The organism is Pseudomonas sp. LF-5, from assembly GCF_037626295.1.
GTDB lineage: Bacteria > Pseudomonadota > Gammaproteobacteria > Pseudomonadales > Pseudomonadaceae > Aquipseudomonas > Aquipseudomonas monsensis.
On the sequence record NZ_JARKMT010000001.1, the window covers coordinates 1,422,354 to 1,479,412 of the forward strand.

The 57,059-nt window shown below is 60.9% G+C and carries 51 protein-coding genes and 1 pseudogene (2 of these 52 cut by a window edge); 26 read left to right on the top strand and 26 right to left on the bottom strand.

The window, feature by feature from the left end; genetic code table 11:
* The 3 genes from cynS to PseuLF5_RS06365 all read left to right on the top strand — a co-directional run.
* A protein-coding gene (gene cynS, locus PseuLF5_RS06355) for a cyanase (protein WP_123467729.1) crosses the window boundary here: on the top strand, positions 1 to 370 show its 3' portion. The gene continues 98 nt to the left of window position 1, outside the view; 370 of the gene's 468 nt are visible here — the last part of the coding sequence; its start codon lies off the left edge, out of view; its stop codon occupies positions 368 to 370.
* A gap of 80 nt (positions 371 to 450) precedes the next feature.
* A complete protein-coding gene (locus tag PseuLF5_RS06360; RefSeq protein ID WP_123467727.1) occupies positions 451 to 687 on the top strand; it encodes a DUF2790 domain-containing protein in 237 nt (78 codons plus the stop codon).
* Between the two features lie 12 nt (positions 688 to 699).
* Positions 700 to 1,359, top strand: a complete 660-nt coding sequence (locus tag PseuLF5_RS06365; protein WP_340133196.1) for a carbonic anhydrase — start codon at positions 700 to 702, stop codon at positions 1,357 to 1,359.
* Positions 1,360 to 1,404: 45 nt separating this feature from the next.
* Here the strand turns inward: PseuLF5_RS06365 and PseuLF5_RS06370 are convergent, their stop codons facing one another.
* Together PseuLF5_RS06370 and glsB are read right to left on the bottom strand one after the other, a co-directional pair.
* Positions 1,405 to 2,907, bottom strand: a complete 1,503-nt coding sequence (locus PseuLF5_RS06370; RefSeq protein ID WP_340133197.1) for an aldehyde dehydrogenase family protein — start codon at positions 2,905 to 2,907, stop codon at positions 1,405 to 1,407.
* 214 nt (positions 2,908 to 3,121) lie between these two features.
* Positions 3,122 to 4,030 carry a glutaminase B gene (gene glsB, locus PseuLF5_RS06375; protein ID WP_186747698.1) on the bottom strand — a complete coding sequence of 303 codons (909 nt, stop codon included), beginning with the start codon at positions 4,028 to 4,030 and terminating at the stop codon, positions 3,122 to 3,124.
* Between the two features lie 138 nt (positions 4,031 to 4,168).
* Between glsB and PseuLF5_RS06380 the strand changes: the two genes are divergently transcribed.
* Positions 4,169 to 4,657 (top strand): GFA family protein, encoded by a 489-nt coding sequence (locus PseuLF5_RS06380; RefSeq protein ID WP_267795430.1) that lies wholly within the window; start codon positions 4,169 to 4,171, stop codon positions 4,655 to 4,657.
* A 184-nt stretch (positions 4,658 to 4,841) separates the two neighbouring features.
* Here the strand turns inward: PseuLF5_RS06380 and PseuLF5_RS06385 are convergent, their stop codons facing one another.
* From PseuLF5_RS06385 to PseuLF5_RS06395, 3 genes are all read right to left on the bottom strand, one after another.
* Positions 4,842 to 6,128, bottom strand: a complete 1,287-nt coding sequence (locus PseuLF5_RS06385; protein ID WP_340133198.1) for an ATP-binding protein — start codon at positions 6,126 to 6,128, stop codon at positions 4,842 to 4,844.
* Complete coding sequence (locus PseuLF5_RS06390) at positions 6,129 to 6,836, bottom strand: response regulator (protein ID WP_128615313.1); 708 nt, start codon at positions 6,834 to 6,836, stop codon at positions 6,129 to 6,131.
* Positions 6,837 to 7,063: 227 nt separating this feature from the next.
* A complete protein-coding gene (locus PseuLF5_RS06395; protein WP_025111469.1) occupies positions 7,064 to 7,672 on the bottom strand; it encodes a tRNA-(ms[2]io[6]A)-hydroxylase in 609 nt (202 codons plus the stop codon).
* Positions 7,673 to 7,831: 159 nt separating this feature from the next.
* Here PseuLF5_RS06395 and PseuLF5_RS06400 point away from each other — a divergent pair, with 159 nt between their 5' ends.
* Positions 7,832 to 8,695, top strand: a complete 864-nt coding sequence (locus tag PseuLF5_RS06400) for a universal stress protein (protein WP_123467713.1) — start codon at positions 7,832 to 7,834, stop codon at positions 8,693 to 8,695.
* Positions 8,696 to 8,799: 104 nt separating this feature from the next.
* On the opposite strand, the gene PseuLF5_RS06405 is transcribed toward PseuLF5_RS06400, so the two are convergent.
* The gene (locus PseuLF5_RS06405) at positions 8,800 to 9,270 is read right to left on the bottom strand and encodes a DUF1289 domain-containing protein (RefSeq protein ID WP_108590615.1); all 471 of its coding nucleotides are present in this window, start codon (positions 9,268 to 9,270) and stop codon (positions 8,800 to 8,802) included.
* 467 nt (positions 9,271 to 9,737) lie between these two features.
* Here PseuLF5_RS06405 and acnB point away from each other — a divergent pair, with 467 nt between their 5' ends.
* Positions 9,738 to 12,347 (top strand): bifunctional aconitate hydratase 2/2-methylisocitrate dehydratase, encoded by a 2,610-nt coding sequence (gene acnB / locus PseuLF5_RS06410; RefSeq protein WP_123467711.1) that lies wholly within the window; start codon positions 9,738 to 9,740, stop codon positions 12,345 to 12,347.
* Positions 12,348 to 12,422: 75 nt separating this feature from the next.
* Here the strand turns inward: acnB and PseuLF5_RS06415 are convergent, their stop codons facing one another.
* Both PseuLF5_RS06415 and PseuLF5_RS06420 read right to left on the bottom strand, forming a co-directional pair.
* A complete protein-coding gene (locus PseuLF5_RS06415) occupies positions 12,423 to 14,078 on the bottom strand; it encodes a SulP family inorganic anion transporter (RefSeq protein WP_340133199.1) in 1,656 nt (551 codons plus the stop codon).
* A gap of 144 nt (positions 14,079 to 14,222) precedes the next feature.
* Entirely contained in the window at positions 14,223 to 15,503 is a 1,281-nt protein-coding gene (locus PseuLF5_RS06420; protein ID WP_128614397.1) for an HAAAP family serine/threonine permease, read from the bottom strand.
* A 417-nt stretch (positions 15,504 to 15,920) separates the two neighbouring features.
* Between PseuLF5_RS06420 and PseuLF5_RS06425 the strand changes: the two genes are divergently transcribed.
* From PseuLF5_RS06425 to PseuLF5_RS06435, 3 genes are all read left to right on the top strand, one after another.
* Positions 15,921 to 16,304, top strand: coding sequence for a tautomerase family protein (locus PseuLF5_RS06425; protein ID WP_340133200.1), 384 nt, complete (start codon positions 15,921 to 15,923; stop codon positions 16,302 to 16,304).
* A gap of 426 nt (positions 16,305 to 16,730) precedes the next feature.
* Positions 16,731 to 17,156, top strand: a complete 426-nt coding sequence (locus PseuLF5_RS06430) for a hypothetical protein (protein WP_123467703.1) — start codon at positions 16,731 to 16,733, stop codon at positions 17,154 to 17,156.
* Between the two features lie 168 nt (positions 17,157 to 17,324).
* Positions 17,325 to 18,293 (top strand): 2-hydroxyacid dehydrogenase, encoded by a 969-nt coding sequence (locus PseuLF5_RS06435; protein WP_128614400.1) that lies wholly within the window; start codon positions 17,325 to 17,327, stop codon positions 18,291 to 18,293.
* On the opposite strand, the gene tssA is transcribed toward PseuLF5_RS06435, so the two are convergent.
* From tssA to PseuLF5_RS06460, 5 genes are read right to left on the bottom strand one after another with little or no spacing between them, the layout of a single operon-like run.
* Entirely contained in the window at positions 18,290 to 19,372 is a 1,083-nt protein-coding gene (gene tssA / locus PseuLF5_RS06440) for a type VI secretion system protein TssA (RefSeq protein WP_340133201.1), read from the bottom strand. The two genes, PseuLF5_RS06435 and tssA, sit on opposite strands and share 4 nt — an antisense overlap.
* Positions 19,369 to 23,190, bottom strand: a complete 3,822-nt coding sequence (locus PseuLF5_RS06445; RefSeq protein ID WP_340133202.1) for a type VI secretion system protein — start codon at positions 23,188 to 23,190, stop codon at positions 19,369 to 19,371. The genes tssA and PseuLF5_RS06445 overlap by 4 nt, the downstream gene beginning before the upstream one ends.
* The gene (locus PseuLF5_RS06450) at positions 23,187 to 23,951 is read right to left on the bottom strand and encodes a DotU/TssL family secretion system protein (protein ID WP_340133203.1); all 765 of its coding nucleotides are present in this window, start codon (positions 23,949 to 23,951) and stop codon (positions 23,187 to 23,189) included. Before PseuLF5_RS06450 ends, PseuLF5_RS06445 begins: the two co-directional genes overlap by 4 nt.
* An 18-nt stretch (positions 23,952 to 23,969) precedes the next feature.
* Positions 23,970 to 25,301 (bottom strand): type VI secretion system baseplate subunit TssK, encoded by a 1,332-nt coding sequence (gene tssK, locus PseuLF5_RS06455; protein ID WP_340133204.1) that lies wholly within the window; start codon positions 25,299 to 25,301, stop codon positions 23,970 to 23,972.
* Between the two features lie 46 nt (positions 25,302 to 25,347).
* Positions 25,348 to 25,773, bottom strand: coding sequence for a type VI secretion protein (locus PseuLF5_RS06460; RefSeq protein ID WP_128614472.1), 426 nt, complete (start codon positions 25,771 to 25,773; stop codon positions 25,348 to 25,350).
* A 252-nt stretch (positions 25,774 to 26,025) separates the two neighbouring features.
* Here PseuLF5_RS06460 and tssB point away from each other — a divergent pair, with 252 nt between their 5' ends.
* From tssB to PseuLF5_RS06510, 10 genes are all read left to right on the top strand, one after another.
* Entirely contained in the window at positions 26,026 to 26,568 is a 543-nt protein-coding gene (gene tssB, locus PseuLF5_RS06465; RefSeq protein WP_123467685.1) for a type VI secretion system contractile sheath small subunit, read from the top strand.
* A 29-nt stretch (positions 26,569 to 26,597) separates the two neighbouring features.
* A complete protein-coding gene (gene tssC / locus PseuLF5_RS06470) occupies positions 26,598 to 28,082 on the top strand; it encodes a type VI secretion system contractile sheath large subunit (RefSeq protein WP_123467683.1) in 1,485 nt (494 codons plus the stop codon).
* Positions 28,083 to 28,156: 74 nt separating this feature from the next.
* Positions 28,157 to 28,654: an Hcp family type VI secretion system effector gene (locus PseuLF5_RS06475; RefSeq protein ID WP_123467681.1), complete on the top strand. Its 498-nt coding sequence runs from the start codon at positions 28,157 to 28,159 to the stop codon at positions 28,652 to 28,654.
* Positions 28,655 to 28,669: 15 nt separating this feature from the next.
* Positions 28,670 to 29,113 (top strand): type VI secretion system baseplate subunit TssE, encoded by a 444-nt coding sequence (tssE, locus tag PseuLF5_RS06480; RefSeq protein WP_123467679.1) that lies wholly within the window; start codon positions 28,670 to 28,672, stop codon positions 29,111 to 29,113.
* Complete coding sequence (tssF, locus tag PseuLF5_RS06485; protein ID WP_340133205.1) at positions 29,097 to 30,890, top strand: type VI secretion system baseplate subunit TssF; 1,794 nt, start codon at positions 29,097 to 29,099, stop codon at positions 30,888 to 30,890. Before tssE ends, tssF begins: the two co-directional genes overlap by 17 nt.
* Positions 30,854 to 31,879: a type VI secretion system baseplate subunit TssG gene (gene tssG, locus PseuLF5_RS06490; RefSeq protein ID WP_340133206.1), complete on the top strand. Its 1,026-nt coding sequence runs from the start codon at positions 30,854 to 30,856 to the stop codon at positions 31,877 to 31,879. Before tssF ends, tssG begins: the two co-directional genes overlap by 37 nt.
* Before the next feature lie 2 nt (positions 31,880 to 31,881).
* Positions 31,882 to 34,425, top strand: coding sequence for a type VI secretion system ATPase TssH (gene tssH / locus PseuLF5_RS06495; RefSeq protein WP_340133207.1), 2,544 nt, complete (start codon positions 31,882 to 31,884; stop codon positions 34,423 to 34,425).
* Positions 34,426 to 34,491: 66 nt separating this feature from the next.
* Positions 34,492 to 35,772, top strand: coding sequence for an endonuclease/exonuclease/phosphatase family protein (locus PseuLF5_RS06500; RefSeq protein ID WP_186747647.1), 1,281 nt, complete (start codon positions 34,492 to 34,494; stop codon positions 35,770 to 35,772).
* Between the two features lie 23 nt (positions 35,773 to 35,795).
* On the top strand, positions 35,796 to 37,805 hold the full coding sequence (tssI, locus tag PseuLF5_RS06505) for a type VI secretion system Vgr family protein (protein WP_340133208.1): 2,010 nt from the start codon (positions 35,796 to 35,798) through the stop codon (positions 37,803 to 37,805).
* Positions 37,806 to 37,817: 12 nt separating this feature from the next.
* Positions 37,818 to 38,360: a toxin-antitoxin system YwqK family antitoxin gene (locus PseuLF5_RS06510; protein WP_340133209.1), complete on the top strand. Its 543-nt coding sequence runs from the start codon at positions 37,818 to 37,820 to the stop codon at positions 38,358 to 38,360.
* A gap of 329 nt (positions 38,361 to 38,689) precedes the next feature.
* On the opposite strand, the gene PseuLF5_RS06515 is transcribed toward PseuLF5_RS06510, so the two are convergent.
* Entirely contained in the window at positions 38,690 to 39,085 is a 396-nt protein-coding gene (locus PseuLF5_RS06515; protein ID WP_008083980.1) for a DUF4280 domain-containing protein, read from the bottom strand.
* A gap of 190 nt (positions 39,086 to 39,275) precedes the next feature.
* On the opposite strand from PseuLF5_RS06515, the gene PseuLF5_RS06520 reads away from it, so the two are divergent.
* Both PseuLF5_RS06520 and PseuLF5_RS06525 read left to right on the top strand, forming a co-directional pair.
* Entirely contained in the window at positions 39,276 to 40,343 is a 1,068-nt protein-coding gene (locus PseuLF5_RS06520; RefSeq protein WP_186747643.1) for a phosphotransferase family protein, read from the top strand.
* Between the two features lie 22 nt (positions 40,344 to 40,365).
* Positions 40,366 to 41,133, top strand: a complete 768-nt coding sequence (locus tag PseuLF5_RS06525; RefSeq protein ID WP_041480848.1) for an SDR family oxidoreductase — start codon at positions 40,366 to 40,368, stop codon at positions 41,131 to 41,133.
* Between the two features lie 126 nt (positions 41,134 to 41,259).
* Here the strand turns inward: PseuLF5_RS06525 and PseuLF5_RS06530 are convergent, their stop codons facing one another.
* From PseuLF5_RS06530 to PseuLF5_RS06545, 4 genes are all read right to left on the bottom strand, one after another.
* Positions 41,260 to 41,913 (bottom strand): trimeric intracellular cation channel family protein, encoded by a 654-nt coding sequence (locus PseuLF5_RS06530; RefSeq protein WP_259741335.1) that lies wholly within the window; start codon positions 41,911 to 41,913, stop codon positions 41,260 to 41,262.
* Positions 41,898 to 42,119 carry a hypothetical protein gene (locus PseuLF5_RS06535; protein ID WP_148050922.1) on the bottom strand — a complete coding sequence of 74 codons (222 nt, stop codon included), beginning with the start codon at positions 42,117 to 42,119 and terminating at the stop codon, positions 41,898 to 41,900. The genes PseuLF5_RS06530 and PseuLF5_RS06535 overlap by 16 nt, the downstream gene beginning before the upstream one ends.
* 1,446 nt (positions 42,120 to 43,565) lie before the next feature.
* Entirely contained in the window at positions 43,566 to 43,823 is a 258-nt protein-coding gene (locus tag PseuLF5_RS06540) for a DUF1652 domain-containing protein (protein ID WP_123467658.1), read from the bottom strand.
* 134 nt (positions 43,824 to 43,957) lie between these two features.
* Positions 43,958 to 45,454, bottom strand: a complete 1,497-nt coding sequence (locus tag PseuLF5_RS06545; RefSeq protein WP_322374284.1) for a helix-turn-helix transcriptional regulator — start codon at positions 45,452 to 45,454, stop codon at positions 43,958 to 43,960.
* Between the two features lie 196 nt (positions 45,455 to 45,650).
* Here PseuLF5_RS06545 and PseuLF5_RS06550 point away from each other — a divergent pair, with 196 nt between their 5' ends.
* Positions 45,651 to 45,842 carry a hypothetical protein gene (locus PseuLF5_RS06550; RefSeq protein WP_128615405.1) on the top strand — a complete coding sequence of 64 codons (192 nt, stop codon included), beginning with the start codon at positions 45,651 to 45,653 and terminating at the stop codon, positions 45,840 to 45,842.
* A gap of 50 nt (positions 45,843 to 45,892) precedes the next feature.
* On the opposite strand, the gene PseuLF5_RS06555 is transcribed toward PseuLF5_RS06550, so the two are convergent.
* Together PseuLF5_RS06555 and PseuLF5_RS06560 are read right to left on the bottom strand one after the other, a co-directional pair.
* The gene (locus tag PseuLF5_RS06555; RefSeq protein WP_340133210.1) at positions 45,893 to 46,339 is read right to left on the bottom strand and encodes an NUDIX hydrolase; all 447 of its coding nucleotides are present in this window, start codon (positions 46,337 to 46,339) and stop codon (positions 45,893 to 45,895) included.
* An 87-nt stretch (positions 46,340 to 46,426) separates the two neighbouring features.
* Positions 46,427 to 46,594, bottom strand: a complete 168-nt coding sequence (locus PseuLF5_RS06560) for a hypothetical protein (RefSeq protein WP_340133211.1) — start codon at positions 46,592 to 46,594, stop codon at positions 46,427 to 46,429.
* Positions 46,595 to 46,777: 183 nt separating this feature from the next.
* On the opposite strand from PseuLF5_RS06560, the gene PseuLF5_RS06565 reads away from it, so the two are divergent.
* Positions 46,778 to 47,206 carry a nuclear transport factor 2 family protein gene (locus PseuLF5_RS06565; RefSeq protein ID WP_222833185.1) on the top strand — a complete coding sequence of 143 codons (429 nt, stop codon included), beginning with the start codon at positions 46,778 to 46,780 and terminating at the stop codon, positions 47,204 to 47,206.
* A gap of 121 nt (positions 47,207 to 47,327) precedes the next feature.
* Here PseuLF5_RS06565 and mqo read toward each other — a convergent pair whose 3' ends face one another.
* From mqo to PseuLF5_RS28155, 3 genes and pseudogenes are all read right to left on the bottom strand, one after another.
* Positions 47,328 to 48,977 carry a malate dehydrogenase (quinone) gene (gene mqo / locus PseuLF5_RS06570; protein ID WP_128615404.1) on the bottom strand — a complete coding sequence of 550 codons (1,650 nt, stop codon included), beginning with the start codon at positions 48,975 to 48,977 and terminating at the stop codon, positions 47,328 to 47,330.
* A 497-nt stretch (positions 48,978 to 49,474) separates the two neighbouring features.
* Positions 49,475 to 50,338, bottom strand: a complete 864-nt coding sequence (locus tag PseuLF5_RS28150) for a methyl-accepting chemotaxis protein (RefSeq protein ID WP_445262415.1) — start codon at positions 50,336 to 50,338, stop codon at positions 49,475 to 49,477.
* Positions 50,333 to 51,112: pseudogene (locus PseuLF5_RS28155) on the bottom strand (MCP four helix bundle domain-containing protein); the annotation flags it as partial. The pseudogene PseuLF5_RS28155 and the gene PseuLF5_RS28150, both read right to left, overlap by 6 nt.
* A gap of 211 nt (positions 51,113 to 51,323) precedes the next feature.
* On the opposite strand from PseuLF5_RS28155, the gene sodC reads away from it, so the two are divergent.
* The 3 genes from sodC (at position 51,324) to PseuLF5_RS06590 (ending at position 52,796) form a co-directional block, all read left to right on the top strand.
* Positions 51,324 to 51,845 carry a superoxide dismutase family protein gene (sodC, locus tag PseuLF5_RS06580; protein WP_222833187.1) on the top strand — a complete coding sequence of 174 codons (522 nt, stop codon included), beginning with the start codon at positions 51,324 to 51,326 and terminating at the stop codon, positions 51,843 to 51,845.
* Positions 51,846 to 51,999: 154 nt separating this feature from the next.
* On the top strand, positions 52,000 to 52,314 hold the full coding sequence (locus tag PseuLF5_RS06585; protein ID WP_025111286.1) for a DUF2388 domain-containing protein: 315 nt from the start codon (positions 52,000 to 52,002) through the stop codon (positions 52,312 to 52,314).
* Between the two features lie 80 nt (positions 52,315 to 52,394).
* Positions 52,395 to 52,796, top strand: coding sequence for a hypothetical protein (locus PseuLF5_RS06590; protein WP_185015820.1), 402 nt, complete (start codon positions 52,395 to 52,397; stop codon positions 52,794 to 52,796).
* On the opposite strand, the gene ligD is transcribed toward PseuLF5_RS06590, so the two are convergent.
* The 3 genes in view from ligD to PseuLF5_RS06605 are tightly spaced (at most 17 nt apart) and all read right to left on the bottom strand, a layout consistent with a single transcriptional unit that may run on beyond the window.
* Positions 52,797 to 55,448, bottom strand: a complete 2,652-nt coding sequence (gene ligD, locus PseuLF5_RS06595) for a DNA ligase D (protein WP_340133213.1) — start codon at positions 55,446 to 55,448, stop codon at positions 52,797 to 52,799. It lies immediately after the preceding gene.
* A 17-nt stretch (positions 55,449 to 55,465) separates the two neighbouring features.
* Complete coding sequence (locus PseuLF5_RS06600) at positions 55,466 to 56,419, bottom strand: class I SAM-dependent methyltransferase (RefSeq protein WP_340133214.1); 954 nt, start codon at positions 56,417 to 56,419, stop codon at positions 55,466 to 55,468.
* Positions 56,420 to 56,430: 11 nt separating this feature from the next.
* Positions 56,431 to 57,059: the 3' portion of an iron-containing redox enzyme family protein gene (locus tag PseuLF5_RS06605; protein ID WP_340133215.1), read on the bottom strand. Its footprint extends 748 nt past the window's final position; the window shows 629 of its 1,377 coding nt (coding positions 749–1,377); the start codon falls outside the window, past its right edge — the gene reads right to left on this strand; the stop codon is at positions 56,431 to 56,433.

Consider the following 57,059-nt stretch of genomic DNA (forward strand, 5'->3'; position numbering starts at 1 on the left):
CGACGGCACCGGCCTGAGCCTGGCCTTCGTCACCGCCGCTCTGCTCGGTCAGCATCCGCTGCCGGAAAACGCCGCCCAAGTGGTCGGCGACAAACTCGAACTGGACGCTGATGCCGTCGCCGCCCTGCAAATCATCCCGCTGCGTGGCAGCCTCAGTGGCGTGCCGACCGACCCGACCATCTACCGCTTCCACGAAATGATCCAGATCTACGGCACCACGCTCAAAGCCCTGGTTCACGAACAGTTCGGCGACGGCATCATCAGCGCGATCAACTTCAAACTCGACATCAAGAAAGTCGAAGACCCGGAAGGCGGCTCCCGCGCCGTGGTCACCCTCGACGGCAAGTTCCTGCCCCTGCGTCCGTTCTGATCCAGCCCGGCCCGCACCCTGCGTGCGGGCCGACTCCCCCGAATGACTCACTGTCACCACCTGCGTCTGGAGGTTGCCCCATGCAAAAAATTCTGTTGACCCTGGCCCTGATCGGCGGCCTGTCCGCCCAGGCATTTGCCGCTGACGAGGTTGTCGCCTACCGCTACGGCATGCCACTGGACATCGCCCAGGTGCTGAGCATTACCCCGGTTGCCGACGTTTGTGGTGTGGTGCCGGTAGAGATGACGTATCTGGACAGCAACGGCGGCAAACACATTCTTCAATACAGCGAATTCGGCAGCGGTTGCTCAAACTAAGAGGACAACACCATGAAAAACCTGATTGATGGTTTCCTGAAATTTCAGAACGAAGCGTTCCCGCAACGTACCGAACTGTTCAAACACCTGGCGACCACGCAACAGCCGGGCACATTGTTCATCACTTGTTCCGACAGTCGTGTCGTGCCGGAGCTGCTGACCCAACAAGAACCTGGCGAGCTGTTCGTGATCCGCAATGCCGGCAATATCGTACCGTCCTACAGTCCGCATCCGGGCGGGGTGTCGGCGACGGTGGAGTATGCGGTGGCGGTACTGGGTGTGACGGACATTGTGATCTGCGGACATTCGGACTGCGGTGCAATGACCGCGATTGCCCAGTGCAAATGCATGGATCACCTGCCCGCTGTGAGCGGCTGGCTGCAGCATGCCGCGTCGGCCAAAGTGGTCAACGAAGCACGGCCCCATGCCAACGACGCGGCGAAGTTGAGCTCGATGGTGCGCGAGAACGTGATCGCGCAACTGGCGAATATCCAGACCCACCCGAGCGTGCGCCTGGCCCAAGAGAAAGGCCTGTTGAATCTGCATGGCTGGGTGTACGACATCGAGACAGGCTCGATTGATGCGCTGTCCTCGGATCGTCGCACCTTCGTGCCGCTGGCCGAGCAACCAGCAACTTGCGCGGTGCACGCTCAAACCACCCACGCTGCCTGAAAAAAACACCCCTGTGGCGAGGGAGATCCCTCGCCACAAGTGTTTTTAGCGCTTCACATCCAGGTCGGTCTGGCTCATGCGGCTACGCACGGTGAACACACCATCGCCAGACAAAATCGCACTGCGGGCAAACAACCGGCCGCTCTCCCAGTTCGAAAGGCCCAGCTCCGGCTTGTTCAACGCGTACTGCCCATCCACCCAACGGGTAATGCCGTTGCCTACGAAAGGCGCGTTGACCGCGTTGTAAAACCGCTCTTGAGCCAGCGCATTCTCACTGATCAGCGACACGGTGAACTGCGGACTGTAGCGGTTGAACAGATCAATCGCCTGATCCAGATCGTCGACGATCATCAAGCTGACTTCCGGGGTTTCTTCCCACTCCCACTCGCGGCCCAACTCGGCTTCCGCCAGCGGTTCGGCCAGTGCTTCGGTCTGCAAACCTTCGGCGCGATAGACCTCGACCGTCGCGTTCTGCCATTCGCCTGGCAAGCAAGCTTCGCTGCCTTCGACGATGTGTAATTTGCAGTCCTGCCCGCGCGCGGTGCCCGCCTGCTTCAGTGCATCGAGGAACAGCGGCACCAGTTCAGCGGCACGTTCACGTTGAATCAGGCACACGTTCAGGGTGTTACACACTTTGCGATCCAGCGAGTTGCGCACCACCGCCGCAAAACGCCCGGCGTCAGCTTCACGGTCGGCCACCAGCCACGCGCCACCGGTACCGTGCAGGCTGACGGCGGTGCCGGCCTGCTGGGCGATGCTGCCCAACTGACTGACCGCACGCCCCGAGCCACGCGCTACCGCGAGCGACAAGCGGCGGTCGGCAAACATCGCCCAGCCGGCCGCGTGATTCACGCTCTCGACCAGTGACACCGCGCCCACCGGCAACCCGGCCTCGGCCAATGCCGGATTCAGGGCATGGCTGACGATCGCCTGCGCGGTGCCCAAGGCATCGCTGCCAATGCGCAACACTGCGGTGTTGCCGGTGCGCAAGACACCGGCCGCGTCGGCGAACACGTTCGGGCGACCTTCGAAGACAAAGGCCACAATGCCCAACGGCGACACCACTTGTTCGACTTTCCAGCCCTCATGCTCGACGCTGCTGATGACTTTGCCCCGGGTAGGTGCGGCATCGCGCCAGGCACGCAGGCCAGCGATCATGTCGCGACGCATGCGCTCATCGGCCAGCAAGCGTGTGGTGGAACGTCCGCGCGCCCTGGCCCGTTCGATGTCGGCACGGTTGGCGGATTCGATCTGCGCCCAGCATTGCGGGGTTTCCAGACGCTGCGCGAACAGGTCGAAAAACTGACTGATCGCTTCGTCGGACACCGCCGACAGCGCGGTAAACGCCGCAGCCGCTCGCTCGATCGCCACCGCGGCGGCTTGTTGGTCAGCCACGGGAATCAGTAACAGCTCGCCACTCACCTGCTCCACCAGCAGGTGATCGCCGGGTCGAAAGCGCTCCGCCAGTTCGGGGCTGACCACGGTGACGCGGTTACCAGCGAAAGGAATCGGGGTGCCAGCGATCAGACGTTCGAGCGCGAGAGACATGAAGCGGATTCACCATGCAGAGAGCGGCCGGAAAATGTAGCGGATTATTCGATGAAATACATCTCTTCACACACTAAAGAAACCTGAGGGAGCTGGCTTGTCGGGGCGCCGCATCGCCGCGATGGCGGTGGTTCAGGCGACATTGATTCTGGATCTCCCGGCCTCATCGCTGACAAGCAGCTCCCACAGGTTTTGTGGTGTTTGTGTGATCGGATCAGAACACCGACCAGCCAATTCTTGAGCTGAGCATCTCCAGTGCCGCCATCCCTGCCAGCGAGTTGCCGGCTGCATTCAACTCCGGTGACCACACGCACACCGTGAACTGCCCCGGCACCACCGCGACGATCCCGCCGCCCACCCCGCTCTTGCCCGGCAAACCGACGCGATAGGCGAAGTTGCCGGCTTCGTCGTACAAACCGCTGGTGGCCATGATCGAGTTGACCTGCTGGGTCTGGCGCCGACTGAGGATCTGTTCGCCACTGTGCTTGCAGAACCCGTCGTTGGCCAGGAAGCAGAACGCCCGGGCCAGATCAATGCAGCTCATGCGCAGCGCGCAATGGCTGAAGTAGCTGCGCAGCACCGCTTCGACGTCGTTGTGGAAGTTGCCGAACGATTGCATCAAATACGCCATCGCCGCGTTGCGCGCACGGTGCTGGTATTCGGAATCGGCGACTTTGCCGTCGATCATGATTTGCGGATTGCCCGACAGGCGCCGGACAAAATCGCGCATCGACAGGGTCGGCGCAGCGAAGCGCGACTGATTGATGTCGCATATCACCAGCGCGCCGGCGTTGATGAACGGATTGCGCGGGCGACCGCGTTCGAACTCCAGTTGCACCAGGGAATTGAACGGCTGGCCGGACGGTTCGTGACCCAGCCGCTCCCAGATCGCCTCGCCGGAATGCTCGATCGCCTGCACCAGGCTGAACACCTTGGAAATACTCTGCACCGAGAACGGCGTCTCGGCGTCGCCGGCGTAATACATCTCGCCGTCGTTGCCATACACGGCAATGCCCAGTTGATTGGCCGGCACGGTGCCGAGGGCAGGAATATAGTCAGCCACCTTGCCCTGCCCGATCAGGGGCCGGACAGCGTCAAGGATCTCGTTCAACAGCGCTTGCATGCCGGGTTCCGAAGTCTCGCCCCATGGGATTGCGGGGACACTGGGGCTAGACGCTGCGCCCGCCCGTCGAATCACACCGACCGCCATCGCACTGAATGTTCTAGGCTCAACCGCACATTCAAAAACGGGAGAGCAACCATGCAACTCGAAGGCTCCTGCCATTGTGGCGAGGTCACGTTCAGTCTCACCAGCGCCCATCCCTACCCTTATCAACGCTGCTACTGCTCGATCTGTCGCAAGACTCAGGGCGGTGGCGGTTATGCGATCAACCTTGGCGGCGACGCGACCAGCCTCAAGGTGCGCGGGCGCAAACACATCAGCATTTACCACGCGAAGATGAAAGACGAAGGCGACCAGCGCGCCCATCGCAGCAGCGCCGAACGACATTTCTGTTCACTGTGCGGCAGCGGCTTGTGGCTGTTCAGCCCGGAATGGCCGGAACTGATCCACCCGTTTGCCTCGGCCATCGACACCCCGTTGCCGGTGCCCCCGGAACATACGCATCTGATGCTCGGCTCGAAAGCACCGTGGGTGGAAATCGACGTTAAAGCGAAAGACAAACAGTTCGACGTCTACCCCGAAGAATCCATCGCCCAATGGCATGAACGCCTCGGTTTGACCCGCTGACCGCGTAACTCCAGACTCCCCCCTGTAGGAGTGAGCCTGCTCGCGATGGCGGTGGGTCAGTAGCAAAAATGCCGATTGGACTGACCCCTTCGCGAGCAAGCTCGCTCCCACAATGATCTCCGGCGTTCACAAATCCAATGTGGGAGCGAGCTTGCTCGCGAAGGGGCGGCACAGGGCAACGCATTCAATCCAGATGCGCCCAGGTCATGCGAAACGACGCCCCGCCCCAGACGGAATCCCCGACCTCAACCTGCCCGCCATGGGACTGCGAAACCCGCCGCACCAACGCCAGCCCCAGACCGAAACCGCCGGTACGGCGATCCCGGCTCGCGTCCAGCCGCGAAAACGGTTCAAAGATCTTCTCCCGGCCGTCCACCGGCACGCCCGGCCCGTCGTCGTTGACCCGCACTTCGTAGTAGTCGCCATGGCGCACCAGCGACACCTCCACCCGTTGCTCGGCATAGCGAATCGCGTTGCGCAGCAGATTGATCACCGCCCGCGCCATGAAGCGAGGTTCGATACGCACCGTGTCGAGCCGGCAATCCGCGATCAGCAATTGCACGCCCGCCGCTTCCGCCTCCAGCGCCACACTGCCGACCACACTATCGAGCCAGTTGGCCGCCTGGATGTTCTCGCGCTTGATCACCGTGGCACCACGCTCGAGACTGGCGTAGGTCAGCAATTCGGAGACCATTTCTTCCAGTTCGCCCAGGTCGGCGTACATGTCGGCAATCAGCTCGCGGTTCTGGCTGGCGTCCGGTTGCTGCTTGAGTTGATCGAGTTCAAATGACAGCCGCGCGATGGGCGTGCGCAGCTCATGGGAAACGGCGTTGGTCAGTTCGCGCTGATTGGCGATCAGCCCTTCGATGCGCGCGGCCATCAGGTTGAAGTGTTCGGCCAGATCACGGATGTTCGAACGCTTCGACAACTGGATGCGCACCGACAGATCGTTATCGCCGAAACGCTCGGCGGCCAGGCGCAGTTTTTCCAGATCGCGCCAGTGCGGGCGCACCCAGAAAAACAGGACGATGCCGATCAACACGGCAATCATCAGGTAGGCACTGGCGATGTAGAACGGCATCAGGCTCGGCTCGGCCGGCAAGCGGATGCTGAGCAACTGCGGCCCCTCGTCAATCGCAGAAATGTACTGGTTGTACTTGTCGCGGATCACCAGCAGCCCTTTGGCCAGCTCGGCTTTTTCCTCGTTGCTCAGGGCCAGTTCAGAGGCGTCGACCAGCGTCAGCCCCAAACCGTAATGCGGTCGGATCGTTTCCAGCTGTTGTTCCCGGGCCGGTCTGTCGAGGTCGCGCAGCTGCTGGCCCAAAGTCCAGGCCTGGCCGCGCACGGCCTCACGGTTGTAGTCCTGCATCTGATAATCGAGCAAGGCATCAAAAGTGCGCTCGACCGTTTGCAGGGCCAGCACCAGACCTATTGTCATCACCAGAAACAGCCCGAGAAATAACCGCAGCATCTACAGCTCCCACGCAAACGGATTGAACAGATAGCCCTTGCCCCACACGGTCTTGATACACACCGGCTCGCGGGGGTTGTCCTTGAGTTTGTTGCGCAACTTGCTGATGTACACGTCGACGCTGCGGTTCAGGCCATCGAAGGCGATGCCGCGCATACGGTTGAGAATGTCATCGCGCGAAAGGATCTTGCCCGCCGCACTGGCCAGCAACCACAGCAGCTCGAACTCCATCGTGGTCATTTCGATGACCTCGGCGGCCAGACGCACTTCGCGGCAACTGCGGTCGATGCTCAACTGGCCGAACTCCATGAAGCTGACCACGTTGCTGTCCGGCACTTGTCGCCGTTGCAATGCGCGCAGGCGGGCCAGCAACACCGGTGGCTTGATCGGTTTGATCACGTAATCGTCGGCGCCGGATTCGAGACCGAGAATATGGTCGAGGTCATCCTCCTTGGCCGTCAGGATGACGATCGGCGTGTCCGACACGCTGCGGATCTCGCGGCACACGTGCAGACCGCTCTGCCCCGGCAGCATCAGGTCGAGCACCACCACCTTCGGTTTGAATTCGAGAAAGGCCGCCACCGCCAGGTCGCCGCGATGCACCGCGCGCACCTCGTAACCGTGTTGTTCGAGGAAGTGTGCGATCAGCGTGGCCAGACGCTCATCGTCTTCCACCAGCAGGACTTTGCCAAAACCCAGGTTATCCATAACGCCCGTCTGCCACCCTTGTGTGAAGTGGGCGACATTATGGCGGCAATCGCGGGCAGGACGTTTGTTTCAGGCAGCAAAAACCGGCCATGGGGGCCGGTTTTCGGTGATGTTTCATACTCTTAAGAGTTTTTTACAATCAAGAGCAAGGATCGCAGCCTTCGGCAGCTCCTGACGTTGACATGCGATGCCCTGTCAGCGCTGCCGCAGGCTGCGATCTTTTGATCTTAGGCCGCGGCCGGTACGCCACTGTGGAAACGGAATTCTTCATCGGGCGACTCGATCAGTTCCTGCTCGGCAGCGCGAACCTTCTCGATCACCTGGGCGATGTCCTTCGCGTCGCCATACTGGTAAGCCAGTTTCAGGTAACCCTGAAAGTGCCGCGCCTCGCTTTTCAGCAGGCCAAAGTAGAACTTGCCGAGTTCTTCGTCCAAATGTGGCACCAGTGCTTCGAACCGCTCGCAACTGCGTGCTTCGATAAAGGCCCCGACCACCAGTGTGTCGACCAGTTTCACCGGTTCGTGGCTGCGCACCACTTTGCGCAGGCCCGAAGCGTAACGCCCGGCATGCAGCTGACGCAGTTCGATCTTGCGGCGTTTCATGATGCGCATGACTTGTTCGTGGTGCACCAGTTCTTCCCGGGCCAGGCGCGACATCATGTTGATCAGGTCGACGTGGGAATGGTACTTGGCAATCAGGCTCAGCGCGGTGCTGGCAGCCTTGAACTCGCAGTTCTTGTGGTCGATCAGCAGGGTTTCCTGATCGGCCAGTGCGGCCTGAACCCAGGCGTCAGGCGTGCGGCAGCCAAGGAATTCGTGGATTTCGGGAAGGATCATGGGGCTCACGGTAAAAGGTGTTCGAGCGAAGGCCGCCGATTATACCGGCCTGTCCGCAGACCACCAGTGGCGGGTGTTGATATGCATCAAGTCACGGACGTTCGGGCAGCAACTATAGTTGTGCAACGCCGTGCCTTTTCTTTGCTGGAGACTCCGCTCATGCAAGCCATTCGCAGCATTCTGGTGGTCATCGAACCCGAACATTCGGAAAGCCTGGCGCTCAAGCGCGCCAAGTTGATCGCTGGCGTGACCCAGGCTCATCTGCACCTGCTGGTGTGCGACAAGAAGCACGACCACGCCGGCATGCTCAGCGTGCTCAAGGCTGCTCTGTTGGCGGACGGCTACAGCGTCACCACCGAACAGGCATGGAACGAGAGCCTGCACGAAACCATCATCGACGTGCAGCAGGCCGAAGGCTGCGGTCTGGTGATCAAGCAGCATTTCCCCGACAGCTCGCTGAAAAAAGCCCTGCTGACCCCGGCGGACTGGAAACTGTTGCGCCACTGCCCGACCCCGGTGTTGCTGGTGAAAACTTCCACCTCCTGGAAAGACCGGGTGATCCTCGCGGCCGTCGATGTCGGCAATGCCGATGGCGAGCACCGGCATCTGCACACCACCATCATTGATCACGGCTACGACATTGCCAGCCTGGCCAAGGGGTATTTGCATGTGATCAGCGCCCACCCATCGCCGATGCTGTCGGCGGCCGATACGACCATGCAGTTGAGTGAAACCATCGAGGCGCGCTATCGCGAGCAATGCCGGGCGTTTCAGGCGGAGTTCGATGTCGATGATGCGCATCTGCACATCGAAGAAGGTCCGGCGGACGTGTTGATCCCGTTCATGGCGCACAAGCTGAAGGCAGCGGTGACGGTCATCGGCACCGTGGCGCGCACCGGGCTTTCAGGGGCGCTGATCGGCAATACCGCCGAAGTGGTGCTGGATGCCCTGGAAAGCGATGTGCTGGTGCTCAAGCCGCAGGAGGTTGAGGATCATCTGGTGGAGCTGACGGTGAAGCACTAAGGATTGCGGTGCCTGAACCGGCCCCTTCGCGAGCAAGCTCGCTCCCACATTGAATTGATGTCGTTCACAAAATCATTGTGGGAGCGAGCTTGCTCGCGAAGCTTCTAGGCGCCGAAGGCGTCCTTGAGGAAGCCAGGCGCGATGTAGCGCTGGTAGTGCGCTTCCGACAGCAGGAAGAATTCCCGATCAATGGCATCGCGCAGTTCCGGCAGGTTCCAGTCGCGGAACTCCGGCAGCAACACCATCCCGTAGGCTTCCAGATTAATGATCACCCGGGCCCCTCGGGCAATCAGCTGATACGCCCAGCAGTACTCCGACTGATGCGGCACGAAGCGGATCTTGCGCTGTTCCAGCTGCTGGCGCAGGCGCGCCGGATCAAAGATCTCGACCTTGCTCGCCATCACTTGTGACAGCAACTGCTCCAGACGCAACCACACCGCGCGCTTTTCCTCCTCGCCGTAACCATTCCAGTTGATCACTTCGTGGTGGAAACGCTTGCAGCCACGGCACACCAGATCACCGTAAACAGTGGAGCAGAGGCCGACGCAGGGGGTCTTGATGGTCTGATTGGGCATAAATTGGCAAAACACTGAAACGCGGAACAGGCCGGCATGTTAGCCCTTTGTCGGGCATTGATCACCCCTCAAACGTCAGGGGCAAGGCCTCGATCGCCGTTTGCCCCGTGCATGCACAACGCCACCAAAGTCCAATAGAGCCCGACTTACCTTTAAATTTTTTTTGCCGTAGAATCAGCCAGCCTTTTAAGGCGCCAATGTCCGTTAGAAGCTGTTTTCAAAGCGTCACGAGCACAGTCGTTCCTTCAGAGCGGTGTTGGCGAAGGGTTTTTCCAGCGGGGAAAAGCCTGTCGCCAACCCTCATCAGCTCCCCGTTCTGCAGGCGTAAAACTTTGAAAGCAGCTTCTGTAAGGAATTGCCGGTAATTCTGACCGAGCGACCCACAACGTCGTGAGGTGCATGAGTACGGCCATTTCGGGATGAGCGTCCCGGACACCCATTTGGGACCACTGATGAGGGTAATAACTGTGCTTGAAGCCTACCGCAAACATATCGAAGAGCGTGCAGCCCTGGGTATCGTTCCCCAGCCGCTTAACGCCGAACAAACTGCAGGCCTGGTCGAGCTGCTGAAGAATCCTCCGGCTGGCGAAGAAGCTTTCCTCGTTGACCTGATCACCAATCGCGTACCACCAGGAGTGGACGAAGCCGCTTACGTCAAAGCCGGTTTCCTGTCGGCCCTGGCCAAAGGCGAAGTCACCTCCCCTCTGCTGGACAAGAAGCGCGCTGTAGAACTGCTCGGCACCATGCAGGGCGGCTACAACATCGTGACCCTGGTTGAACTGCTGGACGACGCCGAACTGGCGCCAGTGGCTGCCGAAGAACTCAAGCACACCCTGCTGATGTTCGATGCCTTCCACGACGTGGCTGAAAAAGCCAAGAACGGCAACGTTCACGCCAAAGCCGTGCTGCAATCCTGGGCTGACGGCGAGTGGTTCAAGAAGCGCCCTGTGCTGGAAGACAAAATCAGCCTGCGCGTATTCAAAGTAACCGGCGAAACCAACACCGACGACCTGTCCCCGGCGCCAGACGCCTGGTCGCGTCCGGACATCCCGCTGCACGCCCTGGCCATGCTGAAAATGGCCCGTGACGGCATCGTTCCGGACGAGCAAGGCAAGACCGGCCCGATGAAGCAGATCGAAGAAATGCGCGGTCAAGGCTTCCCGATCGCCTACGTCGGTGACGTGGTCGGTACCGGTTCTTCGCGTAAATCGGCAACCAACTCGGTACTGTGGTTCTTCGGCGACGACATCCCTTACGTGCCGAACAAGCGCGCTGGCGGTTTCTGCTTCGGCAGCAAAATCGCTCCGATCTTCTACAACACCATGGAAGATGCCGGCGCACTGCCAATCGAGTTCGACGTATCGAACATGAACATGGGCGACGTGATCGACCTGTACCCGCACGCTGGCAAAGTCTGCAAGCACGGTACCGACGAAGTCATCACCACCTTCGAAATGAAGACCCCTGTGCTGCTGGACGAAGTCCGTGCCGGCGGTCGTATCCCGCTGATCATCGGCCGTGGCCTGACCGAGAAGGCTCGCGCCGAACTGGGTCTGCCAGCATTCGACCTGTTCAAGAAGCCGGAAGCACCGGCTGAAAGCACCAAGGGCTTCACCCTGGCGCAGAAAATGGTCGGCAAGGCGTGCGGTCTGGCAGAAGGCCAAGGCGTTCGTCCTGGCACCTACTGCGAACCGAAGATGACCACCGTAGGTTCTCAGGACACCACCGGTCCAATGACCCGTGACGAACTGAAAGACCTGGCGTGCCTGGGCTTCTCCGCTGACCTGGTAATGCAGTCGTTCTGCCACACCGCGGCGTATCCAAAGCCGATCGACGTGACCACCCACCACACCCTGCCTGACTTCATCATGACCCGCGGCGGCGTTTCCCTGCGTCCGGGCGACGGCATCATCCACTCGTGGCTGAACCGCATGCTGCTGCCGGACACCGTAGGTACCGGTGGTGACTCGCACACCCGTTTCCCGATGGGCATCTCGTTCCCGGCCGGTTCCGGTCTGGTCGCGTTCGCCGCTGCCACCGGCGTCATGCCGCTGGACATGCCGGAATCGATCCTGGTGCGCTTCAAAGGCAAAATGAAACCTGGCATCACCCTGCGTGACCTGGTTCATGCGATTCCTTACTTCGCCATCCAGAACGGTCTGCTGACCGTCGAGAAGAAAGGCAAGAAAAACGCCTTCTCCGGCCGCATCCTGGAAATCGAAGGCCTGGAAGGTCTGACCCTGGAACAGGCGTTCGAACTGTCCGACGCCTCGGCCGAGCGTTCGGCTGCCGGTTGCACCATCAAGCTGTCGAAAGAGTCGATCACCGAGTACCTGAACTCCAACATCACCCTACTGCGCTGGATGATCGGCGAAGGCTACGGCGATGCGCGTACCCTGGAACGTCGCGCGCAAGCGATGGAAGCCTGGGTTGCCAACCCGGAACTGATGGAAGCCGATGCCGACGCCGAATACGCCGAAGTCATCGAAATCGACCTGGCCGACATCAGCGAGCCTGTACTGTGCGCGCCGAACGACCCGGACGACGCCCGTCTGCTGTCCAGCGTTGCTGGCGAGAAGATCGACGAAGTGTTCATCGGTTCGTGCATGACCAACATCGGTCACTTCCGCGCTGCCGGTAAGCTGCTGGATCAGGTCAAGGGTCAGCTGCCAACCCGTCTGTGGCTGTCGCCGCCGACCAAGATGGACGCTCACCAACTGACCGAAGAAGGCTACTACGGCATCTACGGCAAGGCCGGCGCACGCATGGAAATGCCAGGCTGCTCGCTGTGCATGGGTAACCAGGCACGCGTTGAGCCGAACAGCACCGTGGTGTCGACTTCGACCCGTAACTTCCCGAACCGTCTGGGCGACGGCGCGAACGTCTACCTGGCTTCGGCTGAGCTGGCGTCCGTAGCCTCGATCCTGGGTCGCCTGCCGACCGTCGAGGAGTACATGGAATACGCTGGCAAGATCGACAGCATGGCGGCCGATGTTTACCGCTACCTGTCCTTCGACCAGATCGCCGAGTTCCGTGAAGCTGCTGCGAACGCCAAGATCCCGGTCGTTCAAGCCTAACGTTACAAAGCAATGAAAAACGCCGCCCATCGTGAGATGAGCGGCGTTTTTTTATACGTTGAAAATAGCGAAGGCCTACAAGGGGCCAGTGTTGAGCTTGAGGGCCTGCTGCACCGCGCCATCGACGCTCAGACCGCTGAGGATCACCCCGTTAGCCGTCACCTCCGGCAACGCTTCCAGCGCAGCCAGCGCCTCATGCTTGAGCCGCGCCAGAATCAACCGCTTGCCTTCCTGATGCACGCGCAGGAAGAACTCCTGCATCGCCTCGATACTGGTACCGTCCAAGTCCGGGCTTTCCTCCAGACTGATGATCACCGTGTGCAGCGGCGCGTCCGAATGACGTATCAAGTGCAGCGCCGCACCGAGAATTCGCTCCACATTGGCGAAAAACAGCGCCTCGCTGGGTCGCAAGATCAACACGCCCGGCTCAACCATCGCCGTTGGATGGCGCTGCAAATCGACAAAATCGTGCCCGCCGTCGATCCGCCCGAGCACCTGAATATCCGCCGCCGACATCTGTTTGAGCATCAGCAACACGCTGATGGCCACCGACACCAGCAAGCCGTCGAGAATACCCAGCACCAGCACCGCCGCCACCGCGCACAACACCAGCACTCGGTCCCGACGCCAGATGAAATAGCGCCCCAGTGGCTGCAGACTCAAGCCGCGGCCCAGGGCATGCATGACGATCGCCGCCAGAATCGGCTCCGGCGTCAGGGCGATCCATGGCAGCACCGTCAGTACGATCACCAGCACCACCAGCGCCGCGACCCCGCCCGCCCAGCGTGACGTCGCCCCCGCCGCCTCGTTCGCCGAAGTCGCCGAATAGCCCGCCCCTGCCGGCATGCCGTGGAACAATCCAGACAGCAGATTCGAGGCGCCGAGTGCCAGCAGATCGCGGTTGGAGGTGACGCGGTCGCCATGCTTGAGCGCAAACGAGCTGATCGAACCGTAGGACTCGGCATACAGAATCATCACCATCGCGAACGCCACTTCACCCAACCGGAGCCAGTCAGCGAACGGCAACACCGGCAGATTCGGCACCTCCAGACTCAGGTCAATCAACCCGATCATCTTCACGCCATACGCCGACAGGTCCAGCCACTGCCCGGCGGCGATGCCGATGACGACCACCAGCAAGCCACCGGGCACTCGGGGGAATCGCGAAAACAGCCCCAACAACACCAGCGCGACGCCAGCGACAGCAGCCGCCGGCCAGTTCCATTGCGGCAGTTGCTCGAGCAATTGCGGGGCGAAGCGCACCAAATTCGCGTCGGCCAAGTGCACGCCGACGACGCTGGCGACCTGCTTGATAATGATGGTCAGCGCCAGTCCGAAGGCAAATCCGCGCAACACCGGTTTGGCGATAAACGCAGTAACGCTACCAAAACGAAAGATTCCCGCCAGCAGAAACAACCCACCCGTGACCAGCACCAGGCCGATCGCCAGGCTAGCGCGCAGTTGCGGATCACCATTGGCCAGCGACGCCGTGGCCGCCGCCAGCACGGCAGCTGACGATGACGTCGCCGAGACGATGGCGAAACGGCTGGTGCCGAACAGCCCATAGCAGAGCAAACCCGCAAACAAGGCAATTACCCCGGCCTGGGGCGCTAATGCGGCGATGGTCGAATAGGCGACGGCTTCGGGCAACAACAGGCCGGCAATCGACAGTCCGGCGAGAATGTCCTGCCAGCGATTGGGTGGTTCTACAGCTTGGGGCGCGCTCGACAATCCACTGTCTCCAGACGAAAAAAAGCCGCTGCGCATCACGAATGCGCAGCGGCCTACTGTAGCTGAAAAGCAATAGATCGCCGCCCTCGGCAGCACCTGCGGGTGCACATAAAACCCCGCAGGCGGCGATCTCTTGATCTCGCCTTAAGCGCTCAGCGAATAAACCAGCGCCGAAATCGCCACCAGCCCCACTGCGGTGACAAATACGTTCGACGCCTGACCACGATAACGGGCCATCGCCGGCACCTTGCGAATCGCATACATCGGCATCAGGAACAGGATGGCTGCGATCACCGGACCACCGATGGTCTCGATCATGCCGAGGATGCTCGGGTTCAGCGTTGCGACGATCCAGCAGATGACCAGCATGAACGCCGCGACAATGCGATCCAGCGCCTTGGCACCCGGCCGCTTGCCGCTTTTGACGATCAGGCCTTTCAAGCCTTCACTGGCACCGATGTAGTGACCGAGGAACGACTTGGAAATCGCCACAAACGCAATCAGCGGCGCGGCAAACGCGATGGTCGGGTTGCTGAAGTGGTTGGCCAGGTACGACAGGATCGACAGGTTCTGCGCCTTGGCTTCGGCCAGTTGTTCCGGCGACAGGGTCAGCACGCAACTGAATACGAAGAACAGCACCATCGCCACCATCAACAGGTGCGCACGGGACAGGATCTGCGAGCTGCGTTCTTCGGCGTGAACCCCGTAACGACGCTTCTGATCCACCGCGAAGGCCGAGATGATCGGCGAGTGGTTGAACGAGAACACCATCACCGGAATCGCCAGCCACAGGGTGTGCAGCAGCGCCGACGGTGCAGGCACCTGCGAAGCGGTGGTCAGGATGCCGCCGTTCCAGTGCGGAATCAGATACACCGCCAGAAACAGCAGCGCGACGATAAACGGATACACCATCAGGCTCATCGCCTTGACGATCGCCTGCTCACCGCAACGCACCACGGCCAGCAGGCCGAGGATCAGCACGAACGACAGCAACGCGCGCGGTGGTGGCGTGATGTGCAGTTGGTGTTCAAGGAAACTCGCGACCGTGTTGGTCAGGCCAACGCTGTAAATCAGCAGGATCGGGAAGATGGCGAAGAAATACAGCAAGGTGATCAGCGCCCCGGCCTTGATGCCGAAATGCTCCTCGACCACGTCAGTGATGTCGGCGCCTTCGCGACCGGAGAGCACGAAGCGGGTCAGGCCACGGTGTGCGTAGAACGTCATCGGGAAAGCCAGCAGCGCAAGGATCACCAGCGGCCAGAAGCCACCCAGCCCTGCGTTGATCGGCAAAAACAGGGTACCGGCGCCGATGGCCGTCCCAAACAGTCCCAACATCCAGGTGGTGTCCTGGCGATTCCAGCTCGAAAGTTCAGCGGGTGCTGCTGCATCAAAGCGTTGATCGACGCTTTTGGCCTGATCATTCATCCGGTCGGATCTCCGCATTCCGGTCACTTGCCACTCGGTCAGGACGCATCGGAAAAAACCGACAGACATGCCCCGGCCGAAACAGGGGCGCGATTCTCCGCGATAAATGAGCAGAAGCAAAGACTTAGCTGAGGAATGGTTGTGCGGTGCAGATCAGCGGGGTGTCGTTTTCAGGAACAAAGCTGTCGCTGATAGACATCTGAAATGTCGTTTTTGATACATCTTTTCGAGTTCAAGCACGCGTTTCACGGCGAACCTGAATCATTCAGAGCGAATCTGCACGCAGGACAGACCGCTGGCCTCTTCAGCGAACACAGGGACCTTTGAGAAATTGCCTCGTGTTCAAGCACCCAAGCCTTTCAATTTGGGGCACATGATCTAGCGTGAGATGAGTCCCCTGCCCTGCGGAGCCCTCCCATGCCTTTGGTTCGCGTTGACATCAAACAAAACCCCGACCCTCACTTCGCCAGACACATCGGCGAACAGGTCTACGCCGCCATGCGCAGCACCATCAATGTGCCGGAGCACGACAACTTCCAGATCCTTGCCGAGCACGATAGCGAGCACTTCATCTTCGACCCGCAGTACCTGGGCATCCAGCGCACAGACCAATTGGTAATCATCCAGATAACGCTCAACGAAGGCCGCACCCTGGAGCAGAAAAAAGCGCTCTACCAGACCATCGCCCAAAACCTCAACACCCAACTGGGCATCCGTCTCGAAGACGTGTTCATCAATCTGGTGGAAGTAAATAAAGAGAACTGGTCGTTCGGCAATGGCATCGCGCAATACGCCAGTTGACCGCCCTTCACCTCCCGCCACGCGGTGTTCGCAGGGCTGCTCACCAGTGTCGATGTGACGTTCTGAGCCGGGGCTGCGCCGTTGCACCAAAGTGCGGCGGCGTCAATGTCCTCTTTTATTGGCGCTCATTTTCCTACAACTTTGTTTAAGTATTTATTGTGACTGGCAATAACCCGCACCTGTATCGCGCGAAAAGAATATTACCCACCGTATAAGTCATCAAAGAACTCAGATATTTCCTACAACTAAAAACACCTTATAAAACCATAACAAAACATGACTAAAAGTTTATTTGTTACAAGCAACTTCCCCGCCATTGAACAGACTTTCAATCCGGGCCTATATTTTCCCGCGACGAATATGGCAATGAATACCGGCCCGATGAAACCCCGGCCGGCCATCAAACAATAAAACGGGATGCCCACCATGCAAAAACTTAAAACACTGCTGATGTCGACAGCGCTGGTCGCTTCGGTCTGCTGCACCGCTGTTCATGCACAAGCCGTCACTCCAGCGGCAAACCATGCGGCTGCCACTCCGGACAACGCGATGATGCTCACCGTGTTTCTGAAACACGATCAGTCGCGACCGTTAAGCGAAATCAAGGCTCAGCTCGCCCGCCAGGGGTTCTATGAAACCTTCCCCCCGGCCGGCGTCGAAGTGGTGAGCTGGAACATCATGATGGGCATCGGCCAGGTGGTCACCGTGCGCTTCCCGGCTTCGCGTCTGGCGGAAGTCAACCTCGCCCTGGAGAACACCGCGTGGGGCAGTTACCGGACCGAGTTCTATCCCACTTATGATTTCAAACCGATTGCCCTCGCCGAACAAACCAGGGCCCGGGCAGCCCAGTGATCATGCCGGCACACTGGATGGCCGGTATTGCGGTGCGCTTGCTTCTTGCGCGAAGGCGTCCAGAATCAATCACAGCGCGAATGACAAAGATTGCCAGGCCGCTCCGCAATCAGCACTCTGCTACGACTTTCGCGAACCAACCCCGCCGACGATCTCAGGAGCCGCGCAATGCCCGCCACCGTTCTGGTACTGGTTGAAACCATCAATGACTATCTGCCGATTCTCGAACATCAGGGCTTTCACCTGATTCTCGCGCCGACGCCGGCCGAACGCGCGCAGGCCATCGCCAGCCAGGGTAGCCGCATCGACGCCGTATTGACCCGCGGGCCACTGGGCCTGACCGCCGAAGAAATCGCCGCCCTGCCCGCGCTGAAGATCATCACGGTGATCGGCGCCGGTTACGAGCAGGTCGATCTGCAAGCCGCCAGTGACCGCGGGATTACCGTCACCAATGGCGCCGGGGTCAACGCCTCGTCGGTGGCCGACCACGCCATGGCCATGCTGCTGGCGCTGGTGCGGGATATTCCGCGCTGCGATGCGGCGGTGCGCCGGGGCGAGTGGCCAAAGATCATGCGCCCGTCGCTGGCGGGCAAACGCCTGGGGGTTCTCGGCCTCGGCGCGGTGGGCATGGCGATTGCCAAACGCGCCCACCTGGGCTTCGACATGGCAATCAGTTACCACAGCCGCCAGGTGCGCACTGACGTGCCCTACGCCTTTTGCTCGACCCCGACCGATCTGGCAAGAGCCTCGGATTTTCTCGTCGTCGCCACTCCCGGCGGCATCGGCACGCAATCGCTGGTCACGCGCGCGGTGCTCGATGCCCTCGGGCCGAAAGGCTTTATCGTCAATATCGCCCGCGCCAGTGTGATTGCCACGGCAGATCTGATCGCCGCCCTCGAGCAACGGCGCATTGCCGGCGCCGCACTGGACGTGTTCGATCATGAGCCACAAGTGCCCGACGCGCTGAAAACCCTCAGCAACGTGTTGCTCACGCCACATGTCGCCGGGTTGTCACCGGAAGCCACCCAAGGCACGGTGGAACTGGTGGGGAAAAACCTCGTGGCGTTTTTCTCCGGGCAACCGGTGCTGACCCCCATCGCCCTGCCGCCGCGAATCTCCAACCAGCGCGTGCACTAGAGCACGCCAAGCAAGGTCCACAGGCGTCGCGATTCGGCATCGGCGGAGATCAATTCACCGAGCAGTTCGCTCAGCGGCTTGTTGCCCCACTCGACCCCGCGCCGGATCAGATACGGCACCGGGCTGTGGGGTTCGGTACGGGCCAGGTATTCGGCAATCAGCAGCAATTGCCGGTAAGCCTCCTCACGGCTGGCCGGTTCGCGGAATACCTGCGCAACCGGCGCCTGCGCTTCAGGCTGTGCCACAGCGGGCGGTGCTTCGGCGAGCGGCGGTGGCGGCGCCGGTTGTTGTGGGTGCATGGCGATAAACTCCTGAACCAGCGTCAGCAGCGCTTGAATGGTTTCCTGCAACGGCCGCAACCCTGGGCCCTGTTCGCCCAGATAGGCGTCGCTCCAGATGTCGAGCCGTTGCAGATGTTGCAGGCTCAGCAGCAGATTGCCCTGGGTGCGCAGCCAAAAGGCCAACGGCGTGGCGCGGATCTGTTCGTTGAGTTTCTTCTGTTCGTTGCGCGCGGTTTCCGCCGAGCTCTTGGCATTTTTACTGTCGTTGACCTGTACCTGCTGCAGCTGCAAGCGCCGCCATACCTCAAGGGTGCAGCTCTCGAAATCACTGTTACGGGTGCCGAACAATGGCACCCGCGTCAGCAGGATTTCACTGTAACGCCGCACCAGCCATTCCAGCGGGATGACCCGCCAGGACTGATCGCCGTCCTCGGCCTGCGGGTGTAGATGCTCGGGAAAGCGTTCGCACAACCCGGCGATCAACGCCAGGCTGCCGGGCAGTCCATCCAGCGCTTGCAGGTGCAGCCACGCCTCGCCCAGCCAGGCGCTGAGCATCAGGTCCTTGCTGCGTTCCAGCAATAACGTTGTCGTGAGTTTCTCCACTTCCGGCCAGTTCGCCCGCTTCAGCGTCGACTGCCAGACCCCGGTCGGCAAGCTCGCATCATCTTCGCGACGCAGATCACGCAACTGATCAAACTCGCGTTCATAACGCAAATCGACGCCACACGGCGCTTCGCCGCTGATCGGTGCGAGCAACTGATCAATCAAGTCCGGCAGTTGGGTTAATGGCAGGCTCACAGGCCCTCCTTCTGCGTTTCAATGGCGGCCGTGGTGCCGGTGAACTGGAACGGTGAACGCGGTGCGCGGGTCGGCAGCGGCGCAATCGCCAGCGGCAGTTTCGAGCCCTGACTCATCAGCGACAGCCGCACGTACATCCGCGTGAATTCGCTGGTGACGCTGTCTGTCGAGGCCGTCACCGGCAGGCGCAAGGTCAATGGAAAATCGGTGTAATCCATGCTCGGCTGACGCTGCACAGAGAAGTGCGCACGCATCATGCGCAGCAACGACCACGGCCCGCCGTATTCCCAACCGGCTTCCAGATCACGCACCACCAGGTTCGGTTGCAGCGGATCGTTGACTGGACGTTCCTTGCCGTTGCGCGCCCAACGCAGGGTCAGGCGAACAGGCTGGCCGACCATCCAGCGCAGGTTCGGTTGTTCGGCGGCGGGATAGTTGATCTGCTGACTGCCGGCGAGCAGCCCCCAGGCAATCACCTGATCGGCGCCCTTTTCGTCCTCGCGATCGGTACGCCAGCGCACATCAAGTTCAACGCCGAGAATGCCACTCTTGTCGCGCACGAACAGCGGCGTCAGCCACGTGCTGGCCTGCTTCAAGCGGTTGAGGAAGTCTTCTGCCGCCTGGCGTTCGGGGTTCTGGCTCAGCACCAGCCCGGCCTGGGCCACCGGCAGGCGTTTGTCGATGATCTCGAGAAAATGCTGGACCCGCGCCGGGTCGGCATCCTGCGCCTGCACGCCGTTGGCGAAGGGGAAGCGATCGGCCAGGTACTGATTGAAGTAATTGGCCAGTTCATTCCACGCCGCCGCAGCCTGCTGTTGCTGCAGGTACTGGCAACGCTGCATGGCCGACTGCTGCAATTCCACCGCACGCATCGCCAGGGTCCCGCGGCCAGCAGCAAGGTTGGCGGTCTGCAGGACCTGCACGCAGGAGGCGGTGTCCATCTCGATGAAATCGCGGCTGACCAGTTGCTCGATCTGCGCCGGTGAACTCGCCGGGTTCGCCTCCTTGTACTTGAGCAATTCGTCATTGAGTGCGCTGAACTGGGTGACCCGCTCGTAATCCAGCGCCGACAGATTGCCCTGTTGGGCCATCAACCACTGCAATGCCGACGTGCGCCGTTCGGTGATGCCGAGCATGGTGTTGAACTGCTGCTTGAGGCTCAGCTTCAAGTCCTGCACATCGTTCGCGCCATAGAGTTGCAGGCCGAGGTTTTTCGAGCCGTCCCACTGGCTGATTTCGGTGCGCCCGCCAAACAGCGGTTGCGCGGTGATTTCATCCAGACCGCCAACGATTTGCGCCAGTGCCCGACGATTGAGAGCGCCTTGCAGCCGCGCAGCAAGATCGTTGCGATGCACTTCGACAAAGGCCTTTTGCAACGCCATCGCCTGCTCGGCCTGTACATTGAACACCGCATAAGGATGCATTTGATCGTCGTGATCCTTGAGGCTCAGCCACATCGCCTGCGCGGCAGCACTTTCGGCGGTTTGCAGCAAGGCTTCGCGATAAGCCGGCGGAATGCGCGGCAGTTCTTCGGCGATGTAACTCTTGTAACTGGAGAAGTAGTTCAACGAGGTGTTGAGGTCATCGCCATCCACGGTCTGGCCTCGCAGATTGGCGCTGTCCTGACTGGCGCGCAGAGCGACCGAAACGAAGTCACGTTTGAACAGCGCCTGCACCGCGTTGTCGAGTTTGACCACATGTTCCTGCAACGCCAGTTGCCCACTGCCCTGCTGGATCAGCAAGTTGCCGCGTGAGCCGACCTGGGCGATCCACTGATCGCGGAAACTTTGCTGCAACTTGCTCGCCTGGGCCTCCAGTTGCTGCTCGACGGCAGGGCCAAGCAAGATGCTTTTGTGCACCTTGTCGAGAAACTCTCGATAACCCGGCACCAGTTCCTGGCCTTTGCCGCGGCTCCAGGTGGAATTGGTCAGGGCGATCGCCGCTTGCAGGTCGTCGATCAGTGCCCGCAGGTCTTCCAGTTCGGTCAGGCTGTTGCCGCTGCCGGCCTCCAGTTGCTCCAGGTGCAGCTTGAGATATCCGGCCTTGCTGACGAAGTTGTCGGCGAGGAAGTACTGATCGAGCCAACGCTCCATCAGCCCGGTAAAGTGGCTGGTGATCAAGGGCCGCTCGACGCTCAGATCCAGCGCTTGCAAGTCGCCGCCATCCCCCGCTGCCAGCAGGCGGTTGTAGTACGCCGCATGGGGCAAGGTCGCCGCGTTGAGATTGAGCGACAGCGCGCTGTTGCTCAGTTTCACCAGGTCATCCAGCGGCGCCCGTTGATTGTTCTGGACCTCCCCGAACAATTGGTTCTGCAACTCGAGGCGCAGCGCGCGGTCGACCAGATCGCTCGCCTTCTGATAGTTCTGCCACTGCGCCGGGTCTTCGCTTTCGAGGCTGCTGCGTCGGTCGGTGGCGCGGATCGCCTTGATCCTGTCCAGTTCGTCGACCAGCCACTCGTGCAGAGGCACGAGCATGTGGCGTTGCGTTGACTTGAACACCTCTTGTTCGAGCTGAGTGTCGAGGGAGGAAAACCACGAGGTCGGAAACGCCAGCGACACATAGTGCCAGTGCGGTGCGCGCTCCAGCACCCGCCAGAAACTCTGCACGTTGCGCCGGGTCGGCTCGAGCCGATGTGCGTCATCGGTGACCGCCACGTAGCTCTTCTGCGCACCCTGCATCAGCCGCGCCAGCTCGTGGGCATCCTTGACCGACTGGTGCCAGACCCACAGCATCGCCACCGCCCAGATCACCCCGACCACCAGCGCCACCCCGGCGGTCAGCCGTTGCCAGCGCTGACGCAGGCGCAACAGGCGCGGCACCCCTTGCGCCAGGCCCCGTTCGCCGACCAGACGCTGACGCCACAACTGGCGCACGAACACACTTTGCTGCAAACCGCTGTCATCGGCGGAAAAACCGTCCCTGGCGTCCTCGCTCGCCTGACTCGCACTGAAGTACACCCCGCGAAAGCACGGCGCCTCACCCTGCGCGTTACCCTGAAAAACCGGCTCCAGCACACTCTGCAAACCACGGCGCAGGGTTTCCAGACGCTCGGGCAACGCATACAGATCGGCGCTCAGATGCCCGGACAAGGTGCCGATTTCGATCACTGCTTCAGCCACGGCACGATGAATACGATCCAGCGCCTGATCGCTCCACTGCCCTTGCCACACGGCATCGCGCGCGTAGGGCGACGACCAGCCCAAGGTGCGTTCACGAGCCTCATCGGGCAAGGCATCAATCAGCTCCTGAAACCCCGGCAACTCTTCAAGTCCCGTAACGATCACGTACACCGGCACGCTCAAGCCAAAGCGTTGCAGCAGATCAATGAAGCGGCGGCGTGCGGCCAGACCGAGGCTCGCTGCCTGCTCCAGATTGCTCAGGTGGCTGACCGGCACGGTCCAGATCACGCCGTCCAGTGGCCGTTTACTGCGCAGGCGCAGGATCAACCCGAGCAGCCGCCACCAGCCACCGCGTTGCAGATGCATGCCGTCGTCCGGCAAGAACAGCGCCTGCGGCACCACCAGCACCGCGCCCTCGGGGTCCGACCACCAACGACCGAACCACGCCGGTTTGTCGGTGGGTTGCAAATGCCATTCAGTGACCAGCTGCGTACCTTGAGTTTCATCGCCGAGCATCAGCAGCCACGGCATCTCATACCGATCGCGACTGCCCTGCTCCTGTTCCATATGGCGTACGGCCGCATAGAAACTGCGGATCGCCGCACCACTCTGGGTGCGCAGCCACCACACCGCCACAGCGATGATCACCAGCAGCAACAGCAACCCGACGACCCACGCGACAATCGTCAGGGTGCTCATGAGTCTTGCTCCGGCGTGGCCACGGAATCGGTCATTTGCAGCACCGGTTCCAGCTCGGAGCGAATGTCACGCCAGAGCAGCTGGCCGAACCCGGTCAACAGCAACACCATTGCCAGAATGCCCAGCGCCAGACGAAAGCCGTCCGGCAGCGCCGTGCGGACCGGCAACTGCAACGGCGCGGCCAGCGACGGTTGCACCAGTCGCTGACTGACATCGTCGTAAGTGGCGTCGTCCTGCCAGGCAAAGTTGAACAGCGCCAGCCGCCATTTCGCCAGCTGCGCCTGGCTGTGTTCGCCGCGCAGACGCCCGTGAAAGCCGAGAATCAGGCATTGCAAATACACGTTGGCCAGGTCGCGGGTGGTCGGTTGTTGTTCATCGAGCAGGGTTTGAATGGCCGCCGGCACTTGCTCGCCAGCCTGGCGACTGGAATACAGCCGCGACTCCAGTGGTTTGTCCTGCCACGCCGCTTGTCCCGGCCACGGGCTGAACAGCAGGGTTTCATCGACCAGTGCGACGAACGCGTACACCAGCGCCTTGACCTGCTCGGTCGCCGAGTCGCCGACCCGCGAATATGCCGTGCGCCACAGTCGCTGCGAAGCCTGGGTCGACAGTTCGACCACGGTGTCCACCAGCGCCGCTTCGTCCTCGCTGTCCTTGGGCAATTGTGCCCAATCCTGTTGCCATTGCTGCCACGTCTGGCGGAACGCGCTGCTCAACGGTGCGTCCTGCAACCCCAGGCTTGCGGCACTTCCCTGCGACATACGGCGTTCCTTGTGTGATCAGGCACTTTCACTGTTCTGGGCGACAAACAGCACCACCTGCCAGGGGCTGCTGGTCAGCTTCGCGGCAGGCGCGGCGATGGTCAGCGGCAGTTGTGCGTCGAACCAGGCGCCTTCGGCCGTGACCACAAACAGGCGCGTGTCATCGCCGACGCTGTAGGCCACTTGTTCGCTGCGACTCATCGCCTGATGGGGCAAACCGCTCATGCGCTGACGGCTGAGCAAGGCGATATGCGGCGCCGAAGCGATGATCGCGCCACGCAGCCAGTCGCCGGCAGCCTGCTCGCTGGCGCCGTTGGGCATGCGCAGGCCGATGACCAGACGCTGGCTCGGCTGCTCGTCGGGCAACTGGATCGAAAAGTGCTGTTCACTGCGTTCGAATGGCAGGCTGCGATAACCGGCACGGATCAGTTCCAGGGTGGTTTCCAGCCACTGCAACACGGCGTCGTAACCGCGCTGTAACTCAAGAAAATCCAGCGGCACAAACGCCGGCACCCCGGCCAGCGGATCAAGCGCCGACCACGCGCCAGCCAGACCGAGCAAGTGCACGTAGAGACTTTGCGGGTGGGCGATGCGGCTGTTGAGTGCGCCTTCGACTTCCGGCAGACGCGCCCACAGTGCGGTCAACTGGCGACGGATTTCCAGGGCATCGTCCTGATTGCCGGCCTGTTGCGCCTGACGCAAGCGGCCACCAAGAAACAGGCACTTCTCCCGCGCCCGCGCGCAGAGTCCGGCGATGCGGCGGCCCAGTGGCGACTCCGGCAACAGCAGCGGCGTCGGTGCGGTGTAGGTCAGCGGCAAAAAACCACCACCCTCCTTGCGGATCTTCAACAGCGGCAGGCAGATCGAATCCGCCTTGTTCAGTTGCGTGCACAGCCGTGGGTTGGGTCGCCAGACCGTGATCGACTCAGGGAATTCGCCGCTGGTGAGGTCCGGCAAGGCCTCGCCGACCACCGACTGCAAACGGCCCTTGAGCGGCAGCAATTGCCCGGCGCGCCACATCGGGCTGATCGCCAGATACACGGTGACGGTGGCATCGTCGGTGGTGTCGATCGCGGTGCTGACGTCCAGCTCCAGGGTCGGGCCGATCCCGGCCTGCAAGTCCACCGGCAAACCGTCGGGCAGAGTGCCTTGCAGCGACACCACCCGCACCACGCCTGCGCTCAGCGCCGACGGGTCGAATTCCATATGGCTGACGCCCCAGAACCACGGGTTGCACGCCTGCGCCAGATGCGCCCCGAGCGCTTCGGCCCGCAGCCCTTGCAACTGAAAATGCTGCGGCAGCAATTGCATGCCTTCGTGCCAGCAAACCGCGTCAGGTAGCAGACTCATACGACTCCCTTCGACTACGCCGCGATCCGGCGGCAGCGGTGGTGTTTCAGTGCTCGGTGGGATTGACCAGCGTCATCTCGCGACTGTCGAATTTCAGCCACGCTTCGCTCTGGTCATCGAGGCGCAATCGGTGCGCTCCGGGTGTGTTATAGCTGGCGAAGACCAAAAGTCCAGCGGCCTTCTTGCCCCCCAGCGGGAAGGGTTGGCGGTCGATGAATTGTCCCGGCACCAGCTCCAGTCCCCACACGCTCATCAACTGACGATAGTCGCGCTGGTACTGCTCGCGTCCGGCAAACCACTGACTGGCGCTGATGCCCGAGAGTTGCTTGAGCAGATCCGGGTCGGCGACCGCAATGAAATCCACGGCAATCGGCGTGTCGTCATTGGCCTTCGGTGCGACGTCGAGGGTCAGGCTGTCGAGGTCCACCTTCGGCCCGAAGAAGGAACAGCCGGCCATGAGCGCAAACACCATCGCTACAAAAAAACGTCCGTACAAAATGAATTTTCCTTTTCCCGACCCTGTCCAAAAATGTTTTTTTGCTTGCATTTTTATAGACCTGTTCTAGCGTCTTGGGTAGTTCGGCTGCTACCGCCGAATGAGGAAGGTTTGTCAAAGGAACGACAGGTCATCTGCTCCCCTTTCTAACCTACGGTCCAGTAAGGGAAAGCGATGAACGGGCCTCCCGATGCATTGCGCCCGCCCAACGCATCGGAGTCCGCCGTCATGGCAGAAAGTACTCAGCACAAGCTCGACCGGGTGCGCCCGCCCCGGGTGCAAATCACCTACGACGTCGAAATCGGCAACGCCATCGAGAAAAAGGAATTGCCCCTGGTAGTCGGGATCCTCGCCGACCTCTCGGGCAAACCGCTTGAGCCATTGGCAAAACTGAATGAACGGCGGTTTACCGAAATCGACCGCGACAACTTCAACGAAGTGCTCGCCTCGATCGGCCCGCGCGCCACGCTGCAAGTCAACAACACCCTGAGCGGCGACGACAGCAAGCTCAACATCGAACTCAACTTCAAGCACATCGACGACTTCGATCCGGTCAAGGTGGTCGAGCAAGTCACGCCGCTGCGGCGCCTGTTCGAGGCCCGCCAGCGTCTGCGCGATCTGCTGACCAAACTCGACGGCAACGATGATCTGGACAAGCTGTTGCGCGACGTGATCGCCAACACCGAAGGCCTGCAAGAGATCAAGTCGGCCCGCCCGGACACCGCTACCCCGGCAGCTGATGCCGAGGCGCCGGCCGAACCGCAAGCCTGATCATCCACTTAACCGAGGGAGCATCCGTCATGCCCGCCGCCGCCCAGAATCAAGCCAGCGACAATGCTGCAGCCGAGACTTTATCCCTGCTCGACCGGATCATCGCCGAAGGCCGCATGGCCCACGATGACAGTCAGCAGGATTACGCCCGCGACATGCTCGCGGAATTCGCCACCCAGGTGCTCGACGAAGGCATGGCCATCGACAAGGACACCGTGGCGATGATCAACGACCGCATCAGCCAGATCGACGAACTCATCAGCGCTCAGCTCAACGAGGTGCTACACCACCCCGACCTGCAAAAACTCGAAGCCTCGTGGCGCGGTTTGCACATGTTGGTGCAGAACACCGAAACCAGCACCCGCCTCAAGTTGCGCCTGCTGAACGTCACGCAGAAAGAGCTGCAGAACGATCTGGAGAAAGCCGTCGAATTCGACCAGAGCGCGCTGTTCAAGAAGATCTACGAAGAGGAATACGGCACCTTCGGCGGGCATCCGTTCAGCCTGCTGGTGGGTGACTACACCTTTGGTCGTCACCCGCAGGACATCGGCCTGCTGGAGAAACTGTCGAACGTCGCCGCCGCCGCGCACGCACCGTTCATTGCCGCCGCCAGTCCTCGGCTGTTCGACATGAACAGCTTCACCGAACTGGCGGTGCCGCGCGATCTGTCGAAAGTTTTCGAGAGTCAGGAACTGATCAAGTGGCGCTCGTTCCGCGAGAGCGAAGACTCGCGTTATGTGTCGCTGGTGCTGCCGCACTTCCTCCTGCGCCTGCCCTATGGCCCGGACACTTCACCGGTGGAAGGCATCAATTACGTCGAAGACGTCAACGGCACCGACCACAGCAAATACCTGTGGGGCAATGCCGCGTGGGCACTGTCGCAACGCATCACCGAAGCGTTTGCCAAGTATGGCTGGTGCGCGGCGATTCGCGGCGCTGAAGGCGGTGGTGCGGTGGAAGGCCTGCCGGCGCACACCTTCCGGACCAGCTCCGGCGACCTGTCGCTGAAATGCCCCACCGAAGTGGCCATTACCGACCGCCGCGAGAAGGAACTCAACGACCTCGGTTTCATCGCCCTGTGCCACAAGAAAAACAGCGACATCGCGGTGTTCTTCGGCGGCCAGACCACCAACAAATCCAAGGTCTACAACACCAACGAGGCCAATGCCAACGCGCGGATCTCGGCGATGTTGCCGTACGTGCTCGCAGCCTCGCGCTTCGCCCATTACCTGAAGGTGATCATGCGCGACAAGGTCGGCAGTTTCATGACCCGCGACAACGTGCAGACCTACCTCAATAACTGGATCGCCGACTACGTGCTGATCAACGACAACGCGCCGCAGGAAATCAAGGCGCAGTACCCGTTGCGCGAAGCGCGGGTGGATGTCACCGAGGTGGCCGGCAAGCCGGGGGCCTACCGCGCGACGGTGTTTCTGCGGCCGCACTTTCAGCTGGAGGAACTGACGGCGTCGATTCGCCTGGTGGCGACCTTGCCGCCACCGGTTGCTGCCTGACCTGCTGCCCCCGCCGCCCGTGCGGCGGGGGCCTGCCCTATATCTAGCGTGATACCTTTCAGGAGTTTCAAGCGATGGATGCAATCATTCTCGACCTCGGTGGCGACATCAAAGGCGACAGCCTGCTCGAGGGTTACAAGGACAAGATCGAAGTCATGTCCTACAGCCACAACGTGGCCATGCAGGTCACCAATGACGTCAGCAACTCGGAGCGCACGTCGGGCCGGCCACACATTGGTGAATTCACCCTGACCAAATTCGTCGACAGCTCAACGCCGTCGCTCAACGAATACTGCTGCGCGGGCAAACCGATTCCCGAAGCGAAGATCACCATCGGCCGCAATGCCGCCGAGGGCAGCGGGCAGTTGATGCCATTCATCATCTACACCCTGACCAATGTCGTGCTGTCCAACGTCAGTGTCAGCGGTGGCACCGGTGGCAAACCGGTGGAAACCCTGTCGCTGAACTTCACCAAAATCAAATGGGAACTCACCGCGCAGAAAGACGACGGCACCAAGGAAGGCACCGCCGGTACGGTCTGGGATCTGGCGGCCAACAAGGCCAGCAAGTAACCGGTCGCCCTGGCCATGGCTGGCACCGGGATCCGCGCGCCGCTGTTCGAACGCCTCGCGTCCAGCGAGGCCGAGGGCGCACGGGAGTTTGATCGGCAGGCGTTGCTCGACTCGGTGCATGCCGAGCTCGGGCGCCTGTTCAACACCCGTCGCGGCTCACGCCCACTGACCCGGCCGCCCAGCGTGATCGACTACGGCATCGCCGACTGGAGCGCCTTGCAACAACAGCGCAGCGATGACCGCCGGCAACTGGCGCGGGACATCCGCGAAGCCATCACCCATTTCGAACCGCGCCTGAAACTCGGCGAGGTGCAGGTCAATCCGGTGCCCGAACACCCGCAACAATTGAGCATTCGCCTGCTCGGCGAGTTGCGCAGTGGCCAGCAACACTGGCCGGTGGCGTTTGTCATCGAGCCCGGCGGCCAGGGCCTGGAGGTGCGCCATGAGCGACTCGATTGACGCGCAACTGCTCGATTACTACCAACGCGAACTGACCTGGCTGCGACACGCCGGCAGCCAGTTTGCCGAACGCTATCCGAAAGTCGCGCGGCGCCTGGAGTTGTCACCCGGTGAATGCCCCGACCCGCATGTCGAACGCTTGCTGGAAGGCTTTGCCCTGCTCGCCGCCCGTCTGCAACGACGCCTGGATGACGATTACGCCGAATTCAGCGACGCGCTGCTCGAACAGCTTTATCCCTTGGCCATGCGCCCGCTGCCCTCCTGCGCCATCGTCCAGTTCGAGCCGGACCCGAGCAAAGGCAATCTCGACGAAGGCTATCCCCTGCCCCGCGACACGCCATTATTCGTCACCACCGACAAGGGCCAGAGCATTCACTTTCGCAGCACGGCTGCCGTGCACTTGTGGCCTGTCGAAGTGACTGAAGCCTTGATCCTCGGCAGTGACGAAGCCCAGGCGCTGACGGGTGTTGCACAGTCGCGCTCGGCCTTGCGCCTGAGCCTGCGTTGCCTGGGCGAAAGCCAATGGGCGGGGCTCGGCATCGAACAGTTGCGCATTCACCTGGCAGCGTCGCCGGTGATCAATGCCTGCCTCTATGACTTGCTCGGTGCCCATGCGATGCAGGTTCTGGCCGGCTCACCGGGCAGCGTTCCGACGCCGCTGAAAGGTCTGCCGCAGATTGTCGGATTTGCCGACGACGAAGCGCTGTTACCCGACGAAGACGGTGTGCATCCGGGCATGCGCCTGCTGGCCGAATACTTTGCCTTTGCGGACAAATTCCACTTCTTCGACCTGCCCTTGCGCGGCGTGACCAGCGACAGCCAGACGCTGTATCTGTACATCGTCTTCGACCGCGCACCGGGCAGTCGCGTGCATTTGCAGGCCAGTGATATCGCCCTCGGTTGCGCGCCGGTGATCAACCTGTTTCCGCGGACCTCCGAGCCGCTGCGTCCCGATGGGACCCACAGCGAATACCGCCTGATTGCCGACAGCCACCGCGAGAACAGCGTGGAGATCCACAGCATTCGCGGCATGCGCGCCAGCTCTAGCGCGGGGGTGCAACGCTTGCCGGCCTACTACGGCAGTCAGCACAGCGGTGGCGATCAGCAGCGTTACTGGCATGCACGACGGGTCAGCGGCATGACACCGAACCGCCTCGGCAGCGACCTGTTGGTCAGCGTGGTCGACACCCGCTTCGAGCCGCAGACGGATTTGCCTGATTACAGCCTCACCGCCGAACTGCTCTGCACCAATCGCCACCTGGCGCAAAGCCTGCCGGCCGGCACACCGTTGGGATTCGAGCGCCCGGGACCGGTGGCCTGGGCACGTCTGCGCAACCCGCCCAGTCCACAAAGTCTGCCACGGCTGGACGGTGATTCACGCTGGCGGCTGGTGTCGCAACTGACCCTCAATCACCTGTCACTGGTCGAAGGCCCACAGGCGCTCGATGCGCTGAAAGAAATTCTGCAGTTGCACAACCTGCGCGATGAAGCCAGTGCCCTGCGCCAGATCGAAGGCCTGTTGAGCCTGCATGCCGAGCGGATCATCGGTCACGTCGGGGCTGACGCCTGGCGCGGTTGGCGCAATGGTCTGGAGGTGCAAGTGCAGCTCGATCCGCAGCACTTTGTCGGCAGTAGCGCGGTGTTGTTTTGCGCCGTGCTGGCGCAGTTCTTTTCGCTGTACGCCACGGCCAATCGCTTTGTGCGCACGGTATTGATACAGGACGACAAGGAGGTCAAGGCATGGCAACCCCAAGCCGGCATGCCCCTGTCGCTCTGACCCTGAGCCAGCGTCTGCGCCGCGATCCGCAGGCGTTCGAGTTGTTGCAGGCGCTGTTGCTGCTGGAACGCGAACAGCCGCAGGCCGAATCCCTCGGCAGCGGCACTTCGCCCCAGGCCGAAGCGGTGAAACTGCGTGGGCCGTTGACGCCGATGTTCGCCGCCAGCCAGATCGAAAGCCTGCGCGAAGCGCCGGGCGAGCCGCTGACCCTCGACACGCCGGTGTTCGGCCTCGGCGGTCCCGACGGCCCCCTGCCCTACGCCTATCAGGAATGGCTGCAACAACGCGCCCGGGCCAAGGATCATGCGCCGGCCGAGTTCCTCGATCTGTTCCAGCATCGCCTGCTCAGCCTGCTGTACAAGGTGATGCGCAAACACCGGATAGCCTTGGGTTTCGTCACGCCGGGAGCGTCGCCGGTGCAGGCGCAATTGCGCGCACTGACCGGGTTGTTACCCAAGTCGTTGCAGGAGCGCCAGGCCGTGCCGGATTGCGCGGTGCTGGCCTGCACCGCGTTGTTCGCCGATGGCCGCCGGTCGCTGGCCGGGTTCGCGGCGATTGTCCGCGAACAGTTTGCCGTGCCGGTCGCGCTGAGTGCCTACGAAGGTGCCTGGCGCGAAATTCCAATGGCCAGCCGCAGCCTGATGCAGGCCGGCGGCCGCAACCTGCAATTGGGCCGTACAGCGGTGGCCGGCACGCGGGTCTGGGATGAGCACGCCGGCATTCGCCTGACACTCGGGCCATTGCCGTCGGCGCAGGCCGCACGGTTCCTGCCCGATGGCGAAGTGCATCCGGCGCTGGCCAGCCTTGCCGCGTTGTATTTCGGCCCGGATCTGGACGTGAAACTGGTGTTGCTGGTGCGCGGTGCCGGGCCGCTGAAACTCGGCCGGCAGGTGCCGACGCTGCTGAGCTGGAACGGCGGCCTGCAACGCCAGGCCAGCCTTGCCGTGCAACGCATCGAAACCCGTCTGCGTCAGCTGGAGATCACCTGAAAATGGAACTGGCCAGCCTGATCGGACGCCTCAACCCGGACAACCGCCGCGCCCTCGAACGCGCCGCGCAACGCTGTTTGCAGCGCGGCCATCACTTTGTCGAGATCGAACACCTGTTGCTGGAATTGCTCGACATCGAGGGTGGCGACTTTGCTTTTCTGCTGCCGCGTTTCGGGCTGGAACGGGATGCGCTGAGTGCGGAAATCAACAAGGCACTCGACCTGTTCAAGGCCGGCAGCACGCGCACGCCAGCGCTGTCATCGCACACCTTGGGCCTGCTCGAAGATGCGGTGGTGCAGGCCAGTGTGCTGGGGCTCGACAGCATTCGTTCGGGGTTGTTGTTGCTGGCACTGATTGACCGTGATGAGCGCCGCAGTCTGCTGCTCAACAGCGCCTCGTCGTTACTGCGAATTCCCAAAGAAGCGCTGCGGGCGAACTTGCTGGAGTGGACCGAAAACTCCCGTGAACATGTCGGCCCGCGTTCCGCGGCTTCCTCTGGAAATCCTGCGCCACGACAGGATTCGGTGCTGGATCAATACACCCAGGATCTGACCGCCGATGCCCATGCCGGGCGCATCGACCCGATCGTGGGTCGCGATGGCGAAATCCGTCAATGCATCGACATCCTGCTACGTCGCCGGCAGAACAACCCGATTCTGGTCGGCGCACCGGGCGTGGGCAAAACCGCCGTGGTCGAAGGCCTGGCCTTGCGCATCGCCGCCGGTGACGTGCCGCCGTCGTTGCAGGAGGTCAGCCTGCGTGTGCTCGACCTAGGCCTGTTGCAGGCCGGCGCCGGGGTCAAAGGCGAGTTCGAACAACGGCTCAAAGGCGTGATCGACGCGGTCCGCAGTGCCGACAAACCGATCATCCTGTTCATCGACGAAGCCCACACCCTGATCGGTGCCGGCGGTGCCGAGGGTGGCAGCGATGCGGCCAACCTGCTGAAGCCGGCGCTGGCCCGTGGCGAGTTGCGCACGCTCGCGGCCACAACGTGGATGGAGTACAAAAAATACTTCGAGAAAGACCCGGCCCTCGCCCGTCGTTTTCAACTGGTGCAGGTGGAAGAGCCGGACGAAATCACCGCCGTGGAAATGCTCCGTGGCGTAGCCGCCAAACTTGAACAGCACCACGGCGTGCAAGTGCTCGATGCGGCGATCCACGAAGCGGTGAAACTTTCGCACCGCTACATCTCCGGTCGCCAGTTACCGGACAAGGCCATCAGCGTGCTCGACACCGCGTGTGCCCGAGTCGCCCTCGGCCAGCACGATGTGCCGCCGCCGCTGGAAAGCCTGCGTCATCGGCAAAACAGCCTCAAGAACGAAGTCGAACGCCTGCGCCGCGAGCAAGCCACAGGCCTCGATCACCGCGAACGCATCACCCTGCTGGAAAGCGAATCGCAGGGCAACGTGCAGGCGATCCGCGAACTGGAAACCCGCTGGAGCGAAGAACGCGTGGCCGTGCGCGAACTGCTCGACACACGCCGCGAATTGCTCGACTTGAGCGAACGCGCCGACAGCGACAAACCCGATGAAGCCACCGACAGCCGCATCGACCACCTGGCCGCCGAACTGCTGCGCCTCGAGGCGGGACTGGACGCGATTCGCCAGGACGATCCGCTGGTGCCCGAACAGGTCGACGCAAAAACCGTCGCTGCGGTGATCGCCGGCTGGACCGGCATCCCCGTTGGCAAAATGCTCGCCGACGAAGCCCACGCCGTACGCACCCTCGGCACCCGCATGGGTCAACGGGTGATGGGCCAGAGCACCGCGCTCAACACCATTGCCCAGCGCTTGCAGGCGTATCGCGCCGGTCTGACCGATCCACAGAAACCGGTCGGTGTGTTCCTGCTGGTCGGCCCCACAGGCGTAGGCAAAACCGAAACTGCGTATGCACTCGCCGACGCCTTGTATGGCGGCGAACGCAACCTGATCAGCATCAACCTTTCCGAATATCAGGAAGCCCACACCGTCAGCCAACTCAAAGGCGCGCCACCCGGTTATGTCGGTTATGGCAGCGGCGGAGTGCTGACCGAAGCGGTGCGACGCAAACCGTATTCGGTGGTGCTGCTGGACGAAATCGAGAAGGCCCATCCGGATGTGCTCGAAGCGTTCTACAACGTTTTCGACAAGGGCTTGATGGAGGATGGCACCGGCTTGGTGGTGGACTTCAAAAACACTGTGATGCTCGCCACCAGCAACGTCGGCGCGGAGCTATTGCTGGATACACCCGCCGCGCAACTCGGCTCGGATGCCTTCAACGAGGCACTGCACAAAGTCCTCTTGCAAGCCTTCCGCCCGGCGTTTCTGGCGCGCATGACCGTGGTCGCCTATCGACCGCTGGATGAAGCGACGCTGGAGGGGATTGTGTTGGCGAAACTGGAAAAACTGCGGGGCCGTTACAAGGCGGCAACGGGCAAACAGTTCGAGTTTGATTCGGGAATCGTTAAAGCGGTACTCGCCAAGTGCAGCGCGGCGGGTGCGCGGGATGTCGAGAACGTGTTGATGACGCAGGTGACAGGGAAACTGGCGGAGTGGGTTTTAGAGTGAACGACACAGGAAAAGCTGCGTCGCGCCCTTTCTCGTAAGTGTTCGACTTCTTTGCAGGTATTCGCGATGCCCTACAAAATTCTTATATGGAATACGCAGCACTTCCATAACCAGAGCAAAAAAGAATCAGAGGCATACCAGGCAAAGGCCGCTTACCTGAGCAAAGTATTGCTGCTCAAGCGGCCCGATATTCTTGCACTCTTTGAAACGGGCACGACCGGGGCGCCCAATGTCAGCGCAGAGAAGTTGCTGGAATCGCGCGGATACCGGTTGGTGCATGCGCTGGACAACGAGGGCGGCGCGCGAATCGACACGACTTTAGGTTCGATGGTGTTCGTGCGCAATGAACTGGCAGGAGCCTTCGAGATGCTCTCCGACTACATACTGGGCGCTTCCGAGCGGCGCGCACCGATCGTCATACGACATAAATACAATGGCGACGCCCTGGCCTTCTATCATGCCAACTCATCTTATAAGGCGGCCGAAATCACGGCCGAAACCATCAACTTTATCGTTGCCAACAAGCGTGAAAAATTTCGCGAACTGATTTTCTTCGGCGGCGACCTGAATGCCGAGCCTCACGAGAATCACAAGGAAATCAGGCCTCCCGAGCACAGACCGCTGAAGCCCGTCCCACCCGCCACAGCCGGCACCCATATTCAGATCACCAACAAGACGCTCAAGGAGGCCAGACTGGATTGGCGCAACAATGTCGAGTATGTGTTCGACGACGAACAAGGCATTGATGTGCCTGTGCGTTCCCAGGAAAGCTGGAATACAAGCTATCGGTGGGATGAGGGAATCTGCGAGGACGAGTATGTTGCCACCCCTCGGGTTCTCGACTACGCCTACGTCACCGATACCTATCGCTGGAATTGCGAATGCGACGGCCGAGCGCAGTGCATCCCGAACGGTACCGGCGGTTATAAAGCCATCAGACGTATCAGTTATGGCGACGTAATTCGGAGCGACCACTTCCCGGTGTTTTACTTCGGCAAACGACATGATGAAGAAGCGACCTTTCTCGTGCATATCGCAGAAGATCCCTATCTGAGTGCCGCATTGAAAAACCGGCTCGGCGCCGGTGAGCAGCGGATAACCCTGCGTTTTGGCTCCTTCAAGTCTTCACCGGTAGAGATGGAAGCTCCGCTTGACGCTACGTATTGGGCCTGGACGAGCGCAAAGACTTTGCGGGTGACATCAACGAGCAATCTGACAGGGCATTTTCGCTTCAAGAAACAGATTGGCGTGACATGGCCGGCCATCATCGAATTTCCCGCCGTGTCCGGAGCAATCGGCAGCAGCGCAAAGCTCACGCTGTATGTAACGGGTATCGACTATGAATAGTTTTTCCCCTCTCGAGATTGCTCATGACTCGCTCGACTGACAGCAACACCACCCTCTCCCTCACCGCCCCCTCGCTGTCGGCGCTTTACCCTGAATCACTGTCCGGTGAAGAAGCGCTCAACTCACTCGGATCGCAAACCCTCAACGGCGTGAATGACGGCGCCTCTCTGACGCTGACCAATGCCATTGCCACCCACGTCACCACCACCCTGCACAATGACGCGCAACTGCGCCCGTTCGATGCGCTGGTTGCCGAAATCCGCCAACTGCCCGCCGATGCCACGGCCGAGCGCTACCAGTTGCTGTTAAGGCCGTGGCTGTGGTGGCTGACCCTGGCGAGCAATAACCGGGTGTTCCAGAACCTCGCCACTTCGGACATTGTCACGACGATTTTCAAGGCCCACGGCTTTACCGATTTCAAGCTGTCGCTGAGCGGCAGTTACACACCGCGCGAATACTGCGTGCAGTACGGCGAAACCGATTTCGCATTTGTTTCGCGGTTGCTGGAAGAAGACGGCATTTTCTGGTTTTTCACCCACGACAGCGGCAAACACACGCTGGTGCTCGGTGACAGCAACGACGCCTTCGTAGCGATCCCCAACGGGCCGAAGGTCAAGTATCTGGGTCAGGGAATGGGTGAGCGTGAGTTACACGGAATTCGCGCCGGGCAGGTGTGCCTGCAAGCGGTAGCCGGGGTGTATCGGGCCACGGATTACGAATTCACCACGCCGACCACATCGCTGTATGGCCAGGCGGAAGCGGTGGCCGGGCCGCGTTCGATCTACGAGCATCCGGGCGGTTACAACGCCAAGGCCCGGGGCGATGCGCTGACCAAGCAACGGATTGAGGGTTTGCGCAGCGAAGAGAAGCGTTTTGTCGGTGAAAGCGACTGTCGCTGGCTGGTGCCGGGGCACTGGTTCACCCTCGACGGGCATGAAGACGCGAGCCTGAATATCGACTGGGTGGTAACGCAGGTCACCCATGACGTCAGCCACGAACGCTATCGCAACCGTTTTGAAGCGATCCCCAAAGCCACGCCGTTCCGCGCGCAACGCACCACGCCGAAACCGCGCATGCATCCGCAGACCGCCATTGTCGTGGGCAAGTCTGGCGAAGAAATCTGGACCGACGAGTACGGCCGGATCAAGTTGCAGTTCCCGTGGGATCGCGACGGCAAGAACGATGAAACCAGTTCCTGCTGGGTGCGCGTGGTGTTGCCGTGGAGCGGCAAAGGCTTCGGCATGCAGTTCATTCCGCGCATCGGTCAGGAAGTCATCGTGACCTTTATCGACGGCGATCCCGACCGGCCGCTGGTCACCGGTTGCGTGTACAACGGCGACAACGCCCTGCCCTACGCCTTGCCGGCCAATCAGACCCAGTCGGGGATCAAGACGCAGTCATCCAAGGGTGGCGGTGGTTTCAACGAGCTGCGTTTTGAGGACAAGAAGGATGCCGAAGAGGTGTTTTTGCAGGCGCAGAAAGACCTGAAGATCAATGTCCTCAACGACACCACCGCCACCGTCGGCCACGACGAAACCCTCACCGTACAGAATGCACGCACCCGCACGGTCAAGGACGGCGACGAGACCGTGACCCTGGAGAAAGGCAAACGCAGCGTCACGATTCAAACCGGCAGCGACACCCTGGACGTCAAGGACAGCCGCACGGTGAAAGTCGGTGCCGATCAGAATCACAGCACCGGCGGCAACTACACCGACAAAGTCACCGGCGATTACAGCCTGACCGTCGACGGCAACCTGACGATCAAAGTCAGCGGCACCCTGACCCTGCAAAGTGGCGGCAGCTTCACCATCAAAAGTGGCGCCGATCTGGCCACGTCGGCCAGTACCTCGATCACCCACAAGGCCGGAACTGCCTTGACCAATCAGGCCGGTACATCGCTGGACAACAAGGCCGGCACCACACTGACCAACGATGCCGGGATAAGCCTGACCAACAAGGGCGCGGCTTCGCAGACTGTCGATGGTGGCGGCATGCTGACCATCAAGGGCGGGCTGGTGCAAGTCAACTGACAGGGAGCACTCATGGCGATCACACCGCTGGATCTGCAGCAGGATGACAAGCAGCTCAAGGGGCGTCTGCAGGACGGCCAGCTCGACGGGCCGCTGCAGATCAAGGATGACGGGCGCAAGCAGGCAGACCTCAACTACAGCGCCGGGGTGCTGCAAGGGACCTCCCTGCTCTATCACCCCAATGGCAAGGTCTCGGCGCAGATGCCATTTGTGCGCGACAAGGTGCAAGGCGTCGCGAGTTTCTTTTCCGCAGAGGGCTGGTTGCAACGCAAGGCGACCTACCGCCGTGGGTTACTGCATGGCGAGGCGTTCAATTACTTTCCTGACGGACAAGTGGCTGAGGCGGAGTTTTATCGCGATGGTGTGCGTGAGGGGCGTTATCAGCGCTTTCATCCCAATGGCAAACCGGCGGCCGAGGCGCGGTATGTGAACGGGCAGTTGCTGGAGCCGGAGCAAGGCTTTGCCGAGGATGGCCGGCCGCTGGGAGCGGATGGCAAGCCGATTTCGCGGGTGCGGTGGTGGTATCGGCAATGGGCGGATCCGCAGCAGACCTGAGAACCTTGAAAAGCCCCTCACCCTAACCCTCTCCCCGAGGGAGAGGGAACTGATCGGGGGAGATTGGCGAGTTACGCCGGCGTGAAAGGTATGCAGTGAATCCATCATCGACTCGGCCGCTCTGGTCGATGTATCGCGACAGACACCTTGGTCGGCTCACTCTCCCCGAGGGAGGGGGAACTGATCGGGGGAGATTGGCGAGTTACGCCGGCGTGAAAGGTATGCAGTGAATCCATAATCGGCTCGGTCGTTCAGGTCGATGTATCGCGACAGACACCTTGGTCGGCCCCCTCTCCCTCTGGGAGAGGGCTGGGGTGAGGGTTAGCGGTTCAGGGGATGAGCATCTGCATCTGCCCCGGCATGGCGATCTTGATCACCCCCGCCCAGTTGCACATCAAGGTGCTGTTGGCATCAATCGCCGGCATGCCGCCCAATAACAATGTCGGCGCGCCACCGGGGATCCACGGTGTGGCCGTCGCCGGAATGCACGGCATCGGCGTCAACACCCCAAGCGCCGCAGCGGTTGCCGCCGCCACCATCGGATTGGCCATGCTCATGCACACACCGAACGGCAGGATATTGACCAGCGGGATGTGATCCATGATGTTCGCCGCCGGCATGCCGCCGGTCAGCGTGCGATTGACCGGCAGCACGTTGAGCATCGACGGCGCGGCGCCAAAGCTGCATTGCAATGTGGCGGTGGCACAGACTTGCGGACAGCCCATTTCCCGACTCCTTCGTGGACACGGCATACCCGCTAAACCTTAGTCTGCTGCGGCTCCTCGCGCACATTCCCAAAGGTGATTATCCGGCAACACGCTAACCTATAAGACCGACCCGCGCTTGTGACCGCCCGAGCGCGCCATTAGATTAGCCAATGATGTCTGGCCTCCAAAATAAGCAGAAGGGATAAGCATGGCGCTTACTGACCAGTCCACCCGTATCCGCTCTGGCGAAGAACTCGATGCCAGCCTGATTGATCCGTACCTCAAGGCGCATATTCCGGGCCTGAGCGGCTTACCTGCGATCAGCCAGTTTCCCGGCGGCGCGTCGAACCTGACCTACCTGCTGGAATACCCGGAGCAGGAGTTCGTCCTGCGCCGTCCGCCGTTCGGCCACAAGGCCAAATCCGCCCACGACATGGGCCGCGAATTTCGTATCCTCAATCAATTGCGCGACGGTTTTCCGTACTGCCCGAAAGCCTACGTGCACTGCACCGACGAAGCGGTGATCGGCGCCGAGTTCTACGTGATGGAACGGGTCAAGGGCATCATCCTGCGCTCGGAACTGCCGCCGGAGCTGGGCCTCGATGCGGCGAAAACCGAAGCACTGTGCAAAAGCTTCATTGACCGCTTCGTCGAACTGCACCGCGTCGACTACAACGCTTGCGGCCTCGGCGATCTGGGCAAGCCGGAAGGCTACGTTGCCCGTCAGATCAAGGGCTGGAGCGAACGCTACGAAAAAGCCCTGACCCCGGACGCACCGCACTGGGAAGCCGTCAAAGCCTGGCTCAACGACAAGATGCCGGCCGATCACCCGACCTCGAGCATCGTCCACAACGACTACCGCTTCGACAACGTCATCCTCGACCCGGACAACCCGATGCAAATCATCGGCGTGCTCGATTGGGAACTGACCACCCTCGGCGATCCGCTGATGGACCTGGGCAACACCCTCGCCTACTGGATCGAAGCCGGCGACCCGGCACCGGTGCAACTGATGCGCCGTCAGCCGAGCCACGCGCCGGGCATGCTCACCCGCCGCGAGTTCGTCGACTACTACGCCGAACGCTCGGGCATCCAGATCGACAATTTCGACTTCTACTACACCTACGGTCTGTTCCGCCTGGCCGGCATCGTGCAGCAGATCTACTACCGCTTCTACCATGGCCAGACCCAGGACAAACGCTTCGCGCAGTTCATTCACATGAACAAACTGCTGGAGCAGATGAGCCTGCAGGTCATTGCGAAATCGAGCCTCTGACGGCCCACACCAAGGAACCCCTATGTCCAAGACTCAGTTGTTCGACCTCGACGGCAAGATCGCTTTTGTTTCCGGCGCCAGCCGTGGCATCGGTGAAGCCATCGCCAAACTGCTGGCCCAGCAAGGCGCCCACGTGATCGTTTCGAGCCGCAAGCTCGAAGGCTGCCAGCACGTCGCCGATGCGATCATCGCCGCCGGCGGCAAAGCCACCGCCGTGGCCTGCCATATCGGTGAAATGGAACAGATCAGCCAGGTGTTCGCCGGGATCAAGGAACAGTTCGGCCGCCTGGATATTCTGGTGAACAACGCTGCGACCAACCCGCAGTTCTGCAACGTGCTCGATACCGATCTGGGTGCGTTCCAGAAGACCGTCGATGTAAACATCCGCGGCTATTTCTTCATGTCGGTCGAAGCCGGCAAGCTGATGCGCGAGAACGGTGGTGGCAGCATCATCAACGTCGCGTCAATCAACGGCATTTCCCCGGGGATCTTCCAGGGCATCTACTCGGTGACCAAGGCTGCTGTGATCAACATGACCAAGGTCTTCGCCAAGGAATGCGCGCAATTCGGCATCCGCTGCAACGCCCTGCTGCCGGGCCTGACCGACACCAAATTCGCCTCGGCGCTGGTGAAGAACGATGCAATCCTGAAGCAGGCGCTGACGCAAATTCCGCTCAAGCGTGTGGCTGATCCGAGTGAAATGGCCGGGGCGGTGCTGTACCTGGCGAGTGATGCGTCGAGCTACACCACCGGGGTTGCGCTGAATGTGGACGGTGGGTTTCTGTCCTGATTTAAACGGCAAATGATTAACCCTGTGGGAGCGAGCTTGCTCGCGAAAGCGTAGTGTCAATCGACAATGATTGGGTTGACACACCGCATTCGCGAGCAAGCTCGCTCCCACAGGTCGTTGCTTGAATCAGGCATCGAGGACTTTCGGTAACTGCCAGCCGAAATGCACCGAGAGCAACCGCAGCGTCAGACACGCCGCTCCCGCCAGCAACGCCGCCGCTACCGGCGAAACGCCCAGCCTGCGGCCCATGATCAACACCGCTGCACCGACAAACGCCGAACTGGCATACAAATCCGCCTGCAACACCACGGGTATCCGCGCCAGCACAATGTCGCGAATCACCCCGCCACCGACGCCGGTGATCGTGCCCATCAGCATCGCCACAAACGGCGTGATCCCGAAATTCAACGCCTTCTGCGCCCCGGCCACGGCAAACAGCGCCAGCCCCGCCGCGTCCAGTACGATCAGGGTTGAACCGGACCAGCCCAACACCTGCTCATGACAGACAAACGCCAACCCGCCCATGAAAAACGCCAGCGCCGGATAACGCCAGTCGGCCACGGCGTTGGGCGGCGTGGCACCGATCAGCACGTCACGGGTCACCCCGCCGCCAAGCGCGACAATAAACGCAATCACCATCACCCCGAGCAAATCGAGCCGACTGTGCATTGCCGCAATCGCACCTTCGACAGCAAACACCGCCGTACCGGCCAGGTCGGCCACCAGCACAATCCGCTCAACCCGAGACTTGCGCCCCGCCGGCGCTATTGAGTGACGCAACGGGTCGTGGTGATGTGACGAGTGATCTGCCCGTCGACATACATGTCGCCGGCTACTTGAGTGTTCTCAAGCACCTGACAGGTGCGTACCGGCGGCGGAGGCGGCGCGGCCGGTGGAGGTGGCGGCGGACTGGCACAACCGGCCAGCAACGCTACGGAAAAAACCAGCGACAGCGGCGAACACACGCGTTTCCCAAGATTGTTCATAGGACGACCCGCGATAAAGGGAGACCCACTCCCGCGCACAACCGAACACGGAAGACCTGACCACTCATTCTTTATAGCCGAGCCCCCTGTAACCGCCAGTAAACCCGCCACCGAAGACATGCCTGGCTGTCGATTTTGCTTTTCGGCACAGCCGAAGCCTGGTTGGCTGTCAGGCCGCCATCGCTGGCAAGCCAGCTCCCACAGTTGGTTTGAGTGCATTCAGTTAGAGGATGGTCGGCTGTCAGGCCGCCTTCGCTGGCAAGCCAGCTCCCACAGTTGGTTTGAGTGCATTCAGTTAGAGGATGATCGGCTGGCAGGCCGCCTTCGCTGGCAAGCCAGCTCCCACAGTTGGTTTGAGTGCATTCAGTTAGAGAATGGTCGGCTGTCAGGCCGCCATCGCCAGCAGGCTGGCTCCTACAGTTGGATTGGGTGCATTCAGTTAGAGAATGGTCGGCTGTCAGGCCGCCTTCGCTGGCAAGCCAGCTCCCACAGTTGGTTTGAGTGCATTCAGCTAGAGGATGGTCGGCTGTCAGGCCGCCATCGCCAGCAGGCTGGCTCCTACAGTTGGATTGGGTGCATTCAGTTAGAGGATGGTCGGCTGTCAGGCCGCCTTCGCTGGCAAATCAGCTCCCACAGTTGGTTTGAGTGCATTCAGTTAGAGGATGGTCGGCTGTCAGGCCGCCATCGCCAGCAGGCTGGCTCCTACAGTTGGATTGGGTGCATTCAGTTAGAGAATGGTCAGCTGTCAGGCCGCCTTCGCTGGCAAGCCAGCTCCTACAGTTGGATTGGGTGCGTTCCGTTAGAGCATGGTCGGTTATCAGGCCGCCTTCGCTGGCAAGCCAGCTCCCACAGTTGGTTTGAGTGCATTCAGTTAGAGGATGGTCGGCTGTCAGGCCGCCTTCGCCAGCAGGCTGGCTCCTACAGTTGGTTTGAGTGCATTCAATTAGAGGATGGTCGGCTGTCAGGCCGCCTTCGCTGGCAAGCCAGCTCCCACAGTTGGTTTGAGTGCATTCAGTTAGAGGATGGTCGGCTGTCAGGCCGCCGCTGTCTCCCAAAATAACCGAGCCAACCAATAGGCCGAGTGTCAGCTCGCCTGCTTTTGATCTTGATCTTCAGGCCCCTTCGGCAGGCTGAGTGGAGGGATTCATCCGGGGGGCAGGCGCGGAGCGCCGTGCGGCGAAGCCGCATACATCGAGAGGAGGTGCAGCGAAGCAAACCGGAGGCGATGCCCCCGGATGAAACCCGCAACGAAGGAACCCCGAGCCCCAGCGAGCGGGCCGAACGCTGGGGCAAGCCTTTTTTTGCTTACTTTTTTGAGGCGTTTGTCAAAACAGTGAGTCGCCGTAAGGGCGAAACCGCCAGCCGCCACACCCCAAAAAACGGATATACACCCAAACCCCAAGAACATGGTCGGCCCAAAGGCCGCCAAGTCTCATACCCCCAACCCTAGGCCAAATCAGGATCCCGAGAAGAGCGCAAAGAAAAACTCTCAAGCTCATACCGCAACTCGTCAATCAACCCCTGCACCGCCTCAGGCGTACGCAGAGAATCCAGCTTCAACCCACTGATCACCAGATCGACCTGCCCCGACCCCGGGTGATAAAGCTTCACCGTCAAGGAATGGTCACCATCCACCAGACATTCGCACGCCAGCGGTGAAAAGCTGTGTTCCAGCCGCGCGCGCAACTGCGCAATATTCATCATGGGGCTGTTCCTATAGTTACTTCGAAGGGACGCGATCCCGAACCCGAATGGCTCGTATCGCACCCCACCAGACTAAGAACAGCCCCCTTGAGCCAACACCTCCATTTGCACTGATTCAACTAGTGCATTTGCACCTACCGCTGATTCTTGCTGCTCCACTCACCGGAAAACAACCCACGCTCCCGCGCCCAGACAATCGCCTCGCTGCGGCTATGCACATCGAGTTTGGAATACACCGTCGCCACATGATTGCGCACCGTGTTCGGCGCCAGTTTCAATCGCGCTGCAATCTCCTTGTCAGCCAGCCCTTCACAGATCAACCCCAGCACATCGCGTTCACGCGCCGTCAGATCGGTGAACGAAACACTCGGCAGCTGTGGCGAGTTGATCTTCTTCACATTGGCCAGCTTCTCGATCAGCGTGCGGCTGAACCAGGAGGCATCTTTCATCACCTCTTCAATCGCCGCGACCAGTTCAAGCTCGGTGCGTTTGCGCTCGGTGATGTCCATCAGCACCAGCAAATAACAGCGCGTGTCCTGGATGTTGACGGTATCGGCGGACACCGCGCACTCAAGCAGCTCCACATCCTTCTTGCGGACCCGCACATCGACCCGATCAATCCGGCCGTTCTGCTCCAGCGCCGTCAACAACCGCGACCGGGTGCTGCTGTCGTCGATGAAACCCAGCTGCGTCACGGTTTTGCCCAGCACCTCTGCGCTGTCATACGCCAGCGTGTCGAGGAACGCCTGGTTGACATCAATCACCTGCTGCTCGTCGGCGCTGCAAATCAGAATCGGCACCGGGCTCAGCCGAAATGCCTTGGCGAAGCGCTCCTCGCTCTGGCGCAGCGCCACTTCGGCCTTGCGTCGCAACTCCATGTCGACGAAGGAAAACAGCATGCAATCCTCATCGTTGAGCGTCAGCGGCTGCCCAGCCACGATCACTTGCTTGTTGCTGCCATCAGGCAAGCGCAGTTCGGCTTGCATCTGCGGGATGGTCGCGACATCACGCAAGCGCTGGATCGCCAGGTCTCGGTGTTCGGCCTGCTCGAAAATGTCGATTTCGTAGGAGGAAGTGCCAATCACCTGATCGCGGGTGTAGCCGGTCATCTCCAGAAACCCCGGATTGACCTTGATGTAGCGCAAGTCACTGAGACGACAGATCACCGCCGGTGCCGGGTTGGCGTTGAAGGTTCTTTCGAAACGCTGCTCGGCGTTGGCCCAGTCGGTGACGTCGCTCATGATCAGCACCAGCGACTCGGGCTGACCTTCGCGGTTGGTGAGCACCATGCTGCGCACGTTGTGCACCCAGACGCGCTCCGGGTCATCGACGGCGGACACTTCGATCAGCACATCACTGAACACCTCGCAGCGAGCGACGCGGCTGATCGGATAGTTCTCCGGTGGCAGGGTGTGGTTATTGCGATAGCGCAGGCTGAAGCGCTTGGCGTATTCGCCGGCACTCGTGCCCAGCTCACCAATCCGGCTGACCCCGTGCATGGTTAGCGCCGCTTCGTTGGCCCAGAGAATGCTCTGATCCAGCTCCAGCAGAATCACCCCGTCCGACAAACCGGCGATGATCTGTTGCAACTGGCGACGATTGGTTTCGGTGGTCAAGACTTCCTGGCTCATTGGATCTCCGCAGGTAATACGCGTGTGAAGATTACGACCGCAGCCGCCCGCGATCGTGCCACCCTCTTCACCCCCACCCCCACTCCTACAGGAGATCGCAGCGCATTCGCGACTTCAGGGTTTGTCATCTAGAGTTACTACCTCATCGGATAGAGCCCCTGCCCGCAACACCGGGCTCTTTTTCAAGGAGAGACTGATGACGTCGCGTCGCAACATCGAACAGACCTACCGCACCTGGTCCAGCCCGATCCTGCTGGAGCTGAAAAAGCGTGAGCACCAAATGGCGCCAATCGAGCGCCAGGCCCTTGAAAATGTATTGGTGGAAAGAAGGTTGCTGGACGTTGGCAACCCGGACGGTATTGAACGTCGCCGAAACAGCGGTGACTGACAGATCGCTATCGCGAGCAAGTTCGCGATAGCGTCACCCCTCGACTGGGCTCAGCGGAGCAAGCCGGCGTTCTTCAGCAGTTCGTGCAAGCCTTTCGGCACCAACGGCGCCTGCTCGCTGAAGCTTGAGCTGTCATGCCAGCGCGCGGTGAAGGGCGCGCCGTCGCTTTCATGGCCATCGATCTGTGCGTGGTGGTATACGCCCGGATCGATAAACGTCGCGTCGTATACCTGGACAATTTCGTGCCCCGGTTTGCCGTTGTAGACGAACAGGCTTTCGAGTGTGCCGAGCAGGCGCATATCCGTTATGGACAGCCGCAACTCCTCCTGCACTTCGCGCACGATGGTATCGGCGCTCGTCTCGCCGAATTCGATACCGCCACCGACAGGCCGAAAGCAGGTTTGCTCGCTCACCGGGTCGCGAAATTCGTTAACCAGAATTTTGCCGTTGTGATGAAAAACACAAAGTGCGAGTGCGCGGATGCGGTGTTCGGCCATGGCTGAAGTCCATTTACAGGTGTGGGGCGCGGCATTTAAACATGCTTTGCGCGACACGCCTGTGGCCGTCATTTGAAAAGGGTCGCCTCAGACCGGCGAAATCGTCGCGAGCAGGCCGATCAGAATGGTCAGTGTCAGGAATCCACCCAGAAAAATCGCCATCTTGTTCATGTTGCTCTCCTCAATGCTGAGCTTGCGGTGCACTGGGCGCTTCGGGATGAAGAACTGCCGCGAGTGACCGAACTGCCGGGGCATTTTGAGCGTATGACTGCGCCGGTTACAGAGGCAGATCCAGTGAAAAAATACGGATCAGATGCTCATCTGATCCGCTTGGGCCATAGGCGGATATTCAGATTGCGGCACGAGGGTTCAATTTCGGCGTGGTTGATCTAGAGTCATTGCCGTCGCAAGAACAAAAAGAAAAACTCTGGAGTGAAGATGACCGACCTGAACCTGCAACCCAACGTCGCCGTATCGCTGGGCAAATGGCACGAAATGATCCGCACCGGCAACCTCAGCGCCCTGCCCGGTTTGCTCGATCCGCAAGCCGTGTTCCGCTCGCCGATGGCCCACACGCCCTACCCCGGCGCGCCGGTGGTGTCGATGATCCTCAACACCGTCTTCGAGGTGTTTGAGGATTTCCACTATCACCGGGAACTGGCGACTGCCGATGGCTTGAATGTGATTCTGGAGTTCAGTGCGAAAGTCGGGACGAAAGAACTGAAAGGCATCGACATGATTCGCTTTGACGAAAGCGGCAAGATTGTCGAGTTTGAAGTGATGGTGCGGCCCCTGAGCGGATTACAGGCCTTGGGCGAAGAGATGGGACGGCGCCTGGGTGCCTATCTGGCCAAGGCCAAATCCTGAGCACCTGAATGACCGGGTGGGAGCAGCCTCATTTCACTCGACAGCACCTGCAAAACGCTTAGCCACAAAAAAGCCCACTGACCGTCGCCGGTTCAGTGGGCTTTGTGTGTCAGGCGTCTGGTTACAGCGCCATGTCACGTGCAGCGTTTTCCTTCGGAGCCTTGGCCTTGTCAGCCGCAGCATCGACTGCCGGAGCAGCGACCTGACCGATCACCGGAGGCGTCGGCAGTTCGAGGATCTTGGCAGTGTAAGCCCACTCTGCAGCCACTTTGGCTGGATCGCTGTTCAGCTGAGTACCGTAGCTTGGAACGATCTGGTGCAGCTTGGTTTGCCACTCAGGGGTCGCGACTTTGTCTTTGAAGACTTTCTGCAGCACGCTCAGCATGATCGGTGCAGCGGTCGACGCGCCTGGCGATGCGCCCAGCAGACCAGCGATGGTGCCGTCTTGTGCAGCAACGATTTCGGTGCCCAGTTTCAGCACGCCGCCCGCGGCTTCATCACGCTTGATGATTTGCACGCGCTGGCCGGCTTGCCACAGGCGCCAGTCTTCGGCTTTGGCGTTCGGGAAGTATTCCTTCAGCGCGTTCAGACGGTCTTCATCCGACAGCATCAGTTGGCCAGCAAGGTACTCGACCAGCGGGTATTCCTTGATGCCGACCTTGGTCATAGGCCAGATGTTGTGGGTGGTGGTGCTGGTCAGCAGGTCCAGGTACGAGCCTTCTTTGAGGAACTTGGTGCTGAAGGTCGCGAATGGGCCAAACAGGATGACGCGCTTGCCGTCCAGGACACGGGTGTCCAGGTGCGGAACGGACATCGGTGGTGCGCCAACCGACGCTTTACCGTAGGCCTTGGCCAGGTGCTGTTCAGCGATGGCCGGGTTATCGGTCACCAGGAACGAACCACCAACCGGGAAGCCCGCGTATTCCTTGGCTTCAGGAATGCCCGACTTCTGCAGCAGGTGCAGCGCGCCGCCGCCAGCGCCGATGAACACGAACTTGGCGTCGGTTTCGGTTTTGCTGCCGTCTTTCAGGTTTTTGTAGCTGACGCGCCAGGTGCCATCGGCATTCTTGGTGATGTCCTGGACTTCGCTCGACAGTTTCAGGTCGAAGTTAGGCTTGGTCTGCAGGTAAGCGGCGAACTGGCGGGTGATTTCGCCGAAGTTCATGTCGGTACCCAGCGGGCTCCAGGTGGCCGCGATTTTCTGGTTCGGGTCACGCCCTTCCATCATCAGCGGAACCCACTTCTTGATCACAGCCGGGTCTTCGGAGTACTGCATACCGGCGAACAGCGGGCTCGCCTGCAGGGCTTCGTAGCGCTTTTTCAGGAACTTGATGTTGTCATCACCCCACACGAAGCTCATGTGCGGCGTGGTGTTGATGAACGAGCGAGGGTTCTTCAGAACGCCTTGCTGAACCTGCCAGGCCCAGAACTGACGGGAGACCTGGAACGCTTCGTTGATCTCGACAGCTTTCGGGATCGTGACGTTGCCTTTGTCGTCTTCCGGGGTGTAGTTCAGCTCGGCGAGCGCCGAGTGACCGGTACCGGCGTTGTTCCAGCCGTTGGAGCTTTCCAGGGCGACGCCGTCGAGGCGCTCGACCATTTCCATCGACCAGCTCGGCTCCAGCTCATTGATCCACACACCCAGGGTGGTGCTCATGATGCCGCCGCCAATCAGCAGTACATCGACTTTCTTCGGGTCTTGAGCATTGGCGGAAGACATCCCCATCGCCAAAGCCAGCCCCAGCAGGGCTGTGTTCACTTTTTTAAACATCTGTTGCACCTATGATAAAACGCCTTCCGCCCGCCGCTGTTATCAGTATGCGATCCGCTTTGATGACGCTCAGGCTCGCGTCGCAGATTCCGGCACACTTCAATTTTGACGGGTGGGCACACAAGGCCGACATGCTGCATCGACCTCAGTTAATGTCCCTTCTGAACTGACTTCTTATCATTATTGGCTCAGCTACTTGAGCGACAGGGATTCCGTCAGCCCGCCCGAAGGCAAGCAAACTGAATAAGGTCAAACCAAGTTGGCGCGAAGAATATCACGTCAGGGCAAACCCGCGCGTCTGTTCCCGACTTGATGGTCTTTTTCCGCTGTGGGAATTATCGGCCGGCAAACGCTGAACATGAACCCGACGCTGGCTCTGGCTGAAGCCTTCAAACGATCCACGGGGTCGATATTCACACGACAAAACCCCGTGGGAGCGGGCTTGCCCGCTAAGGGGCCCAGTCCGGCAGCGCAGGCTGACTTGACTCACGGCAGCCTTACAGACGAAACCGATCCACCGACTGCGCCAACTGCCCTGCCAGGCTCGACAACTCATCGGTGGTATTCGCCGTCTGCCCGATCACCCGGCTATTGCCCTCGGACATCCCCGCAATCATCTCCACCTGATGAGCGATTTCATTGCTCGCCTGGCTCTGTTCGCCAATGGTGCGGGTGATGTCGTTGACCAGTTGGGTCGTGCTCAGCGTGGCCTGCAGAATTTCCCGAATCGCCCGTTCGACGTTCGCCGTGACTGCCATGCCCTTGTCGACCTGCGCCACACCGGCCTCCATGCTGCTGACCGCCTCGCGGGTGCTGTGCTGGATGCGCGCGACCATCGCGGCAATTTCCTGGGTCGAGGCGCTGGTTCGCGCCGCCAGACTGCGCACTTCATCCGCCACAACCGCGAAGCCCCGGCCCTGTTCGCCGGCCCGGGCTGCCTCGATCGCGGCATTGAGCGCCAGCAGGTTGGTCTGATCGGCAATGCCTTTGATCACCTGAATAATGTTGAAGATGCCTTCGGATTCCTGATCCAGCGTACGAATCACCTGCGCCGACTGTTGCGCCGAGCGCGCAATGTCATCCATGTCGCTGACCACTTGATGGATGACCTGCCCGCCATTCTTTGCCAGTGATTCAGCCTGATTGGCCATGCTCAGGGCGCGTTCGGCATGGCGGGTGATTTCCTCGATGCTCGCGGTCATCTGGCTGGCAGCCGCGGCCATGGTGCCGGCGGCGACGCTTTGTTGCTGGCTGCTGTCGGCGACCTGATGGCAACCGTGGCTCAGTTGTTCGCTCATGCCGCTGACGCCGTGGGCGTTGCGTCGCACCACGTCGATCATGTTGCGCAAATCGCGCTGCATGGTCGCCAGTGTGCGGATCAGCGCACTGGCTTCATCCTTGCCGGTCGGTTCGATGATCGGCTCGCCGAGGTTGCCATGGGCGATGCTTTCGGCAATGTGACTGGCGGACTTCAGCGGGCCCATGATGCTCAGGATGACCCAGCGCCCTTGCGCCAACAGCAGTAACAGGCTGGCGATCAGCACCACGCCGAGGGCGATGTTGGCATTGCGGATCGCCGCTTCAGTCGCCGCACTGGTCTGCTGCGTGTTGGATTCGATCAATTCACTCAACGCAGCCATCTGCTCTTCCAGCTGGCCGAAGGCGGTGTTGAAGGTGCCCAGTTCCTGCTGCGCGGCGTCCGGGTTGTCCAACGCCAGCCCGACGATGCGTTCACCGGCATTGATGTAGGTATCGAGACTCGGCTTGATCTGTTCCAGCGCCGTGCGCAGCGTCGGGTTGATCGGCAACTTGAGGTTGTCATCGAGCACTTCCCGGAAGTGCCCGGCATGCTCATTGATCGAGTCACGCACCTCGGTCGCTGTACTGGTGCTCTTGCCCAGCCCGACCAACATCGCCGAGTAGACATCGGCGCGCAGGGCGTCGTGCATCATGTCGGCTTCCATGTGGTTGCGCAGTGCGCTCATGCTCACCACATTGTCGCTGACCGCCGAAGCCATTCGCACGTTGCCGACATAACTGACCAGACTCACGATCAACGCCGTCAGCAGGCTGGTAACAATCAGCAACACTAAACGCAGTTTGATCGACACCGTAATGTTCTCCCCCTTCGCCACGCCCGCAAGCGCCTGTCAGATCTTCAGTTAAGCCTATTTACGCGGGTCTGCCGTGCCAGAACGTGACAGCAGGTGTCTGCGCGCGGGGGAAGCGCGGTAAAACTTTCGGATTGCGCGGCAAGTCTCACTTTGCACACCTTCATCGCGGGTTAATACCGCCGGGCTATTGAGTCCGGCGTTCAAAACACTCAGGCAGCAAAAGGAAACGCTTATGAAACGCGCACTGTGGTTGGGATTGCTAGGCACCTTCGCCATTGGTACGGCTCAGGCAGCCACCGAAAAAGTCGCCATCAATCTGGTCAGTGCCAATGGCGCGCCGCAGGCCATCGGCTCGATTACGGTCAGTGAGACGCCGTATGGCCTGTTGTTCACCCCGGACCTGAAATCCCTGCCGGCCGGCGTACATGGTTTCCATGTCCATGAAAACGGCAGTTGCGAAGCCGGCATGAAGGATGGCGTGAAAGGCGCCGCACTGGCCGCCGGAGGGCACTTCGACCCGCAGAAAACCGGCAAACACCTCGGCCCTTATGCCGATGGCCATCTGGGTGACCTGCCGGCGGTTTACGTGACCGCCGACGGCATGGCCAGCTATCCGGTGCTGGCACCGCGCCTGAAGACAATCTCCCAGATCAAGGGCCACGCACTGATGATCCACGCCGGCGGCGACAATCACTCCGACCAGCCGAAACCTTTGGGCGGTGGCGGCGACCGCATGGCCTGCGGGGTGATCTGAGCGCGCGTGAACCCGGGCAACCCTTAACGGTGTTGCCCGAGTCTTTTTTTGCATTCACACAGACTTTAGCGCCCTACGGAACTCCGCCCCACCGCGCCCCTCTCACACTATGCAGTACTTCCTTTTTGCTTCGCGCTTGTGGAGGAACACCGTCATGCGCAAGTTAGTGCTCGTTTCTTCTTTACTCTTATGCCTGCCGGTCGGTTCGGCGCTGGCCCGCGTCGATGCGGGTGATGTTGCCACCTCGGCGGGTGTCTCCGCGTCGCTGTACTCGACCTTCAAGGATCACAAGATGGTGATCCCGGCCCGTGACGACTTGTCTGCATTTGTCGCCAGCGGCGGGGCCATCCGTGGGGTTTATCTTGAGTCGGTCTTGCAACAGGTGCGTCACGACAACCCCGGTCTCAACGCCAGCGATGAAGACCTCGCCAATGCGATTCTGGTGCATTACGAAGGTCTGAATCAGTAGCCGTCAGGGATGACGCGGCCGATGGATGGCCGCTGACGGCGCATAGGCAAAACTGTCCGACGGCCTCTATGATGGAGGCCATGACGACTTCTGTGCCCCTGCGCTCACCCTGCCCGCCCGGCGCCTGCAATTGCGGGCGCGATCCGTTGCTGGAAACGCCCGGCGCGGATGTGCGCATCCTGCGCCTGACCCGCGAGGAAGAAAAACGCCTGCTGGCGCGTCTGGAGAGGCTCAAGGATCTTGCCGATCTGCGGCACCTGCAACAGCGCATGTTCGAGCAACTGGGGATTCGCGTCGATGTCGCGCCCGGTTTCAACGAAGTGCGCACCATGCGCGGCATCGCCATTCAAATTGATGAGTTGCCGGGACTTTGTCGCAAGACACGTGCGGCGATCCCGGCAGCGATTCGTCGCGGCCTGGAAAATCATCCGCAAATCGCCTTCGAACTGCTCAACGCCCACGACTTGCTGCGTGATACCTGATCACGGGTGCATGCCGACCCGTTTGCGCATCTGTGCGGTGATGCTCTGACGGGTTTTCTTCATGTCTGCCCAGGGTTCGTCGCCGACCTCAGCCAGGCGCTCGTGAATATTGTGGATGTTCCACTGGTTGCCGCCCTTGATCTCGGCGACCTCCTCACGAAACAGCGGCACCGACACCGGCAAGCCCTCACGGGTACGCGCCGCGTAGGCGCAAATGGTGGTGGCCCCCAGACCGTTGCGCAGGTAGTCGATGAAGATCCGTCCGACGCGGTTTTTCGGCCCCGACACCGCCGAAAAACGATCCGGCAACAGCTTGGCGATGTGGCTGACGATTGCGTGGCTGAAGTCCTTGACCTCGTCCCAGCCGAGCTTACGGGTCAGCGGTACGACCAAATGGATACCCTTGCCGCCACTGGTTTTCAGAAAGGCCTTGAGGCCCAGTTCATCGAGCACTGTTAGCGTCAGCGCAGTGGCTTCGACCATGCTTTTCCACGGCAGCGCCGGGTCTGGGTCGAGGTCGAGGACGAGGCGATCGGGCTTGTCCAGATCGACTGTGGTGGCATTCCACGTGTGCAGTTCGACCGTGCTCATCTGCACTGCGCCGATCAACGCTTCAGCATTGTTGATCAACATCACGGGCTGACCGGTGACATCCTTGTCCAGCGTTGTGATGCCAGGAATCGCCAGCCGCTCGGCGTTTTTCTGGAAGAACAGTTCGCCGGCGATACCATCCGGAGCACGCACCAACGCCACCGGGCGATCCTTGAGTTGCGGCAGAATCCATTCGGCGACGCTGGCGTAGTACTCGGCCAGTTGCATCTTGGTGGTGCCGCTGACGGCGTCGATCACCCGGTCCGGGTGAGTGATGCGCACCTTGCCATTGGCCAGGTCCCGTTGTGACGGCACGGTTTGCGCCTTGCTCGCTGCGGATTTTGTTGCCGGTTTTTTTGCGCCTGCTTTGCTGGTGGAAGGCTTGCTGGCGGAAGGCTTGCCGGCGGAAGCCTTGCTGTCGGAGGCCTTGCTTCTGGATGTCTTCACGGGCTTCGCTCGCTCTTCGGTGATGTCCTTGGCCGGCTTGTCATCGCGCAGGCCATGGAACACTGCGTGGCGCACCGAACCGTCCTGGGTCATTTCGGCGAACGCGACTTCGGCGAGCAATTTCGGTTTCAACCAATGCACGCCCTTGGCTTCGAAACCGCTCGGTGGATTGACCACGGCGGCTTTCTTCACCTGCAAGGGTTTGAGCTGGCCCAGGAGGGTTTTCAACGTGGTCTCGTTGAAACCGGTGCCGACCTTGCCGGCATAGCGCAGTTCACCCCTGTCGCGATCATGCAGGCCCAGCAACAAGGCGCCGAAAGCACTGCGCGAGCCTTTCGGATCGGTGTAGCCGACGATCACGAATTCCTGCCGGTGTTTGCATTTGAGTTTGATCCAGTCGCCACTGCGGCGGGACACATAAGGCGAGCCGAGGCGCTTGCCGATCACGCCCTCCATCTGCATCTGGCAGGCGCTGTTGAGCAGCGCCTCCGGGGTTTCATCGAACGCCTCGGAGAACCGCAGCAACGGTTGTTCATGGGCACCGAGCACTGTGGACAGGGCCGCGCGGCGCTCCTCGACCGGCACTTCGCGCAGGTCGACGCCGTTGAGATACGGCAGATCGAACAGGTAATAAAGAATGTTGCCGCTGCGTCCGCTCTCGAAAGCGTTTTGCAGCGCCTGGAAATCCGGCACGCCGTGTTCATCGGCAACGACCATTTCGCCATCGAGCCACGCCGACTCGAGACCCAGCGCGGTCAGCGCCGCAGCTTGTTGCGGCAGTTTGTGCGTCCAGTCATGGCCATTGCGTGTGAACAGTTGCACCTGGTCACCGTCGATCCGCGCCATGATCCGGTAACCGTCGAACTTGATCTCGTAACTCCACTGGCCCTGCGGCGCACTGTCGACCAGCGTCGCCAGTTGCGGTTTGAGCGAGGCAGGCATTTTCGCCTTGTGCGCCCCGCCGAGCGTGGCGCTGGTCGGCTTGCGTGATGGGGTCTTAGTCTTTTTCGCCGTTTTGCTGGTTTCGGCCGCCAGTTTGGGTTTGCCGACAATTGTCCGCTCACTCAATACGCTGTCCGGCTCGGCGACCAGTACGTCGTAATCCTCCTGCGGGCGGGCGGCACTGTCCTGATGCTTGATCAGAAACCAGTTCTCTTTCTTGCCCGGCATGTGCGTGCGCACCAGATTCCAGATCCCGGCGAGTTTCTCGCCTTGCAGTTCGAACTTGAGCTTGCCTTTGGCGTAGGCTTTTTGCGGGTCTTCCAGCGGGATCCACACGCCACGATCCCAGACAATCACATCCCCGGCGCCGTAGTGCCCCTCGGGAATGCTGCCCTCGAAGGTGGCGTAATCAAGCGGGTGATCCTCGACATGCACCGCCAGGCGCTTGACCTTGGGGTCGAGTGACGGGCCCTTGGGCACCGCCCAGCTTTTCAGCGCACCGTCGAGTTCCAGGCGAAAGTCATAATGCAGGTGCGACGCGTCGTGCTTCTGGATGCAGAACTGCAAGGCGTGGTTGCCGGCGGTTTTGCGTCCCGGGCGCTTGACGGCGGCAGGCTCCGAGGTCGCCGAGAAATCGCGCATGCGGTTGTAGTCGTCGAGGTTCCTGGTCATCGCACACCTGCCTTGTTTCAGCCAATTCGGGTCACGGTCAGCGCCACCACGGCAATCCGGTCAACCCGCTGATAGCCGGGGTTGAGCAACTCCTCGCCGAAGACATCGGGATCGAGTTCGCGGTAGGTCCAGCCAAAGCGCTTTTGATCCAGGCGCGGCAGCACCGTGTCGAGAAACGGATCGTGGCCATCGACCATTGCCACGCCGGTGTAGAGCAGCAGCGAACCTCCAGGTGTCAGGCGATTCAGTGATTGCTCGACGATGCACAGCGACAGCCCGGCGCCCAGGGTACCGCCGCCATGTCGATAGGCGCGCGCCGCCGGATCGGCCATATACGGTGGGTTGGCGACGATCAGGTCGAACTCGCCCTCGACCCCCTGCAACAGATCGCTGGCGCAGGCTTCGACGTTGGCCACCTCGGCCAGCGCCGCGTTGATCGTGGTCAGGCGCAGCGCGGCGGGATTGATGTCCAGCGCCAGCACTTGCGCTTCACGCCGCGCCCGGCCGATGAGGATCGCGCCGACCCCGGCGCCGCAGCCGATATCGACGGCGCGTTTGATCGGGGCAAAATTCTGCTGCAGGTGAGCGTGAATCAGTTGCGCAAACCGATAGGTGTCGGGGCCGAAAAACACCGCGTCGGCGGCGTCGGTGGGGAACGCCGAATGCACAAACAGCAAGTCATCCAGACTCGACCAGCGCACCCGGCTCTTGAAGCAACCGTCGTAAGTGTCGATGACCTGAGCGTCCTGCAGTTGCTGCAGTTCATCGGCGGACAACAGCCCAGCTTCAAATGGCCGCGACCAGCCGAACACATCGCGCAGGGAATCGACCGCCTGGCCTTCGTTGCGCTGGTTGACCCGTTGGTGGGTCAGCGGGGTGGGCGTGATAAAACGATAACCGTCGGCTTGCAGGCGGCGGCCCAGTTGCAACAGTGCAAGATCATCGGCGCACAGTGAATCTTCCTGAATCATTGGGTCGCTCCTTAAGGCAGGCGGGATTTGAGTTCGATAAAGCGGCGAGTCGCGAGCAATCCGGCCGGATGCGCATGCCGCGCCGGCGCCAGCCACGGGATGAGCAGCGCCATTTGCGCGTGATCGTCCTGGCCTTGCAGCGCTGCGTTCAATTGCTGGAGGTCGGGATCCTGCTCGGGAATGACCGCGGGTGCCGAAGTCTGGCCATGGCGCCGAGCGGGTTTCACCGCTTTCGGGGATGTCCAGCTGCCGGCAATCCAGTCGTGCAACAGTTGTTTTTCATAGGCGTTGAACACGCCGAACATCGCGGCGCCATCGCCGCAGATCAGTTGCCAGAAGCGACTGGCTTGCGGGTCTTGATTGCGCTTGATCCAGCCTTTGTCTTGCATGGCCTGAAGGAAACCGGGCAACTGCTCCGGCGTCGCCAGCCACTGATTGACGGTCTGGCCTTCAAAACGGCAATAGTCCGAATGCAGGTGCTGGCCGAACGGCCGCTTGCGCTCGAGCATCGCCAGCAACTCGCGCTCAAGATCGAAGCCTTCAATGATCGCGCGACTGCCCTGGCCCAGATCGTTGAGGCGATAGCCCAAAGAAACCCGTCGCAGAAACTCGCTGCGATCGGCTTCCAGCGGCAGCAGGT

Bases quoted from the DNA above. Each gene is read 5' to 3' on its own strand.
- PseuLF5_RS06360 (WP_123467727.1), top strand. From the start codon at position 451: ATGCAAAAAATTCTGTTGACCCTGGCCCTGATCGGCGGCCTGTCCGCC.
- PseuLF5_RS06365 (WP_340133196.1), top strand. From the start codon at position 700: ATGAAAAACCTGATTGATGGTTTCCTGAAATTTCAGAACGAAGCGTTC.
- PseuLF5_RS06370 (WP_340133197.1), bottom strand. From the start codon at position 2,907: ATGTCTCTCGCGCTCGAACGTCTGATCGCTGGCACCCCGATTCCTTTC.
- glsB (WP_186747698.1), bottom strand. From the start codon at position 4,030: ATGCAAGCGCTGTTGAACGAGATCCTTGACGCTGTCCGGCCCCTGATC.
- PseuLF5_RS06380 (WP_267795430.1), top strand. From the start codon at position 4,169: ATGCAACTCGAAGGCTCCTGCCATTGTGGCGAGGTCACGTTCAGTCTC.
- PseuLF5_RS06385 (WP_340133198.1), bottom strand. From the start codon at position 6,128: ATGCTGCGGTTATTTCTCGGGCTGTTTCTGGTGATGACAATAGGTCTG.
- PseuLF5_RS06390 (WP_128615313.1), bottom strand. From the start codon at position 6,836: ATGGATAACCTGGGTTTTGGCAAAGTCCTGCTGGTGGAAGACGATGAG.
- PseuLF5_RS06395 (WP_025111469.1), bottom strand. From the start codon at position 7,672: ATGATCCTTCCCGAAATCCACGAATTCCTTGGCTGCCGCACGCCTGAC.
- PseuLF5_RS06400 (WP_123467713.1), top strand. From the start codon at position 7,832: ATGCAAGCCATTCGCAGCATTCTGGTGGTCATCGAACCCGAACATTCG.
- PseuLF5_RS06405 (WP_108590615.1), bottom strand. From the start codon at position 9,270: ATGCCCAATCAGACCATCAAGACCCCCTGCGTCGGCCTCTGCTCCACT.
- PseuLF5_RS06420 (WP_128614397.1), bottom strand. From the start codon at position 15,503: ATGAATGATCAGGCCAAAAGCGTCGATCAACGCTTTGATGCAGCAGCA.
- PseuLF5_RS06425 (WP_340133200.1), top strand. From the start codon at position 15,921: ATGCCTTTGGTTCGCGTTGACATCAAACAAAACCCCGACCCTCACTTC.
- PseuLF5_RS06430 (WP_123467703.1), top strand. From the start codon at position 16,731: ATGCAAAAACTTAAAACACTGCTGATGTCGACAGCGCTGGTCGCTTCG.
- PseuLF5_RS06435 (WP_128614400.1), top strand. From the start codon at position 17,325: ATGCCCGCCACCGTTCTGGTACTGGTTGAAACCATCAATGACTATCTG.
- PseuLF5_RS06445 (WP_340133202.1), bottom strand. From the start codon at position 23,190: ATGAGCACCCTGACGATTGTCGCGTGGGTCGTCGGGTTGCTGTTGCTG.
- PseuLF5_RS06450 (WP_340133203.1), bottom strand. From the start codon at position 23,951: ATGTCGCAGGGAAGTGCCGCAAGCCTGGGGTTGCAGGACGCACCGTTG.
- tssK (WP_340133204.1), bottom strand. From the start codon at position 25,301: ATGAGTCTGCTACCTGACGCGGTTTGCTGGCACGAAGGCATGCAATTG.
- PseuLF5_RS06460 (WP_128614472.1), bottom strand. From the start codon at position 25,773: ATGGTGTTTGCGCTCATGGCCGGCTGTTCCTTCTTCGGGCCGAAGGTG.
- tssB (WP_123467685.1), top strand. From the start codon at position 26,026: ATGGCAGAAAGTACTCAGCACAAGCTCGACCGGGTGCGCCCGCCCCGG.
- tssC (WP_123467683.1), top strand. From the start codon at position 26,598: ATGCCCGCCGCCGCCCAGAATCAAGCCAGCGACAATGCTGCAGCCGAG.
- PseuLF5_RS06475 (WP_123467681.1), top strand. From the start codon at position 28,157: ATGGATGCAATCATTCTCGACCTCGGTGGCGACATCAAAGGCGACAGC.
- tssE (WP_123467679.1), top strand. From the start codon at position 28,670: ATGGCTGGCACCGGGATCCGCGCGCCGCTGTTCGAACGCCTCGCGTCC.
- tssF (WP_340133205.1), top strand. From the start codon at position 29,097: ATGAGCGACTCGATTGACGCGCAACTGCTCGATTACTACCAACGCGAA.
- tssG (WP_340133206.1), top strand. From the start codon at position 30,854: ATGGCAACCCCAAGCCGGCATGCCCCTGTCGCTCTGACCCTGAGCCAG.
- tssH (WP_340133207.1), top strand. From the start codon at position 31,882: ATGGAACTGGCCAGCCTGATCGGACGCCTCAACCCGGACAACCGCCGC.
- PseuLF5_RS06500 (WP_186747647.1), top strand. From the start codon at position 34,492: ATGCCCTACAAAATTCTTATATGGAATACGCAGCACTTCCATAACCAG.
- tssI (WP_340133208.1), top strand. From the start codon at position 35,796: ATGACTCGCTCGACTGACAGCAACACCACCCTCTCCCTCACCGCCCCC.
- PseuLF5_RS06510 (WP_340133209.1), top strand. From the start codon at position 37,818: ATGGCGATCACACCGCTGGATCTGCAGCAGGATGACAAGCAGCTCAAG.
- PseuLF5_RS06515 (WP_008083980.1), bottom strand. From the start codon at position 39,085: ATGGGCTGTCCGCAAGTCTGTGCCACCGCCACATTGCAATGCAGCTTT.
- PseuLF5_RS06520 (WP_186747643.1), top strand. From the start codon at position 39,276: ATGGCGCTTACTGACCAGTCCACCCGTATCCGCTCTGGCGAAGAACTC.
- PseuLF5_RS06525 (WP_041480848.1), top strand. From the start codon at position 40,366: ATGTCCAAGACTCAGTTGTTCGACCTCGACGGCAAGATCGCTTTTGTT.
- PseuLF5_RS06535 (WP_148050922.1), bottom strand. From the start codon at position 42,119: ATGAACAATCTTGGGAAACGCGTGTGTTCGCCGCTGTCGCTGGTTTTT.
- PseuLF5_RS06540 (WP_123467658.1), bottom strand. From the start codon at position 43,823: ATGATGAATATTGCGCAGTTGCGCGCGCGGCTGGAACACAGCTTTTCA.
- PseuLF5_RS06545 (WP_322374284.1), bottom strand. From the start codon at position 45,454: ATGAGCCAGGAAGTCTTGACCACCGAAACCAATCGTCGCCAGTTGCAA.
- PseuLF5_RS06550 (WP_128615405.1), top strand. From the start codon at position 45,651: ATGACGTCGCGTCGCAACATCGAACAGACCTACCGCACCTGGTCCAGC.
- PseuLF5_RS06555 (WP_340133210.1), bottom strand. From the start codon at position 46,339: ATGGCCGAACACCGCATCCGCGCACTCGCACTTTGTGTTTTTCATCAC.
- PseuLF5_RS06560 (WP_340133211.1), bottom strand. From the start codon at position 46,594: ATGCCCCGGCAGTTCGGTCACTCGCGGCAGTTCTTCATCCCGAAGCGC.
- PseuLF5_RS06565 (WP_222833185.1), top strand. From the start codon at position 46,778: ATGACCGACCTGAACCTGCAACCCAACGTCGCCGTATCGCTGGGCAAA.
- mqo (WP_128615404.1), bottom strand. From the start codon at position 48,977: ATGTTTAAAAAAGTGAACACAGCCCTGCTGGGGCTGGCTTTGGCGATG.
- PseuLF5_RS28150 (WP_445262415.1), bottom strand. From the start codon at position 50,338: ATGCAGCGCGATTTGCGCAACATGATCGACGTGGTGCGACGCAACGCC.
- sodC (WP_222833187.1), top strand. From the start codon at position 51,324: ATGAAACGCGCACTGTGGTTGGGATTGCTAGGCACCTTCGCCATTGGT.
- PseuLF5_RS06585 (WP_025111286.1), top strand. From the start codon at position 52,000: ATGCGCAAGTTAGTGCTCGTTTCTTCTTTACTCTTATGCCTGCCGGTC.
- PseuLF5_RS06590 (WP_185015820.1), top strand. From the start codon at position 52,395: ATGACGACTTCTGTGCCCCTGCGCTCACCCTGCCCGCCCGGCGCCTGC.
- ligD (WP_340133213.1), bottom strand. From the start codon at position 55,448: ATGACCAGGAACCTCGACGACTACAACCGCATGCGCGATTTCTCGGCG.
- PseuLF5_RS06600 (WP_340133214.1), bottom strand. From the start codon at position 56,419: ATGATTCAGGAAGATTCACTGTGCGCCGATGATCTTGCACTGTTGCAA.